The organism is Mesorhizobium sp. GbtcB19 (assembly GCF_019091085.1).
In the GTDB taxonomy this organism is placed as follows: Bacteria; Pseudomonadota; Alphaproteobacteria; order Rhizobiales; family Rhizobiaceae; genus Mesorhizobium.
On sequence record NZ_JAGXJY010000002.1, the window covers coordinates 150,159 to 206,183 of the forward strand.

Below are 56,025 nucleotides of genomic sequence, written 5' to 3' on the forward strand. Positions count from 1 at the left end.
GCGCCGCGCCTGGCTTCCCGCCATGCCTTTGATCCTGGTCAGCGCCAGCGTGACGTTCTCGATTGCCGTGTGGTTCGGAAACAGATTGAAATGCTGGAAGACCATGCCGACGCGCCGGCGCAGCATCTCCGGTTTCATCGCCAGGATGCTCTGGCCGTCGAGCAACACGTCGCCGGCCTTCGGTTCGACCAGCCGGTTGAGGCAGCGCAGCAGCGTCGACTTTCCCGAACCCGACGGCCCGATGACGCAGGTGACAGTGCCGGGTTCGACCTTGAGCCTTATTTGCTTCAGCACCTGCAACTCGCCATAGGCCATGTCGAGATCGCGCACTTCGAGGCTGCCGGCCTTGATCGCCGGCCGCGCCGCGCCGGACGAGGCCGTGTCCTTCAACTCGCCGACCTCGACCAACCCGCTGACCACGCCGCCCGGCTTCTGCTTGCCGAGCCGCAGGCGGTTGTCGATGGTGTTGACCACATGGGTCAGCGGCACGGTGATGATGAGGTAGAACATGCCGGCCAGAAGCAGCGGCGACAGGTTGCCGGTGACCACCGCCTGGTCCTGGCCGATGCGGAAAATCTCGCGTTCCGACGCGAGCAGGCCGAGGAAATAGACGAGACTGGAATCCTTGACGTTGCCGATGAACTGGTTGACCAGGGCAGGCAGTACGCGGCGCACGCCTTGCGGAATGACGATCAGCCGCATGCCCTGGCCGTAGCTCATGGAGAGCGCGCGGCAGGCTTCCATCTGGCCGCTTTCGACGCTCTGGATGCCCGAGCGAAAGATCTCGCCGATATAGGCGCCGGCGATCAGGCTGAGCGCCAGTATGCCGAGCGGGTAAGGGGAGGGGCCGAACAGCTCGCGACCGATGCGGGCAAAGCCCTGGCCGATCAAGAGGATCGTCAGGATGGCGGGGAGTCCACGAAAAATGTCGGTGTAGACGCGTGCCGGAATGCGCAGCCAGGCGGAGCGCGAGATGCCCATGACGGCAAGCACCATGCCGATGAAGATGCCGAGCACCGTTGAGGTCGCGGCGAGGATCAATGTATTCTTCAGCCCAACGGCAAGCAGCGACGGCAGCACCTCGGCCATCGCGTCCCAATCGAAAAAGCTGCGCTGAAGGTTTTCTAACCAGTCCATCCGCCAACCTGCCTTGCTCGGCGACGGACCTCTCCGTCGCGCGATCTCTCACGGCCTGCCTGAAAGGCCGCCGGCATTCGCGCCGGCGGCAATTGCAGGTCAGTTCTTCTTGGGGAGATATTGCTCCGGCATCGGCGATCCGGGGAACCATTTCTGGTAGAGGTCGCGCCAGGTGCCGTCCTGCATGGCTTCGTGGATGCCCTTGTTCAGCGCCTCGCGGAAAGCGTCGTTGCCCTTGCGGATAACGAAGCCGGCCGGCGCGTCGAAGGACGGGATGTTGACGGCAATCTTCAGCGCCGGATAGCGCTCGCCATATTGCTTGGCCGCCTCATAGTCGAGGAAGTGCCCGTCGACCGTGCCGTTGTTGAGCGCGGCGATGGCCGAGTTGTTGTCCGGGAATTTTACTAGGTCGGTATTGGTGAAATTCTTGGTGGCGTAGATTTCCTGCAGCGTGCCCTGGACGACGCCGAGGCGCTTGCCGGCAAGGCCTTCGGCGTTTGTGATCTTGGGGTCGGACGTCAGCACCGACAGGTACCCGGCAAGATAGCCGTCGGAAAAGTCGACCGTCTGCTTGCGCTTGTCCGTCGTGCCGATCGCCGCGACCGCCACGTCGAAGCGCTGGTTGGCGACCGAAGGCATCAGTGCCGAGAACTCCTGGCCGGTGAAGGTCACCTGGTCCGATTTGAAGCCCATGCGGCCGACCACGTTGAGGAAGAATTCGAGATCGAAACCGGTGAATTTGCCGTCGGCGGTGGTGAAGGCATAGGGCTTGGCGTCGCCCATCGTGCCGACGCTGATCGTCTTGGGGTCGATGAGATTGTAGGGATTGTCCGCCGCCCAGGCCTTGGGGAGCGAAAGCGCTGCCAGCGCGATGGCGAAGAAGATCGAGCCGATGCGCTGCCGCCGGCTCGCTGTGAAAAGACCTCTTATGCTCATTGGTTGTTCTCCACTCTGAAGATCGGTTTCTCGCCAGGCCAAAAGCTGCCTGACGGTCAATTTCGACACGGCTTCCGATGCGGCGCCTCCCAGCGCTCTTATTCTTATGAGACCGGTCTCAAATGCGAATGAGACCGGTCTCTTGACATTTGTAGGCACAGCGGCGACCATTCGTCAACGCGTTTGAAAGCGACTTTCCAAGGAATGAAGCGTCCTCCCAAGGCTCCCTCCGTCACCGTCAGCGACGTCGCCCGCCTAGCCAAGGTTTCAAAGGCGACGGCTGCGCGCGTGCTGGGCGGCTACGGCACCGTGAGCGAGACAGTCCGCGCGGCTGTGCTGAAAGCCGCGAGGGCGCTCGACTACCGGCCGAACGAACTGGCGCGCAGTATGACGACCGGGCGCTCCGGCAGCATCGGCGTGGTCGTCGGCGATATCGAGAACCCGTTCTTCTCGCTTGCCGTGCGCGGCATAAGTGACGTCGCGCGCCTGTCCGGCATCAACGTGATCCTCGCCAATTCGGGCGAGGACGTCGAAGCGGAAAAGAATGCGATCCGCGTCCTCCTGGCCAAGCAGGTCGACGGCCTGATCGTGACGCCGGCCCAGTCCGGTGAGATCGCGCATCTCAAGGAGATCGCTTGCCCGCTGGCGCTGCTCGACCGCGCCCTGCCGGAGCTGGCCGTCGACACGGTCACGGTCGACGACCGCAATGCCGCGTTGCGGGCCACGCGTATCCTGACCCAGGCTGGGCATCGAAGGATCGCCTATGTCACCGCGGCGGTGTTGTCGGGAGACTTTCGCGGCGCGGCGTCCAGGATCAACACCTCGACGGTGCGCGAGCGCATTCTCGGCTTTATCGAAGCCTGCCGCGAAGCGGGCATGGAAGGAGCGGAGCGCAACATCCATTTCGGCAGCGGGCGATCGGAGAGCGCACACAATCTGATGCAGCGCCTGCTCAAGAGCGCGGACCGGCCGACGGCGATCTTGGCGTCCGACAGCGTCGTGGCGCTGGATCTGTTCAAGGCGATCCGCGAATGCGGCCTCAGCATTCCGCGCGACATGTCGCTGATCACCTTCCACGATGCCGACTGGACGAGCGTGACGACGCCGCCCATCACCGTCATCGACCAGCCGGTCTATGCGCTGGGCAAATCGGTGGCGGAGCTGTTGATACGCCGCCTGAAAGGCGACGACCGGCCGCCCGAGCGGATCGTGCTGCCGACGACGATCATCGAGCGGATGTCGGTCGGTCAGTCGCCGCAAGGCTCCAAGCGGCCCTGATGATCGCGGCAAGATCGGCAAACGGCCGGCGCGGCCGAACTGAGCCACGCCGGCCGTTTCAGCCCCGGGAGGATCAGCTCTCCAGCCACACTTTCTCGAAATGCTGCTCGAGCGACTGGTGCTGTTCGCAGCCCTGCACGCCCTTGCGATAGGTGCGGTAGACCGAGCGCCAGTAGGGCTGGATGATGATACCGGAATCGCGCAGGTTGGTCTCGATCTTGGCCATGATCTCCTTGCGCTGGCTGGCGTCGGGCGTGGCAAGCGCCTTGTCGAGAAGTTCGTCGAACTCCTTGTTCGCATAGGCGCTTTCGTTCCACGCCGCGCCCGATTTGTAGGCTAAGGCCAGCACCTGCACGCCGAGCGGGCGACCGAGCCATTCGGTGCAGGAATAGGGGAACTTGCTCCAGTCGTTCCAGAAGGTCGCGGCCGGCAGCACCGTGCGCTTGATCTTGAAGCCCGCCTCGCGGATCTGCGCCGCGATGGCGTCGGCGGTGGTCTTTTGCCATTCGATATCGACCGAGATCAGCTCATATTCGTGGTCGGCCTTGCCGGCTTCCGCGATCAGCTTCTTGGCCTGTTCGACATCGCGCTTGGCCGGGCCGATATCGGCGAATTCCGGATGCATCGGGCCGACATGGTGGTTGTCGGCGGGTTTTCCGCGACCATCGAGTCCGAGCTTCAGCACCGCTGCATTGTCGACGGCAAGCTGGGCGGCGCGGCGCACCTTGACGTCGTCATAGGGCGCATTGCCGACATTGAAGCGCGCGACGATGGTCGAGCCGGTGGCGATCTCGGAGTTCTGCAGGCCCATCTTGTCGGTCTGCGACACGGCGTCCGACGCGGTCTCGTGGTCGGTATCGATCTCGCCGGATTCGAAGGCCGACAGCATGGCGTTGGGGTCGGAGCCGTAGTCGACCCATTTGATGCCGTCGAGATAGAACTCGCCCTTCCACCAGGGCTTGTCCTTGCGCTTCACCTCGGCACCGGTCTCGGCGTCCCAGCTCACCAACTCGCACGGGCCGGTGGTGATGGCCAGCGCCTTCTTCGGGTCGCCGTCACCCTCATAGGAGCGGTGCATGATCAGCGCCGGATAGTCGGCCATGCCGGCAATCAGCGAGATGTCGGGCTTGGGCAGGTTGAGCTTGACGGTATAGTCGTCGACTTTCTGGATGCCGCCATCGACCGGCTTCTTGGTGTCGGCATTGACCAGCGCGCCCATGCGCGCGGCAACCGAATTGCCGGCGACCGAGGCATCGCACCAGCGGTTGAGGTTGTGCATCACGTCGTCGGCATTGAAAGTGTCGCCATTCGACCAGGTGATGCCCTTGCGCACATGCAGCGTGATCGTCCTGGCGTCGTCGCTGGTCTCCCAGCTTTCCAGCAACCACGGCTCGAACGAGAAGTCGGTCTTCCAGCGCACCAGATATTCGTTGCAGTGGCGCGCGACATTCGACATCTCGACGCCGTCGAAAGTGCGCGGGTCTTTAAAACCCTTGACGTTCATGGCGACGCGCAGCACGCCGCCCTTTTTCGGTTCGGCGGCGCGGGCGGGCGAGGGGACGATCCCGCCCAGCGCCATCGCGCCGGCGGCACTGACGCCGAGGCCGGCCATTAGCGCCAGATATTCGCGCCGGCTGATCGCGCCCGCCTTGAAATCGTCGGCGGTCGGCTTGGCCCGCGGGTGCAGTTTTCTGTCGGTCAGCATGAATTTCATCGTCGTTCCCTCTGTTGTTGGGCGCCCCGGGATCGCCAGGCGCGGGGGCGGATGCGACCGCCGGGACGCCGTTGCCTGCCGAGCAATGATAGGTCTGCTTTCCGCGGCGAAATGTTTGGTTTTCCGCAGTTCTTGTGCGCTGTTCCGCAGGACGTTGAAGCTGCCAATCTCCCCCCTTGTGGGGGAGATGCCCGGCAGGGCAGAGGGGGGGGCGCTGTCCCGCCGACGTCTCAGCCGATTGAAACCATGTTGCAGATAGTTCGGAAGGCTAGGAAGCCGAAGGGTTGCGATCCTTCGCGCCCCCCTCTGGCCTGCCGGCCATCTCCCCCACGAGGGGGGAGATTAGCGCTGCATCGCTGGCGCCCAGTGCGCCGATATCCGCAATAATCCTCGCAAACGCCTCCGCCGCGCGCGGCACGGTCGGGCGGGCGCGCAGAAAGCTGTGCACCAGCCGCGGCTCCTCGCGCCACCAGGCGCAGCCACCTGTGGCCAGAATGCGGTCGCGGTAGGCTTCACCGTCCGACGACAGCGGATCGCATTCGGCAGTGACGATCACCGTGGGCGGCAGGCCGGAAAAGTCGCGATCCCTGAGCGGCGAGAACGTCGGGTCGTCCAAAACCTGACCCGGTGCCGAACGGACACGGCGGTAGAATTCGATATCGGCGAGCGTCAGCAGCGGCGCCTCGGCATGCTCGATGTAGGAACGGCCGCCCTCGTCGCCGCCAAGACTGGGATAGATCAGCACTTGGCCAACGGCAGGCCGCGCATGCTGCCGCGTCGCTCGTGCCACCGCCGCGGCCAGATTCCCGCCGGCGCTTTCGCCGCAAAGCACGATCGGCAGCGTGCTTATCGCCGCGGCCCACTCGAACACGGCCAGCGCATCGTCGAACGAAGCGGGGTGCAGGTATTCCGGCGCCAGCCGGTAGTCGGCCGAGATCACCTCGAATCCGGTGCCGGCGCAGATTTCCGCGCAGATATCGTCATGGCTGTCGAGGTCGCCGAGCACAAAGCCGCCGCCGTGATAATAGACGACGATTGCCGCGGCCGCCTTGCCCACCATGCGATAGCGACGGACCGGAATGGCCTGGGCAGCCGTCGCGACGACGCCATCGCTGGTGGTCACACCCGCCGGGCGGCCTTGGTGGAATGCCACGCACATCCGATCATAAACCGCGCGCTGCTCCGCGATGGGCGCGGCCACGATCTCCGGCGGGTACCAGCTGTTGACCTTGTCGATATAGTCCCAGAGCTCCGGGTCGAGCCGGTCGGCATATTTGCCGCGCTCTGCCGGATCGGCTGGGTCGCTGTTCATCGCCGTCAGAGCTCTGCGTAAAGCCGCGCCGCGTTCTCGAAGGTGAAGCGCAGCGGCACGGAGCCCTCGACCTGCCACACATTGACCGTGTCGCCGGCCATCAGCCGGCAGGCGTCGAGCGTGTTGGTGACGGCGCCGCCATAGAGCCGGTTGGCGAGGTTGAGGATGCCGGTCTGGTGCATGGCGGCGCTCGCGCTGCCGCAGGCGTCCTTGACCAGCAGCACGCGAAACCCAAGCGCCACCGCGTCCTTCACGGTGGCGTCGATGCAGGCCTCGGTCCACACCCCGGCGATCACCAGCCATTCGATGCCGGACGCCTTGAGTTTTTGGGCAAAATCGTTCTTGCCGAAGGCGCTCGCTTCCTGCTTGACCAGCGTGGCTTCTCCGTTCTGCGGCGCCACTTCATGGCAGATCGCCGTCAGCGGATCGTCCTTGTCGGAAAAGGCCGACTTGCCGCTATCGTCCACAGGGTGGAACGGCCGCGCCTCGGCGAGATCGACGATATAGGCCCAGTGATGGAGCGGCACGAAATTGCGCCGCGCCGCCTCCTGCAGCCGCTGGACGTTGGCGAGGATGTCGGCAAACCCCTCGACCAGATAGCGTCTGTCCTTGCGATGTTCCTCCTGGAGATCGATGAACACCGCGGCCACCGTGCCGCGCCGGATGGAAATTGGATTCTTCATGCTGATGCGCCTGTGCTTGTGGCCGCCAACGCTGCTCCGTTCAGCGAATTGGCGCAAACGGTGGTGATTGGCCGGTGCCTCCCCAGCTTCGTCATCCACGGGCGAAGCAGGAGCGCAGCGACGCGGCGCAGACCCGAGGATCCATGCCGTGACGTTGGCCAAGTAACATAGCGGAGCAGAATTTGCACCGTTGCGGCACTTGGGAGTCCCGGCATGGATCCTAGGGTCTGCGCCGCGTCGCTGCGCTCCTTGCTTCGGCCTAGGATGACGATGGCGCAAGCGCTGCAGCTACTCACCAGGGTTTGCGATACACCCGAGCCAAGAGTGGATACCGCCATCAAACCTGCGGCTCCAGGAATTCATCCTCATACGGAAACCGCGAGAGCAGCTCCGTCCCGGTCTCGGTAATGAGAATCTCGTCCTCCAGTTTGACGCCTTCGCGGCCGCCTTTCTCGCCGATATAGCTTTCGACGCTGACCACCATGCCCGGCACGATGACGCCGTCGCGGCCATAGGTCTCGTAGTCCATCGCATGCGCGATGAAAGGCGTCTCGCCATGCATGCCGACGCCGTGCATGACCGACGTGTAGCGCTGATCGACGAAGCGGTCGGGGATTTTCCAGGCTTTCTCGGCGATCTCGCGGAAGGCCATGCCGGGCTTCACGATACCGATATTGTGCTGCACCTGGTCATGCGCCATCCGGTAGAGCGACTTCTGGTAAGGCGTCGGCTTGCCCGGGCCGCACCGGAAGGTGCGCGAGAAGTCGGAATAATAGCCGTAGCAACCGATCGTGTCGGTATCGAGCGCCAGCAATTCGCCCGGCCGGATTTTGCGGCCGCTCGCTTCGTTGAACCATGGATTGGTGCGCTGACCCGAGGTGAGCAGGCGGGTCTCGATGAACTCGCCACCCTGGCGGATGACCTCGCCATACATGATGGCGAAAAGCTCGTTCTCGGAAACGCCGGGCTTGATCGCCTCGCGCACCGCCGCCACCGCGGCTTCGGCGCCCGCCATCGATGCCAGCAGGCATTTCACTTCCTCGGGCGTCTTCACTGCGCGCACGGCCAGGATCTCGCCCTGGCAGTCCTTCACCTCGCAGCCGCGCTTTTCCAGCGCCAGCGCCTGCAGATGGCTGCAGCGGTCGAGCCCGAGCTTCATCGAGCCGCCGCCATGCTTCTTGAGCAACTCGGCGATCTCGTCGGCGAAAGGCCCGGCGGTCTCGTCGTCACGGCCCGACACCGAGGACCAGACCAGCTTCGAAGGCCGCGCCTCGTCGATCGTGTCGAGCACCATCGAGACATGGTAGCTCTGCGGATATTCGAACAGCACGATCGGCCCGTCGGGCGGGATGAAGAAATAGCGGGTCGAATTGCGCAGGAAATAGCCGAACATGTTGCGCGAGCCGGTGGCGTAGCGCTGGTTGTAGGGATCGAACAAAACAATGCCGCCATAGCCCGCCTCGCGCATCCAGGCGCGAAGCTTTGCCAGCCGCCCCTTGCGCAGCGCATCGGCATCGATGAAGGACGGCTCGGTGTCCGATAGCCACATGCCGCCCGCTGGGTCGGCCGCGGCCGGGTGGCGCATGCGGTCCTTGAAGTCCACATCCTCGGTGCTGTCGGGGTCGAATACGACGATGCTCATGGGAAGTCTCCTGTTGGGGAGACCATAGCCGGGCGGGGCGTTGAGCTTGTGCGGAATCCCGCGATTGTTGTGCCAGATGCCGCAGGAGTGCTGGGCGAGAAACGGTAGGCGCCGCGTTCCTTCGCGCCCCCCTCTGTCCTGCCGGACATCTCCCCCACGAGGGGGGAGATTGGCAGCTTCGGCGCCGGCTGTCCCTTTCAACGTTGGAGATTGGCGAAAGCCGGAGCGACATCTGATCTCCCCCCAAGTGGGGGATGTCCGGCAGGACAGAGGGGGGCGCTGTCCCACCTGCGTCTCATCGCGCAGCGCGCACCACCTAATGCCTCCTCATCGCCTTAGGCGCATGCCCATGCTCCTCGCGAAAGGCCCTTGCAAAACTCGACATCGAGGCAAACCCGCACGCCAGTGCCACGTCGCGCACCATCAGCGTCGAATGCGCGAGCAGGTCGGCGGCGCGCTTCAGCCGGAGCCGCCGGTAATAGCCGTTGGGCGAGATATCGAGTTCGGCGCGGAAATTGCGCTCCAGCTTGTCGGGGGACACGCCAAGCCTTGTCGCAAGCTCGGCCATGCCGAGCCGCTCCTCGACAGCGTCCTCCATAATGGCGATGGCCGACAGCACCAGCTCGTTCTGCACGCCCGTGCGCAGCCTGAGCGGCATCAGCTTGCGATCGACGCTAGAGCGCAGCGGGGAGTGGACGAACCATTCCGCGACACCCGCCGCGATCTCGGCGCCATAGTCGCGCGTGATGATCTCCAGCATCATGTCGAGGCTGCCGACACCGCCGGCCGACGTGAAGCGCTTGCGGTCGATGACGAAGAGGTCGCGCCGGAGCTCGATGTCCGGAAAGGCCTCGGTGAAGGCGGCCTGGCTGGTCCAGTGCAAGGTGCAGGCATGGCCGTCGAGCAGGCCGGCGCGGGCCAGGAAGAACGCGGCATCCGCCACCGCGCCGATATGCGCGCCGCCGCGCAGGCTTTTGCGGATCCAGCTCATCGCCTCGTCGGCGACGACATGGTCGGCATCGCCGCCGGAGCACACCACGATGCGATCGACCTTCGGCGCGTCGACAGCTGAGAAACCCGGCTGGATGACGACACCGTTGGACGCCTCGACCGTGCCTCGATCGGCGCCGACAATCACCCAACGATAGCATTCGCGCCCGGCAAGCACGTTGGCGGCGCGCAGCGGCTCGATGACGGACGAAAACGCCATCATCGGAAAGCCCGGAAAGACCAGCACGGCGAAAGTGAGGGGAGATGCGGTGGGCTTCGACCCGCCATGCGAAGGGACACTCATGGGGTCAATATCTCGGGCAAGACGGTCACAATCCGCACAGGGCAGTTTTCTTGACTTGTACGTCCTTGTGACGTACATAGCGCGGATAAAGGAGAGCAGAAAACATGGAAAGTTTCCATGATGAAATTCGAGAGATCGAGGAGCGCAGCAGCGAGCGGATGAACTTCCGCACGAAACCGCGCATCAAGAAAGCCATTCAACAAGCTGCGGCTCTCGCCGGTGTCGACGACTCGGTTTTCACCATGAATGCCGCTTACAAGGCAGCCATGGAAACGATCGAAGCTCACGAGCGCACCATGCTGCGGCCTGTCGATCATGCTGTTTTCTTTGCGGCGATCGACAATCCCCCGGAGCCGACGGCTCGGCTCCGCGCCTCGTTTGATCGATACGGCAAAACCGTCGTCTCCCGGTGACTGCGAAGCCAAACCTCATAGAGCCGTTCGATCCTGAAAAGCACGATCGAACGGCTTTTTCCTGTGGCGTGGATCAGGTCGACAATTTCTTCAAAAGGACCGCCAACAAGCTATCCAAGGCCGACAATCTTCGTGTCTTCGTGATGCTCAGTCCAGCCCGGGATCTGATCGGCTTTTATGCTATCAATTCGCACTCGGTGGATTATAGCGAACTGCCGCACAAATATGCGAGGACCCGCCCCGGGCATGGAAGCATCCCCGCGGCCTATTTATCTATGATGGGCGTCGACCTGCGATTTGCGGGCAAGGGATATGGCGGCGATCTCTTGCTTGACGCGCTCGTGCGCATCGCAAGGGTCGCCGAGCAGATCGGTATTGCCGTCGTGATGTTGGACGTGTTGGACTGCGGCGATCCGGCCAAGGTAACGAGCAGAAAGAAGCTCTATGTCGATCATGGCTTTAGCGCGCTGCCATCGAATGAACTTAGACTGTTTCTGCCGGTCAGAACGGTTCTGGAACTAATGATGATGCACAGCAACCGGTAAGCCAGATTATCCGGCTTGCAACGGAGACGACAAAATGTTTGCGGCAACCGCCATCGACACCAAGGACAAGCCGGCCTTCTACAATGAGCTGGCGACACAGCTGAAGGCATTGCTGGAAGGCGAGGGCGATTCCATCGCCAATGCCGCCAACACGGCGGCGCTGATCTACCAGATGGTGCCTGACCTCAACTGGGCCGGCTTCTATTTCCTCGCCTCCGACGACGAACTGGTGCTCGGGCCGTTCCAGGGCAAGCCGGCCTGCGTCCGCATCGCCGTCGGCAAGGGCGTTTGCGGCACCGCCATCGAGCTCGACATGTCGATGCTGATCAAGGACGTGCACGAATTCCCCGGCCACATCGCCTGCGATGCCGCCTCGCGTTCGGAGCTGGTGGTGCTGTTGCGCGACGCCGAAGGCGCGTTCGGCGTTCTCGACCTCGACAGCCCGACGCCCGGCCGTTTCGACAAGGAGGACCAGGCCGGCATCGAAAAGCTCGCCGCGATCTATGTCGCGGCAAGCTCGTTCGAGGACGGTGACAACTAAGCCGACCGGCCCAGAACCTCAGGCGAACTTCACCAGCGTCAGGCTGAAGCCCGCGATGAAGAGGAAGGCCGAGAAGGCCAGCATCAGCGGGCGCAGGCCGCGCGAGCGCAACTGGGAGATGTCGGCCTGAAGGCCCATGGCGGCGAGCCCCATGGTCAGCATGACCTGCGCGGCCAGGGCGATCGCCGAGTGGATCTGGGCAGGAACAGCGACCAGGCTGTTCAGCGCCACGACCGCGACGAAGGCGACGACGAACCAGGGCATCGGCGGCTTTGCGCCCGAAGCCTCCGTGCTGCCGCGGCGCGCCATCAGGCCGAGCGCGATGACCATGGGCGCCAGCATCGCGACGCGCGTCAGCTTGGCGACCGTGGCGGTCTCGCCGGACAGCGTGCCGTTCTGGAAGCCGGCGCCGATCACCTGCGCTACCTCGTGGATCGAGGCGCCGGCCCACAGGCCGAAGGCGTGCTGGTCGAGCCCGAAGACCGGTGCCAGCAGCGGGAAGCCGAGCATGGCGATGGTGCCGAACAGCGTGATCGCAGCGACGGCGTAGGTCACATCTTCATCCCGCGCGTCGGTGACGATGTTGGTGGCGACGATCGCCGAGGCGCCGCAGATCGAGGAGCCGGCGGCGATCAGCTGTGCCAGCTTGGCGTCGACGCCGAGCAGCCGGCCGAGCGTGACCGTGAACAGGAAGGTGGCGCCCAGCGTGGCCGCGACGATGCCGACGCCGCCGAGGCCGATGCCCGCCACCTGGCCAAGCGTCAGCTGGAAGCCGAGCAGCACGATGGCGAAGCGCAGCAGGCGCTTTTGCGAGAAAGCGATGCCGGCCTTGGCATGCGCGGGAAGGCCAAGCACGTTGGAATAGACCATGCCGGCGACGACCGCGAGAATCATCGGGCTGAACAGGGTCAGGCCCGAGAGATTGCGCATCGAGTAAGCGACGGTGGTGATCATCGCCACCAGCACGATCCCAGGCACGACACCGGACCAGACCGGCGCGAGGGCCGGACTGTTGCCGGCCGGATTGAGGCCGTTTGGAAGATCGTTCGCGGCGGCAGGCAGGAAAGACAATTGAATTCTCCAGGCGAGTTCGTCGCCGAAATGCCATTCCGAAACCAATCTTTCCAACGAATTATTCGAGTTATAATGATCGATTTTTTCGAACGATTGGTGAGACGCGATGGGCTGGCCTAATGACCGTCACCGGCCGAGCCTTGACGCTTGCCGGTTCCTGCCCCAGCTTGCCGCGATGTTTACTCCCGTGCCCGCCAACACCAAGCGACGCCGACTTCGCCGAGTGCGGAGCGGCAGGCCGATTGCGCGACGATAAAGCCCGATACGATAGGTCCGGTTCGTTCGTTTCCTGCCCGCCCGCGACTTCAGCCGGCGGGTTTTTCATATCTGGAGCCTTGCAGTGACCATCACTCCTTCCATCCGGTTTCGGCCGGCCGAGGCGGCGGATGCCGTCGCCATCCGCGAGATCGTGCACGCCGCCTATGCCAAATGGGTGCCGGTGATCGGCCGAGAGCCGCTGCCGATGCGCGCCGACTACGACGAGGCCGTCGCCGAGCATCCATTCGACCTCGCCATCGAGGACAAACGCATCGTTGGCCTGATCGAAACTGTCGCGCATGACGACCATCTCTGGATCGAGAATGTCTGCGTCGCGCCGGACGCGCAGGGCAGGGGGATCGGCCGGCTGTTGCTCGAACGGGCGGAGGCCAAGGCGCGCGAGGCCGGGCGCAATGAGCTTCGCCTGCTGACCAACGGCGCCTTCGAAGCGAATGTTTCGCTCTACAAGAGACAGGGCTATACGGTTGACCGGGAAGAGCCGTTCATGAATGGCACGACCGTTTATATGAACAAGAGGATCGCCGGATGACCGCCAATCGGAGCGCGACAACAACTCCCCGGATCAGGCTGAAGCAACTGCCCGGCTTGTACGCGATTGCGCGGCTGGACGCCGGACATGGCATTCCCGATTGGGCGGACGGGCCAGAGTTCGTCAGCATCACCAGAACCGAAGATGAGCTTTCGATCACCTGTCTGCAGGAGCGCGTTCCGGATATCGTCAGGCGGGATTGCGACTGGGTAGCCTTCAAACTCGAGGGCCCCTTCGCCTTCGGCGAAACCGGCATCGTTTTGTCCGTCATTCGGCCGCTGTCGGAGAACGGCCTGGGCATCTTTGTGGTGTCCACCTTCGACGGCGACCACCTGCTGGTGAAGGCCGCTGATCAGGGCGCGGCGGCGCGGCTGCTGGGCGATGCCGGACATACGCTGCTGTAGTCCTTCCCAGCCGGCTGCCGCCAGTACCTCTGGCTCACGAACGGCTGGCTCAATCGCCCGCGCTTGCGTTTGACAGGGCGCTTGCGGCATCGTTATCTCTGGCGGTATACGACGACCCAAATCCACTACAATCGAGAAACCACGGCTGGCCGAGGAGGAAATCCATGTCCCACAATCTGCAGTTCTACATTGACGGCGCCTGGATCGAACCGGTGGTGCCGAACAATTTCGACGTCATCGATCCCTCCAACGAGGACGCCTTCGCGCAGATTTCGCTCGGCTCCAAGGCCGATGTCGACAAAGCTGTGGCGGCCGCCAAGCGCGCGTTCAACACATTCGGCTTCACCTCGGTCGAGGAGCGGCTCGATATCCTCAACCGCGTCATCGAAATCTACAAGAGGCGCAGCAAGGACCTTGCGCTCGCCGTCTCGCGCGAGATGGGCGCGCCGCGCCAGATGGCGCTGGACAGCCAGGTCGGCGTCGGCCAGGCGCATCTGGAGAAGATGGCCGAGGTGCTGAAGACCTTTCAGTTCCGCCACATCAAGGGCTCGTCGCTGATCGTGAAAGAGCCGATCGGCGTCGTCGGCCTGATCACGCCGTGGAATTGGCCGTTGAACCAGATCACCTGCAAGGTCGGTCCGGCGCTTGCCGCCGGCTGCACCATGGTGCTGAAGCCGTCCGAGATCGCGCCGCTCGACGCCATCATCTTCGCCGAGATCATCGACGAAGCCGGCGTGCCGAAGGGCGTCTTCAATCTCGTCAACGGTGACGGCCCGACCGTCGGCCAGGCGCTGGCCAGCCATCCGGATGTCGACATGATGTCCTTCACCGGCTCGACCCGCGCCGGCATCCTGGTCGCCAAGGCGGCGGCCGATACGGTCAAGCGCGTGCACCAGGAACTCGGCGGCAAGTCGGCCAACATCCTGTTCCCCGATGTCGATCTCGAGCGGGCCGTCACCAAGGGCGTCGCCGGCTGCTTCGGCAACAGCGGCCAGTCCTGCAACGCGCCGACCCGCATGTTCGTGCCGCGCGACCGTCACGATGAGGCGGCAAGCTACGCCAAGAAGGCAGCGGAAAAATTCACCGTCGGCCCCGCCGATGCGCCCGGATCGAAACTCGGCCCGGTGGTCAGCCAGCTTCAGTTCGACAAAATCCAGGGTCTGATCCAGAGCGGCATCGACGAGGGCGCCACGCTGGTGACCGGCGGACCCGGCCGCCCGGCCGAGCTCAATCGTGGCTATTATGTCCGGCCGACCGTGTTCGCCAATGTTACGCATGACATGCGCATCGCCACCGAGGAGATCTTTGGACCGGTGCTGTCGATCATGCCCTATGACACGGTCGAGCAGGCGGTCGAGCAGGCCAACGACACCGTCTTCGGCCTTGCCTCCTACATCCAGGCCAAGGACATCGAGAAGGCGCGTCAGGTTGCCGCGCGCATGCGCTCCGGCAACGTCTACATCAACTACCCGACCTGGGACGCAGGCCTGCCTTTCGGCGGCTACAAGCAGTCCGGCAATGGCCGCGAATACGCCGAATACGGTCTGGAGGATTTCCTCGAGATCAAAGGCATCGCGGGGTATGAGGCGGCGGAGTAGGTTCCGCGAATCCGCGGCCGGAGAAACGAGGACTCCGAAACAATTTGGAAAGGGCGCGGTCTCGGCCGCGCCCTTCTCATTTCAGCCGGCGGATGGCGCTACCTCTAGCCGCTTGGCCCGGAGGAATCGGCGGGTCGCCCCGACCCTGCACGTGTCAAACGTGACCGTAGAAATCCCAGTGCGCGGCGACATCACCGGGAGACCAGCCGGCAGAGGCTCGGTTCCAGGCGGCAGGCGCCTCTCACGAGAACGCCCAAGGGCGAGCGGCAGCCGCCACGCCGTTCGAAACGCAAAAAGGCCTCGCCGGTGACGGCGAGGCCTTTTTCAGCGCGACTTGCCGATTAACGACGATCGCCGCGGCTGCCATGGTGGCCGCCATTGTGGGAGGCACCCAGGCACATGCCATAGTAATCGTCATGATTGCTGCACGAATTGACGGTCTCCTGCTGAGCATAAGCCGAAGTCGCCAGACCGGCGACGGCAACAACTGCGAAAACTGCATTGCGAAGGATCTTGGTCATCTCGATTGTTCCTTTGTTTAAATTCCGGTCGTGCCGGTCGATGACGGTTTTCCCGCAGTTGGGTTTCGGTTTGATGGCGCTTGAGCGCGAATTTGTTTCGAAATGGAAACTGCCCATTCAGGCAGCAGCCCAAGCCGGTCGGAACTCCGCAGGCAATGAACTCGTTTGCATGCAAATGTTACCGGCCGCATGTTTGCGTGCGATGCGACGGAAACAATGATCGATCATTTAGGCCGCCATAATGAGGCGGCGGGGATTGTCTCCGTCATAGCCTTGACGAGCAGGGATAAGGTCTATGTCGATATTGAAGACGTTGAATCGCATGGGTATGGCCTTGAAATACGCGCAGGACGGCCGCAGGGCAGCGCGGATGCTGAACGGACTGCCGACCGGCACGCATTTGGATGTTGGTTTCCCGGTGATGCCGATAACCAGGCATCTGTCGTCGAACATGTGGGACGGTTCGAGATAACCATCGCCAGGACGTTTGATCGTGGAAGTGCCCGGTGGCAATCGTCACATTGCAAGCTTCGGGCAATACGCAGCTACCGCGCGTCTCGGCGCCTTCCAGGCTCGTCACGAGCGCGTCGGCGTCTGCGGCTTACCCGCGGCCCGCCTCGATGATACCGACCATCGCCCGCGTAAATTCGACCATACTGTTTGCCGTGATGGCTGCGTTGTCGGGGGATTGCCCGATATGCTCGGCCGCCCCGCAGCATGATCGCCGGATGCTGTCGTAGTATGGATCTCTCTCATCGTCCGGCATCGTTGCCAAATTCAGGGCGCGGCGATGAATCATGCGCAATAGCTGCGCCAATGCTGTTTCGACACTCATGCGTTTGCTCCGCATCGGTCGAACGTCTCGGCACATTTGAGCGCCGGATCGTCGATCGGGAACATTCCCGATTCGAGCAGGCTGCGCCGCAGCCGTTAATATATAGTTGATTGCTAATATGGCTGGCAGATCAACCGGAGCTCAGCCAACAGGGGGCGTTGCGATGAACTCACGGCAAGTCCGGGAATATGCGGAAAACTTTGGCTGGGGAACCTGGATTCGAACCAGGACTAACGGAGTCAGAGTCCGTGGGTCTACCGTTAACCTATTCCCCAGCAGGCGCGATTAGTGTCGCGCGAAGCGGGCGGCTCATGTGCCGCGAGCGCTGCCTTGTAGCCGCCATCCGAAAATAGTCAAGCCCGCAGCTGAGTTCAATCGCATCCTTTTTGAGCCCATGTCCGATGCATGTATGTCGCGCAAAACCGCTCCGCGCTTTTGCGCGACATACATAGCCCGCAGGCCTGCGGCTTCAGCCCCCGCCCTTGCTGTATTGAGAATGCTCGAAGAACAGCACCAGACCGAGGCCGATCACAAGCGGGATGATCAGGTAGAACAGGCGGAACACCAGAAGCGCGGCGAGCACGCCCACCGGGTCTATGTCCGAAAGGCCGGTGAGGAAGACGACCTCGAACACGCCGAGCGCGCCCGGCGCATGCGACAGGAGGCCGATCGAGAACGACACCATGAACACGCCGAGCACGACGAAATAGCCGGGATTGCCGGCCGCGGGCAGGGCAAAATAGATGATCGCGGCCGCCGCCAGCAGTTCGACCGGTCCGATCAGCAACTGCCGCGCGACGATCGGCAGCGCCGGATAGTGTAGCTGGAAGGAGCCGATCTTCAACGGTCTGAGCCCCAGCCAGCTGCCGAAGGCATAGGCGCCGACGAGGATGAGCATAGCGAGCCCGGCGGCGAACGCGGCGCCATGATGCGGCGCGCCGGTAAAGCGATCGATGATCTGGGGTTCCAGCAGGAGAACCAGGCCGCCGAGGAAAACGCTGGACAGGATGAAGGTGAACCAGCAGATCGCCACCAGCACGCCGACCTCCTGGCCGGTCAGCCCCCGCGTGGCATAGGCGCGGTAGCGGATAACCGCGCCGGAAAACACCGAGCCGCCGATATTGTGCGACACCGCATAGGTGGTGAACGAGCACAGCGTGACGAACAGCCATGAGACCTTTTTGCCGATATGCAGCAGCGCGATGTGGTCGTAGCCGGCGAGTGAAGCGTAGGCGACGATCGAGCTTAGCGCGGCGAATATCCAGCCGCGCGGCGGGATAGCAGCGATGCCGGCCCAGACATCGTTGAGTGAAATGCCGCGCAGTTCGTGAATGAGCAGCCACAGCGAGAAGGCCACGGCTGCGATGCCTATGACCGGCCAGAAATAGCGCCTCCAATTCATGGCGTCGTCATCATGCGTTGCAGCTCATTCGTCCGGATTGGCCCCACGTCGCCCGCGTACAGTCATTTCAGACATGCCTGATCGAAGCCGGCTATTCAACCGGCAAGACATTGCCCCAACGTGACTTCGGCGAAATGTGAGGTCAGCAAAATTCGGGCCATGCGCTCTTGGTGATTGCCAAACGCGCTGCTACTCTGTCGCCAACTTGAAACAAATCGAGGTGCCTGCTGCGTCCGTTCCCGGTTCGCGCGGCGCCGGAAGGAACTGAAGTGGAAGACCACGACACCGGCGCGGGCGCGTCGGCAGTGGGTATGTCCGGGCCATCGCCGAAGGAACCGGCAGGCCCGCCTGTGGGGCGATTCAGCCGCCACGCGGGCGCGCATGCCAGACATGCCGATCAGCGACACCCCGGCCAAGGAAAAGCCGACCATCAGGGCGAGCAGCCGAAGGGCAAGACGCGCAAGCGGCGCAAGCGCAAGCGCGGCCGCAAAGTGTTCGCGCGCGACGAGAACGGCGCCATGCCGCCCTCCGCGCCAGTCGCCATCTCCGCAAGTCAAGCTCAGGGCGGGGCAGCGCGAAGTGAGCCAAGCCCACCGATCCAGGCGCCGCCACGCCCACCGCATCAGGAACTGCCGGTTTTCGCCGCGCTCGACCTTGGCACCAACAATTGCCGGCTGCTCGTCGCGGTACCGGCCCGTCACGGCCAGTTCCGCGTCATCGACGCTTTCTCGCGCATCGTCAGGCTGGGCGAGGGGCTGACGGCCAGCGGCCGGCTCGGCCAGGCGGCGATGGACCGCGCCGTCGAGGCGCTGAAGATCTGCGGCGAGAAGCTGCGCAACCGCAAGATCAGGAAAGCCAGGCTGATTGCCACCGAAGCCTGCCGCTCGGCCGCCAACGGCGTCGAATTCCTTGAGCGTGTCGAGCGCGAGGCCGGGCTGAAGCTCGAGATCATCGACCGCCAGACAGAGGCCCGTCTTGCCGTTTCCGGCTGCGGTTCGCTGGTCGAACGCGACACGCAAGGCGTGGTGCTTTTCGACATCGGCGGCGGCTCGTCCGAGATCGCGCTGATCGACCTGACCGGACGGCGCTCCCCGCGGCTAGCCAACCACATCGTGTCGTGGACCTCGCTTCCCGTCGGCGTCGTGTCGCTCGCCGAGCGCTTCGGCGGCCGCACCGTGACGCGCGAGACTTTCGCCGCGATGGTGGACGACGTGGCGGCGCGCCTGAAAGTCTTCGACGGCCGCGACCGGCTCGCGCATGTGCTGGCCAGCCCCAACTTTCACCTGCTCGGCACTTCCGGCACGGTGACCACGCTGGCCGGCGTCCATCTTGATCTCGAACGCTATGACCGCCGCCGCGTCGATGGGCTGTGGATGGACCGCGACAGCGTCGACCGGATGATCGAGCGGCTGATCGGCTGGGATTTCCAGCAGCGCTGCGCCAACCCCTGCATCGGCGCCGACCGCGCCGACCTGGTGCTTGCCGGCTGCGCCATCCTGGAAGCGATCCGCGGTGTTTGGCCGTCCGAGCGGCTGCGCGTCGCCGACCGCGGCCTGCGCGAGGGAATCCTGAGCGAGCTGATGGCCGATGACGGCGTCTGGCGCAACGAAGGTGCGCGCCGATGACGAAAAAGCCGGAGAAACCTGGCTCTGGAAGCATTCGCGTGCTCAAGACCAGGATCAAGAAGAAGAGCGGCCTGAAGGAATCCTCCCGCCGCTGGCTCGAGCGTCACATGAACGACCCCTATGTGCAGCGCTCCAAGGCCGATGGCTACCGCTCCCGCGCCGCCTACAAGCTGATCGAGATCGACGACAAGCATCACCTCTTGAAACCCGGCATGAAGGTTATCGACCTGGGCGCCGCGCCCGGCGGCTGGTGCCAGGTGGCGGCCGCGCGCACGAAGTCGAGCGCCGACAGCCCGCATGTCGTCGGCATCGACTATCTCGAAATGGACGCGGTCCCGGGCGCCGTCATCCTGCAGATGGATTTCCTCGATCCCGACGCGCCGCAAAAACTTGCCGAGGCGCTCGGCGGCCAGCCGGATGTGGTGCTCTCCGATATGGCCGCGCCGACCACCGGGCACCGCCGCACTGATCATCTGCGCACCATGCATCTGTGCGAAGTCGCGGCCGATTTCGCTCTGCATGTGCTCAAGCCCGGCGGGCATTTCCTCGCCAAGACATTCCAGGGCGGGGCCGAGAACGAGCTGCTTTCGCTGCTGAAGCAGAACTTCCGCGCGGTCCATCACGTCAAGCCACCGGCTTCAAGGGATGAGTCGGTGGAGCTGTATTTGCTGGCGAAGGATTTCAAGGGGTAGCGCTTCTCCTTCTCCCCTTGTGGGGTGAGAAGCGGTCCGCGTTAGCGGACGAAAAGCCAATTGCTTGGCATTTCGAGCTTCGAACGCCCTGAGCCTGCGAAGGGCCGGGTGGTGTCGCCGAAGGCGACGGATGAGGGATGCTCCAGGGAAAGCCAACGTCTCACTCCGCTGGAACACCCCTCATCCGTCTCGGCGCTGCGCGCCGGTCCACCTTCTCCCACAAGGGGAGAAGGACAGGGCGCTGCTACTTCCCCGCCGTTCCGACCGACTCCAGCGTCTTCGGCGAGGTTAGCCGCCCGTGCCCCGACACCGCATTGCCGGCGTCCGGCGCAAGCCGCATGAAGGTGATCGACGCCGCCGCGGACACTGCCGCCACAATGAAGAAGGCGATGTGGAAGTCGCTCAAGGTCAGCGGACCGCCATGGATCGAGGTCGAGACTTCGAGGATGCCGCCGGCCAGCGCCACGCCGAGCGCGATCGACAATTGCTGGAAGACCGCGGTGATCGGCGTCGCCTTGCTGGTGTCGGCGGGCGTGATCTCGGCATAGGAGAGCGCGTTGACGCCGGTGAAGAACATCGAGCGGATGAAGCCGCCGACCAAGAGGATCGCCAGCATCAGCGCATAGGGCGTCTGCGGCGTGAACAGGCCGTAGATGGCGATCGAGGCGGCTGCGACCAGCGAGCCCCAGATCAATACCCGCCGGAAGCCGGCGAGGCGGAAGAGCAGCGCGGTCACGAACTTCATGCCGATGGCGCCGATCGCCGAAACGAAGGTGATCATGCCGGACTGGAAGGGCGTCAGCCCGAAACCGATCTGGAACATCAGCGGCAACAGGAACGGCACCGCGCCGATGCCGATGCGAAACAGCGAGCCGCCGAGCACGGAGGATCGGAAGACCTGGTTGCGGAACAGTTCCAGCGCCAGCAGCGGATTTTTGGCGCGCCGGGCGTGGATCAGATAGAGCACGCCCGAGACCACGCCGACGGCCACCGTGATGAAGCCGGCGATTGGCGGCAGCGCCGGCAGGCTGACCACGGAAAGGCCGAAGACGACGCCGGAAGCGGCAAGCCCCGAGAGCACGAAGCCGGGGAAATCGAGCGGCGGCGTCTCGGCCGGCTCGGTTTGCGGCAGATAGCGCGTGGCGAGCCACATGCCGATGAGGCCGATCGGCACATTGATCAGGAAAATCCAGTGCCAGGTGAAATAGGTGGTGATGAAGCCGCCGATCGGCGGGCCGACCAGCGGGCCGACCAGCGCCGGCACGGTCAGCCAGGACATTGCGGCGACCAGCTCGCTCTTCGGCGTGGCGCGCACCAGCACCAGGCGGCCGACCGGCGTCATCATCGCGCCGCCCATGCCTTGCAGGAAGCGCGACACCACGAAAGCCGGCAGCGAATTGGCGAAGGCGCAGGCGACAGAGCCCGCAATGAAGACGCCGATCGCGGCGCGGAACACATTCTTGGCGCCGAACCGGTCCGCCATCCAGCCGCTGATCGGAATGAAGATCGCCAGTGACACCAGATAGGCCGTCAGCGCCAGTTTCAGCGCGATCGGGCTGGTATGGATGTCGACGGCGATCGCCGGCAGCGACGTGGCGATCACGGTCGAATCCATGTTTTCCATGAAAAGAGCGACCGCCAGGATGAGCGGGATGATGCGGTTCAAGGGAGCGCCCTGACTTGTCTTCACGAATCTGAAGCCTGGCTTGGGGGCGAGCCGGCACGCCCGGGCGGTTATCACGCATTGGCCCGGGTGTCGCATTAAATTGCTGTCACTTTTGTGCGACCGCAACCCCTGGTGGCCGTCATCGTCCGGCGGCTCTTGATAAATGGGGGCCTTGTCGCTATTGTAGTGAAAATAACTACAATAGGTGCAGTCGTGGATGAAGCCGTATCGGCTGCCGATGCCAATCGCAGATTCTCGCATATCCTGCGTGAGGTGCGTGAGGGCCAAAGTTACGTCGTTACCAGCCATGGACGGCCGGTGGCTCGGATCGTGCCTGCCGAGAAGCACGAGGGCGTGGCCGCTCGCTCGCGCGCAGTATTGCTATCGCGACTTGAGCGACAGCCGATCGTAGATGCCGGACGCTGGACACGCGACGAGCTTTACGAGGATGACCTGTGAAGGTCGCACTCGACACCAACATCATCGCCTACGCGGAAGGGGTCAACAGCGCTGAAAAACGCGATGCGGTTCTCGAACTGTTGCGCAACGTTCCACAAGAGGCTGCCATCGTTCCCGTCCAGGTGTTGGGTGAACTGTACAATGTGCTTGTCCGCAAGGCTGGCCGATCGCGGCAAACAGCTCGCGACGCACTGCTGAGTTGGCGCGACGCGTTTCCGGTCACCGCAACGACACCCGAAGTGATAATGATGGCAGCCGATCTGGCCACCGATCATCGCTTCGGTATCTGGGATGCGGTCATTCTTTCCGCGGCTTCGCAAGCGGGTTGCAGGCTTCTTCTGTCCGAGGATCTACAACACGGCTTTACCTGGGGCGGCGTGACTGTCGTCAATCCTTTCGCGTCGCCGCGTCACGCCTTGCTCGATGCTCTCCTTGGTGTCGAATAGGAACTCGACGCGTCGCGCAACGACCCGCTTTTCTTCCATCCCAGGACGTGTTACCAGCCACCGCCAATCCTGAAAGGGAAGACAGAGTCGGCGCTGGCCATCTTGGCCCAGCGCCTTTTCCGCATTCAAAAGGACTGGCCATGGGAAAAATCATCGAAACGTCCACCGGCGCGCTGGCGCTGACCTTCGACGACGTGCTCTTGCAGCCCGGCCATTCCGAGGTCATGCCGGGTGAGACCGACATCCGCACCCGCATCGCCGGCGACATCGATCTCAACGTGCCGATCCTGTCGGCCGCCATGGACACCGTCACCGAGGCGCGGCTGGCGATCGCCATGGCGCAGGCCGGCGGCATCGGCGTCATCCACCGCAACCTGACGCCGGCCGAGCAGGCCGAGCAGGTCCGGCAGGTGAAGAAATTCGAATCCGGCATGGTGGTGAACCCGGTCACCATCGGCCCGGACGCAACGCTTGCCGACGCACTGACGCTGATGCGCGGCAACGGCATTTCCGGCATTCCGGTGGTCGAAAACGGCGGCACCGGCGGCCACACGGTCGGCCGCCTTGTCGGCATCCTCACCAACCGCGACGTGCGCTTTGCCTCCGACCCGGCGCAGAAGGTCTACGAGCTGATGACCCGTGAGAACCTGATCACGGTCAAGGAGAATGTCGACCAGGACGAGGCCAAGCGGCTGCTGCACAAGCACCGCATCGAAAAACTGGTGGTGGTCGACAGGAAGGGCAATTGCGTTGGCCTGATCACCGTCAAAGACATCGAGAAGTCGCAGCTCAACCCACATGCCACCAAGGACGCGCAGGGGCGGCTGCGCGCCGCCGCGGCCACCAGCGTCGGCGATGACGGCTTCGAGCGCGCCGAGCGCCTGATCGACGCCGGCGTCGACTTGCTTGTCATCGACACCGCGCACGGCCATTCGCAGCGCGTGCTGGACGCGGTGGCGCGGGCGAAGAAGCTGTCCAACTCCGTGCGCATCCTGGCCGGCAATGTCGCCACCGCCGACGGCACGAAGGCGCTGATCGATGCCGGCGCCGACGCCGTCAAGGTCGGCATCGGCCCGGGTTCGATCTGCACCACCAGAATCGTCGCCGGTGTCGGCGTTCCGCAACTGTCGGCGATCATGTCGGCGGTCGAAACGGCTGGCAAAGCCGGCGTGAGCGTGATTGCCGATGGCGGCATCAAATATTCGGGCGATCTGGCCAAGGCTCTGGCCGCCGGCGCCAGTGCCGCCATGATCGGCTCGCTGCTTGCCGGCACCGACGAGAGCCCGGGCGAGGTCTATCTGCACCAGGGCCGCTCCTTCAAGGCTTACCGCGGCATGGGCTCGGTCGGCGCCATGGCGCGCGGCTCGGCCGATCGCTACTTCCAGGCCGAGGTCCGCGACACGCTGAAACTGGTTCCTGAGGGCATTGAAGGGCAGGTTCCCTACAAAGGACCTGTGGCTGGCGTGCTGCACCAGCTTGCAGGCGGCCTGAAAGCCGCTATGGGTTATGTGGGTGGACGTGACCTTGCAGATTTCCGCGAGCGCGCCACCTTTGTGCGCATATCCAACGCCGGACTTCGTGAAAGCCACGCCCATGACGTCACGATCACCCGCGAAAGCCCCAATTACCCGGGCGGAATTTGATCGGGAGGCCGATCAGTCCGACCGCCAGGGCGGACTGTGGCGTGATTTGAGCGTGGCGGTGTTGCGGCTGTCGCGTCACGCGGCGGCCCTCTCCATCGCTTCGATAGCGCTTTTCCTGGTCATGACGGCGCTGGAGTTCTTCTATTTCCAGCACCTGAGCGGCGGCCTGTCCTCGCTCGATACACGCATCGCCGGCTTCACGCCGGATGACGGCATGGCGTGGCTGACCGCGCTTGGCCGGCGCGGCGGCGAGATCATCATCGTCTGGCACTATTTGACCTTCGACCTTTTGTTTCCGGCGCTGCTGTCGCTGACGCTGGTCAGCCTGATCCTTGCCTTCGGCCGGCGGCTCAGCACGTTTCGCGCCATGCCGGCGCAGGTGCAGGCCTTGTTCGCGCTTGTCCTGGTGCTGCCCTACACGGTCGCCGACTATGCCCAGAACCTCGCCGTCGCGCGGCTGTTGTCCGACTTTCAGTCGGCCAATCCCGATTCCCTGGCGTTCGCATCCTTGCTGACCGTCACCAAATTCGCGTTGCTGGCCATCCCATTCTTCGTCGTCGCGGTCTTCGCGCTGGCCGGACAGCGGCGGCGCTGACGCGAGGAGGGGCGCGCACATGCACCAGACCGCCATCTTCTGGCCGATGCTGGCGCATGTGCTCCTGGTCTACATCGTCTATCTGGTGATGCTGAAGCGGCGCTATGGTGCGCTGAAGTCGGGCGAGGCCAAGGTCAGCCAGTACAAGCTCCGCTCGACCGAGCCGGCGTCCAGCGTCACCGTCGCCAACAATCTGATCAACCAGTTCGAGCTGCCGGTTCTCTTCTACGCGCTATGCCTGGCGCTGTTCGTCACCAACGGTGTGAACTACCTGACGCTGGTGCTGATGTGGCTGTTCATAGTCACGCGCTATGTTCACGCCTGGGTGCATCTCAACAGAAACTATGTGCTGCACCGCACCCGCGCCTTCTTCCTCGGCGCCGGCATACTTTTCGTCGCCTGGATATGGTTCGCGCTCCACCTGCTCGGGGTAGTTTGAGCGCGTCTTTCCCTTCTCCCCTTGTGGGAGAAGGTGGATCGGCGCGATAGCGCCGAGACGGATGAGGGGTGTTCCAGCGGAGTGAGACGTTGGCTTTCCCTGGAGCACCCCTCATCCGTCGCCTTCGGCGACACCTTCTCCCACAAGAAGGGGAGAAGGAGAGGCGCTACAGATCGAACACCGCGATCCGGCGCTTGTCGAACTTGATGCCGATCTCGCCGCGTACCAGCCGCAGCGCCTGCTCGCCGAAGACGGCGCGGCGCCATCCCTGCAGCGCCGGCACGTCGGCTTCGTCGCCCTCGGCGGCGATGCGGTCGATATCGTCGCTGGAGGCAAGCACCTTGGTGGCGACGCCTTCCTTTTCGGCGACGATCCTGAGCAGCACCTTGAGCAGTTCCGCCGCCGCGCTAGAACCCTCCGGCGGCTGCACGCTTTTCGGCAGTTTCGGCATCGCGTCCTTGGGCAAGGCCAGCGCCGCATTGACCGCGCCGAGCAGCGCGGTTGCCGTCGCGGAGCGCTCCCAGCCTTTCGGCGTGGTGCGCAGCTTGCCGAGTGCCGCCGCGTCGCGCGGCGCCTGCTGCGCGATCTCGTAGATCGCATCGTCCTTGAGCACGCGGCCGCGCGGCACGTCGCGCTCGCGCGCCTCACGCTCGCGCCAGGCGGCGACGGCCTGCACGATCGCCAGCTCCTGCGGCTTGCGCAGCCGCATCTTGAGCCGCTTCCAGGCATCCTCGGGATGCGGATCGTAGGTCTCGCGCGAGGTGAGGACGTCCATCTCCTCGTTCAACCAATGGGCGCGGTCCTCACGCTTCAGCTCGGCGCTGAGATGCTGGTAGACCTTGATCAGATGGGTGACGTCGGCAAGCGCGTATTCGAGTTGCTTGTCGGACAGCGGCCGGTGGCGCCAGTCTGTGAAGCGCGAGGATTTGTCGAGCCGCGCTCCGGTGACCTTCTGGACGAGCTGGTCATAGGAAACGCTGTCGCCGAAGCCGCAGACCATTGCCGCCACCTGCGTGTCGAACACCGGATGCGGCACCAGATTGCCGAGATGGACGATGATTTCGATGTCCTGGCGTGCCGCGTGGAAGACCTTCAGCACAGCCTCGTTGGCCATGAGCCGGAAAAAAGGCTTCAGGTCGATGCCGGGCGACAACGGATCGATAAGCGCCTCAATCCCAGGCGCGGCGATCTGGATCAGGCATAGAATCGGCCAGAAGGTCGTCTCGCGGATGAATTCGGTATCGACGGTAACGAATTCAGACTTTTCGAACGCCGCAACAACGCTCTCGAGTTCTTCTTGTGTGGTGATGACGCGCATCAAATCGCTTTTGGCACAGTATGAGGCCTCTTTCAATTTCAGCCGCGCGCGCTTTCGTCAAGCCGCCGCAACGTAAGCGGTGGTCCGATCGTCGGATTCTCCCGTGCGAAATCGCGCCGCGTGCCTGCGCGCCGACCCGCTATGCCTCTCGATCCGTCGCTCTCCGCTCCGTCGCGGCTTTCAGAATCGGCAGCGTGCCGCCCCAATAGAGGCTGACGTGCGGGCCGATGGACGGTTCGGCAAAATTGTTCAGCGTCACGGTGAGCAGGGTTGCGCGCTCACGGGGCGAGAGATCGAAACGAACTGCTGTGCGATTTTCAGGCAGGTCGGCCAGTCGCGATTGCGACAGGGTGCTCCAGTAATCATAGGCGAAGACCCGCTCAGGTTCGAAGCGCAGGATCGTGCCGCGGTTTTCGAATGGCAGGCCGTGCAACAGCCCGCGGATCACGATCGGGGATCCGACCTGGGGTTTGAGAGTAACCTCCAGCGCCTCGTCGGACATCCAGCCTTGCATTATGTCCGGTTCGGTCACGCTTCGCCAAACGTGGGACAGCGGGGCCGCAATCACGATCGACTTGACGATGGGCGAGCCGTTCATGCCTCATAGGCCCGGGCGGGGACCCTCTCCCCCGGTGCGCCGGACCCCATGCCGTCCGGAACAGCGTTCGGCGATGGTCGCCGGCCGAGCGCGCCAGCGGCCGCCAGGCTGAGCACGATGAACGGTATGCCGATGCCATAGGCCGAGCGGATGCCCCAGTGGTCGGAGACGAAGCCGAGCAGAGGCGGCCCGAGCAGGAAGGCGACGAAGGAGATCTGCGACAATGCCGCGACGTTGATCGCGGCGGAGCGATCCGTCCTCTGGGCCGCCGCTGAAATCGCCAGCGGAAAGATGGCGCTGCAACCGATTCCCATGAGCGCAAAGCCCAGCATCGAGACGAAGGGCAGGGGCGAGAAGAAGACGATGACCACGCCGGCCGCCATCGTTGCAAGGAGCACGCGCGCCACGCCGCTCGGCGAGTGGCGGTCGACGAAGCTGTCGGCGAAGAAGCGTGTCGTTGCCTGCGAGAAGGCGAACAGCGCCACCGTGATCCCGGCGACGAACGGGCCCGATTCGAACACGGTGCGCATATAGATCGCCGACCAGTCCATGCTGGCGCCTTCCATCAGCATCGCCGACAGCGTCACCGCGACGAGGATGAGGATCGGCAGAGTCGGCCGGGCAAACATCGGCGCTTTGTCGTCGGTCGCGGCGAAACGCGCTGGCGCCGGTTCGAAGCCGCCGAGGAACAGCACCATCGCAACCGCCACCATCGGCACCACCAGCGCCAGATGCAATTGTGGCGACAGGCCGAGATGTGCCAGCGCGCCGCCGAACAGCCCGGCGCCGAAGAAGCCGATGCTCCAGAACGAATGCGCCCGGTTCATGATGCGGCGCTGAAGCAGGAACTCGGTCCTGTCAGCCTCGACATTCAAGATGATTTCGATGCTGCCGATCATCAGTCCGACCGGCAGCAGCATCAGGAACAGAGCGGCCGGGCCTGGCGCGTGCACCGCGACGGCATAGGCAATCGCGAGCAGCGGCACCAGCCAAAGCAGCGCGCGGCGAAAGCCGACGCGCTCCAGGATCGGCGTCGCCAGCGTCAGCGCGATCAGGGTGCCAATCGGCGTCCCGATCAGGGCGAGCCCGAGCGTGCCGTCCTCGATCTGCATGGCATGCTTGATGTCGGGCAGGCGCGGAAAGATGTTGCCCATGGCGAAGGAATAGATCGCAAAGCCGGCATAGACGCGGTGTTGCGGGGCGAGTTTCAGGCCAAAGGTCATCACGGGCAATCCAACAGGAGATTTCGGCGGGCGGCCTCTCGGGGACGCTGGCGGACGGGACTCCTTCTTGCACGAACAGGCAAAACATGCAATAACGTGCACAAATAAATAGGATCGTGCATGCTCACCGAGGAACGCCACCAACTCATTCGCGACCAGCTTGCGGCGGACGGAAAGGTGCTGGCTGGCGAACTCGCCAGCCGTTTCGGCGTCTCGGAGGACACGGTGCGGCGCGATCTCAGGGAACTGGCGAAGGCCGGACAGTTGCGCCGAGTCTATGGCGGTGCGGTCGCCTCGGCGCCCTTTGCCGCCGCAACGCTCAGCCAGCGCAGCCGTCATGCGGTCGAGGAGAAGATGCGCCTGGCGAAGGCGGCGGTGGGGCTGCTCGTGACCGGGCAATCGCTGTTCATCGACGGCGGCACAACCAATGAGGCGATCGCCAGGGCGATCCCGCGCGATATGGAACTGACCGTCGCCACCAATTCGCTGGGCGTCGCCTCAGTGCTCACGGACCTTCCCCTGGTCGAACTGATCGTGCTCGGCGGCCGCTATGTGCCGGATCTCGGCACCTGCGTCGGCGCCGATACGCTCGCGGCGGTGGCCCAACTCGGTGCCGATCTGTTCTTTCTCGGATCCTGCGGGCTCGATGTCGCGCGCGGCGTCACCGCCTTCGATTCGGCCGAAGCCGAGGTCAAACGCGTCATGGCGAAAAACAGCGCCGGCATCGTCATTGCCGTCACCAACGACAAGCTCGCCACCGCGGCGCCCTATCGCGTGGCGGGGGCGGATGCGATCCGCCATCTTGTGGTGGAAAAGACCGCGCCTGCCGCCACGCTCGCCGATTTCCAAAGCCGGGGTGCGCAAATCCATTTCGCCTGAACGGCGGAAGCTGCCTGTGTGAGCGGTTGCCTTGACAAAGCCGGCCTCTCATGCGCTTTTCGCGCCAATTTTCAGGCCGGGCTGGTGCCCGCAATTTCCGGACTTTACCCATGACCACGCATCGTTACCGCAGCCACACCTGTGCCCAGTTGAGAAAGAGCGACGTCGGCAATTCCGTCCGCCTGTCGGGCTGGGTGCACCGCGTGCGCGACCATGGCGGGCTGCTCTTCATCGACCTGCGCGACCATTACGGCCTCACCCAGATCGTCGCCGATCCGGATTCGCCGGCCTTCAAGGTCGCCGAGACGGTGCGCGGCGAATGGGTGATCCGCGTCGACGGCGAGGTCAAGGCGCGCCTGCCGGAGACGACAAACGCCAACCTGCCGACCGGCGAGATCGAGATTTTCGCGCGCGAGATCGAGGTGCTGTCTGCCGCCAAGGAACTGCCGCTGCCCGTTTTTGGCGAGCCGGAGTACCCCGAAGACATCCGCCTGAAATACCGCTTCCTCGACCTGCGCCGCGAGACGCTGCACCGGAATATCGTGGCGCGCACCAGGATCATTGCCGAGATGCGCAGGCGCATGGGCGAGGTCGGCTTCACCGAGTTCTCGACGCCGATCCTGACGGCTTCCTCCCCGGAAGGCGCGCGCGACTTCCTGGTGCCGTCGCGCATCCATCCCGGTACCTTCTACGCGCTGCCGCAGGCGCCGCAGCAGTACAAGCAACTGATCATGGTTTCGGGTTTCGACCGCTATTTCCAGATCGCGCCCTGCTTCCGCGACGAGGATCCGCGCGCCGATCGCCTGCCGGGCGAATTCTACCAGCTCGACCTCGAGATGAGCTTCGTGGAGCAGGACGATGTGCTCTCCACCATGGAGCCGGTGCTTCGCGGCGTCTTCGAAACCTTCGCCAACGGCAAGCCGGTGACGCAGACGTTCCAGCGCATTCCCTATGACGTGGCCATGCGCAAATACGGCTCCGACAAGCCGGACCTGCGCAACCCGATCGAGATGCAGGCTGTCTCGGATCATTTTCGCAGCTCCGGCTTCAAGGTCTTCGCCAACATCCTGGCCAACGATGCGAATGCCGAGGTCTGGGCCATTCCGGCCAAGACCGGCGGCAGCCGCGCCTTCTGCGACCGCATGAATTCCTGGGCGCAGGGCGAGGGCCAGCCAGGACTGGGCTACATCTTCTGGCGCAAGGAAGGTGAAAAACTCGAAGGCGCCGGTCCGATCGCCAAGAACATCGGCGAGGAGCGCACCGAGGCGATCCGCCAGCAGCTCGGCCTTGCCGATGGCGACGCCGCATTCTTCGTCGCCGGCGACCCGAAGAAGTTCGTCACCTTCGCGGGCGCCGCGCGCACCCGCGCCGGCGAGGAACTGAATCTCGTCGACCGCGAGCGCTTCGAGCTCTGCTGGATCGTCGACTTCCCGTTCTTCGAATGGAACGAGGACGAAAAGAAGATCGACTTTGCCCATAACCCGTTCTCGATGCCGCAGGGCGGCATCGATGCGCTCAACGGCCAGGAGCCGCTCGGCATCAAGGCGTTCCAGTACGACATGGTCTGCAACGGCTTCGAGATCGCCTCCGGCGGCATCCGCAACCATCTGCCCGAAACCATGGTCAAGGCGTTCGAGATGGTCGGCCTCGACCGTGCGACGGTGGAAGAGCGCTTCGGCGGCCTCTACCGCGCCTTCCAGTATGGCGCGCCGCCGCATGGTGGCATGGCCGCTGGCGTCGACCGCATCGTCATGCTTTTGGTCGGCGCAAAGAACCTGCGCGAGATCACCATGTTCCCGATGAACCAGCAGGCCTATGACCTGCTGATGAACGCGCCGTCGGAAGCGACCCCGCAGCAGCTGCGCGAGCTGTCGCTGCGGGTGGCGGTGGCGAAGAAGGACTGACGGCAGCGTTGCAACTGCCCCTTTCTCCCCGTCACTATACGGGGAGAAATGTCCGGCAGGACAATGAGGGGCAGCGCCGACGCTGGCGATTTGCGAGCCGTCGTGGCAGCTGCGGCCTTCTGACAGGCAATCGGTTCGGCATTTGCATATGCAGGCGTCGGCGCTGCCCCTCATCCGCCTGCCGGCACCTTCTCCCCGTGAACGGGGAGAAGGCAGCCAATCGCTCAGTCCTGGTTGGCCTTGACCTTGACGCCGAGCGTCTTGGGCAGGTCGAGCGGATTGGACATGGCGCCGGCCATGATCAGCGCGAACGGCACCGACGACGGCGGTTCGGCCGAGATTTCCAGGCTCTTCGGATCGTCGAGGAAGGTGTTGACCGCCGAGGAGACTTCCGCGGTCAGCTCGGGATTGTTGAGCTGCGCCATGCCGAACGGCACGATTGCCTTAGCCTGGTTGGCGACGTCCTTACCCGACATGCCCTGCTGCTTGCCGACATAGTCCAGCACCTTGCCGGTGAGCGAATCGTCCTCATAGCGGATCGAGGCGCCGTTGAAGGAGAGCTGCTGCATCAGGCCGAGCATGGCCATGCCCTGCGCCGATTTGTCGGCGCCTTCCGGCTGCGAGGCAAGCTGCTTCTGCATGGCCTGCATCGACTTGATGAAGTCGACGGTATAGCCGCCGAGATCGAAGGTCATGCCGAGCGTGCCGGCATTCTCGACCGAGATGTCATATTTCGACAGCTCCATCTTGCCGTCGCTCGGCTGCCAGGTGCCGGCCATGTCGATATTGCCGGAGATGTTCTGGTAGCCGAGCGCCTCGATCGCTTCCTTCGACTTGGGGTCGTCGACCAGCGACAGGTCGGCGGTGAATTTCTCGGTGTTGGCGGTGAAGTCCATTGCCTTGCCGTCGGCCGGCGGGGTGATCTGCACATTGAGGCCGTCCATCGCGAAGGCCGTCTTGTCGCCGACCTTGACCGTCATGTTGGACAGTTCGGCCGACTTGTACATCATCAGCGAGCCGAGCGGATCGGTGCCGCCGTCGGCCGGAACCTTCATGTCATGGATGACGACGGGGCTGAGATTGAGCGTCACGCCGTCCTTGCTGTGCTCGAAAGCCGAGGTCGAGACGGTGGCGATCTCATAGCCGCCATTGGCCTCGGTGACGCCTTCCAGCTTCACGTCGCCGATCGTCAGCGCTTCCTTCTCGGCCGCCGGCTTGATGGAAACGCCCTGCAGCACGGCGTTCGAATCGTCGCCCGAGACGCCGGTCCAGGAAATGTCGACGCCCTGCGCGGCAAGGGTCGCCTTGATGCGCTCGGCCACCGCCGGATCGGCGGCGAAGGCGGCGTTGAGCGGCAGGGTCAGCAGAAAGGTCGAAAAGGCCAGTTTCTTGAGCATTGAGCGTTGGATCGTCATGGCGAGTTCCCTGTCCTGATTGGCTATGATGAAAAGTGTTTTGAAACCTGCTCCCATCACCATTCCGTGACGAACGGGACGGGAAAATGGCATTTCCCGGCCCATTTGTCGAAAATGGCGGCGAAAAGCAAACGCCGGTCGGCAGCCATTGCTTGATGCGGTGAATATGTCATGAAGACCGCGGCCCCTCCGCCGGCGCGTTGCATGCCAGATAGAACCCGCATGTAACAGATTGATGTTGGCCGGCGTCACGATCCCGCCGCGGCCTGTTGCAGATCGGCGGCAAAACTGCAGCCGTCGTCCTGCCGCTTCCGTGAAATCCTTCACACCGCTGCTCGCGGCCGCGACGAATGCGCCGATGCTCACGCGGCGCTTGCCGCGAATCGCCCGCTCGGCTAGTCCAAATCCATGGGAAAGAGGCTCTTGCCGCCCGACGACAATGGCGGCGGCGACAAAATCGAACCGGTCGATCTGAAGGAAGCGCTCGAGAAGCGCTACCTTGCCTATGCGCTGTCGACCATCATGCACCGGGCACTGCCGGATGTGCGCGACGGACTGAAGCCGGTCCATCGCCGCATCATGCATGCCATGCGGCTGCTGCGGCTCAACCCCGGTCAGGGTTTCGCCAAATGCGCCCGCATCGTCGGCGACGTGATGGGCAAGTTCCATCCGCATGGCGACCAGTCGATCTATGACGCTTTGGTGCGGCTCGCGCAGGAATTCTCGATGCGCTACCCGCTGGTCGACGGGCAGGGCAATTTCGGCAACATCGACGGCGATAACGCCGCCGCCATGCGCTATACCGAAGCGCGCATGACCGAGGTGGCGACCGATCTGCTTGACGGCATCACCGAGGACGCCGTCGATTTCCGGCCGACCTACAATGAAGAGGACGAGGAGCCGTCCGTTCTCCCCGGCGCCTTCCCGAACCTGCTCGCCAATGGCTCCTCCGGCATTGCCGTCGGTATGGCCACCTCCATCCCGCCGCACAACGCCGCCGAGCTCTGCGACGCCGCGCTCCATCTGATCGAGCATCCGGACGCGCCGGTGGCGAAGCTGATGGATTTCGTCCAGGGACCGGATTTCCCGACCGGCGGCATCATCGTCGATAGCCGTGCCGCGATCCTGGAAGCCTATGAGACGGGCCGCGGCGGTTTTCGCGTGCGCTCGAAATGGGAACAGGAGGACCAGGGCAGGGGCACCTGGAGCATCGTCGTCACCGAGATCCCTTACGGCGTGCAGAAGGCCAGGCTGATCGAGAAGATCGCCGAGCTCCTGATGGCGCGCAAGCTGCCACTGCTAGAGGACATTCGCGACGAGAGCGCCGAGGACATCCGCATCGTGCTGGTGCCGAAGAGCCGCACCGTCGATCCCGGCATCCTGATGGAATCACTGTTCAAGCTTACCGAGCTCGAAAGCCGTTTCCCGCTCAACATGAACGTGCTGTCGCGCGGCAAGGTGCCTAACGTCCTGTCGTTGAAGGGCGTGCTGAAGGAGTGGCTCGACCACCGCCGCGAGGTTTTGATCCGCCGCTCGAAATACCGGCTCGGCGAGATCGAAAAGCGGCTGGAAATCCTCGCCGGCTACCTGATCGCCTACCTCAACATCGATGAGGTCATCAGGATCATCCGCGAGGAGGATGAGCCCAAGCAGGTGATGATGGCCCGCTGGTCGCTCACCGACAACCAGGCCGAAGCCATCCTCAACATGCGCCTGCGCGCCTTGCGCAAGCTCGAAGAGATCGAGATCCGCAAGGAGTTCGACGGCCTCACCGAGGAGAAGAAGCAGATCGAGGCTCTGCTGGCGTCCGACGCCAAGCAATGGTCGACGATCAAGTGGGAAGTCACCCAGGTTCGCGATAAGTTCGGGCCGGAGACGGAGCTTGGCAAGCGCCGCACCCAGTTCGCCGATGCGCCAGAGCATGATCTGACCGATATCGCGCATGCCATGATCGAGCGCGAGCCGGTCACCGTCGTGGTGTCGGAAAAGGGCTGGCTGCGCGCCATGAAGGGCCACCTGACCGATTATTCGCAGCTTGCCTTCAAGGAAGGCGACGGCCTGAAGCTTGCCTTCCATGCGCAGACGACCGACAAGATCCTGGTCTTCACCACCGGCGGCAAGTTCTACACCATCGGCGCCGACCGGCTGCCGGGCGGGCGCGGGCATGGCGAGCCGATCCGCATCATCGTCGACATGGAAAACGACCAGGACATCGTCACCGCCTTCGTCCATGATCCGAAGCGCAAGCTGCTGCTCGTTTCCTACGATGCCAACGGCTTTGTCGTCTCCGAGGAAGAGGTCGTCGCCAACACCCGCAAGGGCAAGCAGGTGATGAACGTCAAGGCGCCGGACGAGGCCAAGCGCTGCATTCCGGTGTCGGGCGACCATCTCGCCATCGTCGGCGAGAACCGCAAGCTGCTGGTCTTCCCGCTGGCCGAAATCCCGGAAATGGCGCGCGGCAAGGGCGTGCGCCTGCAGAAGTACAAGGATGGCGGGGTGCTCGACCTCAAGACCTTCACGCTCGAGACCGGCCTCTCCTGGCAGGATTCGGCCGACCGCACCTTCATTAAGTCGCGCGAGGAACTGGCCGAGTGGATCGGCGTCCGCGCCGCCGCCGGCCGCATGGTGCCGAAGGGTTTCCCGCGGACGGGGAAATTTGGGTAGCGCTGCCTTTCCTTCTCCCCTTGTGGGAAGGTGGACGAGCGAAGCTCGGCCGGATGAGGGGTGTTGGAAGGATCGCGACCTCTCGGACGTAAGCGCTTAAATTCCTTGGATGTTTTGGCGCCTCACTCCGCTGGAACACCCCTCATCCGTCTCGGCGCTGCGCGCCGATCCACCTTCTCCCACAAGGGGAGAAGGGACGGCCGCCCCAATCATTTGGACTATCGTCACGATTGCTGCACTATGATGGTGCATAAGCATTCCTTGAATTCACCGGGCAGGGGAGAAACGCCGGATTGAAGCGGGCTGAGATCCAGAAGCCGGGGCAGCGCCTGTTCGGCCTGTCGACGCCGCTGCGGGCGGCCGTCATTCCGCCGCTGTCGGCGGCGCGCTGGCTTCTGGTGCTGATCGTGGCCGCCGGCGTCTATTTCTTCCACGGCTTCCTGTTCCCCGTGCTGGCCGCGCTGGTCATCGCCTTCGCCAGCTGGCCGCTCTATCGCCGGCTGCTTGTCGCGGTCGGCGGCAACCGCACCGTCGGCGCGACCCTTGCCATCCTCTTCATCCTCACCTTCCTGGTGGTGCCGATCGCGCTTGCCGGCACTTATGCCATCAACGAGCTGCGCGAGTGGGTGACCTGGGCGATCGAGACCAATCGGCACGGATCGGTGACACCGGGATGGATCGCCACCATGCCGGTTGTCGGCGAGTGGCTGAGCGGGCAGTGGATATCCTATCTCGGCCACCCCGGCGGCATCGGCGAACTGATTCAGGCGGTCAGCGGCTCCAATATCGGAAACATCTATCGCGGCGCTTTGGCCGCCGGTGGCAGCGCCTTCAGTCTGCTGCTGACGCTTCTGTTCATGATGATCGCACTGTTCTTCGCCTATCGCGATGGCGAGGCTTTCGCGGCCCAGGTCGATCGTCTCGGCGAGCGCATCCTGCCGACGCGCTGGGAGCGCATTTCGCGTGTCGTGCCGGCGACCATCTCGTCGACCGTGACCGGCATGACCATCATCGCCATCGGCGAGGGCCTGGTGCTCGGCATCGCTTATTGGCTGGCCGGCGTGCCGTCGCCGGTCACGCTCGGCGCGCTCACCGGCATCATGGCGTTGATCCCGGGCGGCGCGCCGCTGTCCTTCACCCTGGTGTCGATCTATCTCGCCGCCAGCGGCAAGATGGTTGCCGGCATTGCGCTGTTCATCTGGGGCGCGGTCGAGCTCTTCATCGTCGACAAGACGCTGCGGCCCAAGCTCGTCGGCGGGCCGATCAAATTACCATTCCTGCCGACCTTTTTCGGCCTGATCGGCGGCGTCAAGACCATGGGGTTCCTCGGCCTGTTCATCGGCCCGGTATTGATGGCGCTGCTCGTCGCCATCTGGCGCGAATGGCTGCGCGAAGTGGAATTGATGGACGAGATTCCGCCCGTCGCCGACGAGGCTGGCGCGCCGCCCCGGATCGAGGCGACCGCCGAGCCGCGAAAAATTCAAGCCGGGTGAAGCACGGCAAGTGCCGTCCGGCGCCTGCGGCCCTCATGCAATTGCCAGAGCGAATGCGCGACCAGCGTCACGATCAGGATCGTGCCGCCGATCAGGCTGTTGCGCGTCGGCGCCTCGGCGAAGATCAGCCAGACCCAGACCGGAGCAAACACCGTTTCCAGCAGGTAAAACATGGCCACTTCCGGCCCGGAAATGTATTTCGGCCCGTTGGCCAGGCAGAAGAACGCAATCGGCATGATCACGGCGCCGTTGAAGAGGATCCACCACGGCGCCTCGACGTGAAAGCCGGCCTTCGACACCATGAAGAGTGCTACGGCGAACGGCAGGAGCACCCCCACGAGCGAGGTGAAGCCCATCTCCCTGCCGCTCGCCCGCGAGACGGTGATGGCGCATGCGACGCAGAGTGCGGAGCACAAAGCCATGATGTCGCCGAACAGATTTCCGGTTCCGATCGAATCGCCGACGATTATGGCGACACCGACGATCATCAGCGCGAGCGCCGCGAGCGTCGCCGGCCGCGGCCTCTCTTTCAGGAACAGCCAGGACAGCAAAGCCGAGAACATCGTGGTGAAGGCCAGGATGAAGACGAGGTCGGCGGTCGAGGTATGGTAGACGGCGGTGATGAAGGCAATCGAGCCGAGCCCATAAAGCGTGGCGACCATCAGGCCCAGCCGTCCCGGGACAAGCTGCGGTGCCTTGTCGCTCAACGAGCGCCAGACCGCCCAGATGACGAGCGCGGCAATGAACGTGCTTCCGGTGCGCAGCAGGAGGATCGTCCAGGCCTCGCCATGGGCAAGTCGGATCAGCGGAATATCGACGGTCAGCGTCACCCCGCCAAGCGCGGTGAGCAGGAGGCCTTTCTGGTGGTCGGTATGAGTGGACACTCGGCTATCTCGCAAAGCAATCTTGAGGAGGCGCATAGCGGCCATGCATCGGTCCTTCCAGCCTGACGGCCGAAAGACCAGCGTCCTCCTCCTTGAAACTGTTTAAGGATGAAACGTGAAGCGGATCAGCGACTGACCGCTTCGTGGTCGTAGCGTTCCCAGCCTTTCGGGCCGAGATGCTCCTGCGGCATGAAGCGCATCTTATAGTTCATCTTGCGCGATCCGTTGACCCAGTAGCCGAGATAGACGTGGGGCAGGCCCATCGCCTTGGCGCGGGCGATGTGGTCGAGGATCATGAAAGTTCCGAGCGAGCGGTCCTCGAAGTCGGGATTGAAGTAGGAATAGACCATCGACAGGCCGTCGGCCATCTTGTCGGTGAGCGCCACCGCGATCAGTTCGCCCTGGCCCTTGCCGGTGATGAAAGTGTCCGGGCCGCGTCGCCGGTATTCGATGATCTTGGTGTCGACATGCGTGTCTTCCACCATCATCGCATAGTCGAGCACGGTCATGTCCGACATGCCGCCACGGCGATGGCGAGCGTCGAGATAGCTGCGGAAGAGCGAGTATTGTTCGGTCGAGGGCTGCGCGTCATGCATGGCGCCGACGAGATCGGCATTGTGCTGGATGACCCGGCGCATGTTGCGGCTGGGCTCGAATTCCTGCGCCAGGATGCGCACCGACACGCAGGCGCGGCACGACTCGCAGGCGGGGCGGTAAGCGATGTTCTGCGAGCGCCGGAAGCCGCCTTGCGTCAGCAGGTCGTTCATCTCCGGCGCCTTGTCGCCGACAAGGTGCGTGAACACCTTGCGCTCGAACTGTCCCTCCAGATAGGGGCACGGCGACGGCGCGGTCAGGAAGAACTGCGGCGACTGGGTCGGATGCTGCGTCATCTAATCTTGGAAACGCTCCTGCGAATCGCCCTACCTTTGGCCCGGCCGGCGAAAAATTCAACAGGATTATGCGCCCGCCGCGGCCCGAGCCTGTTCATATTTGGGCGCAGGCGGCGCGGCGGTTCGATGAGTGCGGCCGTGGACACCGTCAGATGTCGGTGCGGGTGACCACGGTGCCGAGCAAAAGGTCGTGCAGCGTGCGCTTGCGGTCGGAGAACAGCGTGACCAGCAGAACCAGCGGCGTCAGGATGACGTTGCCGGCCCAGAACAGCACCGAGTGCACCACCGCCGTCATGCCGTCGATGCGGCTGCCGTCGAGCTTCTCCAGGCGGATGCCCATGATCTTCATGCCGGTCGTCGCCTGGTCGCGGCTACCTAGCGTGTTCCAGATGTAGAGGATGGCGACCATCGGCACCAGCACCGAAAACAGCGCCCAGCCGAGGCCGAAGGTCAGCAGCCCGAGAATGGCGACCAGGATGGCGAAAGGAATGGTCAGCAGCGCCACGAAGAAATAGTCGAGGAGGAAGGCAAAGATGCGCCTTGTCCGCACCCCGCGATAAGCGCGTGTGTCCTCGAACCTGCTCATGATGATCTCGCCGTCCAATACGCGTGCGTTCATGTCCGTTCCTCGATCGCGGCACCCGCATGGGGATGCCTGCCGCCTTTTCAAATGGTGAGGGCGGCCTGGAATTCAAGGAACGTGCCCGCCGCCGGCGGGCGCGCCATATCAGAAGATGCCGGGGAAGAGCCGGTAGCGAACCCGCCCGAGATATTCGCGGTATTCCTCGGTCAGCGCCAGGATGCGTTCCTCGCGCAGGATGCGATGGACCTGGAACAGGGTGATGATCGCGTAGACGGTGAAATTGTAGACCGAGAAGCTCGACAGCAGGAACAGGATGTGCCCCGCCAGATAGCCGGCATAGATCGGATGTCGCACGAACCGGTAGGCGCCACCGGTGACGACGCCGCGATTGGCAGGCAGGATGGCGAAGGAGCGGCCGAGCGAGATCTTGCCCCAGATCACCAGCCACAGCGCCAGAAACTGCATCGGCGCCGCGACATAGAGCGGAATGATCGCGACGCCGTCCTGGAGCGAAATGAAGCCCGAGCCAAAACCAGCTGTCAGCGAGATGAATACCGTGAAAGGGCTCCAGTCGCGGACAATCGGCCGGCGAGCCAGCAGCAGCCAGATAAAGGTTAGCCCATCGGAAATCATCAGCAGCAGAATGTTCAGGCGACCTGGGTCGATGACCAGATGGTACGCGCCGCGATAGACGAAGATCGCGGCGACGGCCAGCGCGATGAAACGAAAAAGGCCCTCGCGCAGGTCGGTGATGGTTTCGCTGCTTCGCAGTCCGGACCAGAAACCAGTCTCCGCGCCAGGCAGCGCATCACTCTTGGAAATCGCCAACTCTGTTACCCCGGTGGTCCCCTCGTCAGGCACCATTGCACGCAAGCCTTGCTGTCCGGTTAAGGTTTCGCATGCTTTTGGTGTATCTGGAGTATTCGCGCCACGGGAGCTGGTGTTGGCAGTTGAACATGACGTTCTTCCCGGTTTAGCTTGCTGCGGCGCACAAAACAGGGGCGGGGACATGGACTACGATATGCTGGTCATCGGCAGCGGCCCTTCGGGGCGCCGCGCCGCCGTGCAATCGGCCAAGCTTGGCAAGTCGGTGCTGGTGGTCGACAGGGGCCGGCGTCTGGGCGGCGTCTCGGTGCATACCGGCACCATCCCGTCGAAAACCCTGCGCGAGACCGTGCTGAACCTCTCGGGCTGGCGCGAGCGCGGCTTTTATGGACGCGGCTACCGCGTCAAACAGGACATTTCGATCAGCGACCTGGTCGACCGTCTGCACAAGACGCTCGACCATGAGGTCGAGGTGCTGCAGCACCAGTTCATGCGCAACACGGTGAAAAGCGCGCGCGCAGCGGTGAAGTTCCTCACGCCCAACAAGGTCAGCCTGACGGCCGACAATGGCGATTACAGCGAGGTTGGTTTTGCCAACGCGCTGATCGCCGTCGGCACCAGGCCGCACCGCCCGGCCGACGTGCCCTTCGACAAGAAGCGCGTCTTCGACAGCGACGAGATGCTGGAACTGCATCACCTGCCGCGCACCCTGACGGTTATCGGCGCCGGCGTCATCGGCGTCGAATACGCCACGATCTTTTCGGCGCTCGACGTGCCGGTGACGCTGGTCGAGCCGCGCAACACAATCCTCGACTTCATCGACCGCGAGATCGTCGACGATTTCATCCACCAGATGCGCGACCGCGGCATGACCATCCGCCTCGGCAGCACGGTGAAGGAAATCGCCTCGAAACCCGACCATGCCGAGGTGACGCTGGCCGACGGCCGCACCATCCGCTCCGAGATGGTGCTCTACGCCGCCGGCCGCACCGGCAACGTCGCCAGTCTTGGCCTCGACGCAGTTGGCATTGAGGCCGACGCCCGTGGCCGCATCAAGGTCGACCCGCAGACTTTTCAGACCACAGTACCGAACATCTACGCCTCCGGCGACGTTATCGGCTTTCCGAGCCTCGCCTCGACGTCGATGGAGCAGGGCCGCGTGGCGGCATGCCACGCCTTCGGCGTCAACCTGCCGCCGCCGCCGGAGAGCTTTCCCTATGGCATCTATGCCGTGCCGGAGATCTCGACGGTCGGCCTGTCGGAAGAGCAGGTGCGCGAGAGCGGCGCTGCCTATGAGGTCGGCCTAGCGCGTTTCCGCGAGACCTCGCGCGGCCATATTATGGGCGTCTCGAGCGGCTTCCTGAAACTGCTGTTCTCGGTCGAGACGCGCCGCCTGCTCGGCGCCCACATCGTCGGCGAGGGGGCCACCGAGCTCATTCATATCGGCCAGGCGGTGATCAACCTCGGCGGCACGGTCGACTTCTTCGTCAACAACACCTTCAACTACCCGACGCTGGCCGAAGCGTACAAGATTGCCGGTCTGGATGCCTGGAACCGGATGGGGCGGGGCTAGGGCAGACTAGACTTCGAGCTGCGACAGCAGCGAAAGCATGACGTCGGCCGAAGGCATAGGCAGCACGGCTTCGATCTCGGCCGGGCGCACGCCGGCGACGGCGTCGGCGTCGCCCGCCACGGTGCCGAGCGGCCCGCGGAACCCGTGCTTCGACCAGGCGAGTTGCTGCAGCTTCGGACTGGTCAGCGCCTCGAGCAATTGATCGACCGCCGGATCGATGACGATCAGCGGATGTGCCGAATAGACGGTGGGGCGCGGATAGAGGATTTCCGGCTTGGCGCCGCTGCCTGCCTGCACGCGCTGCCAGCGGGCCGGATCGGCGAGCGCCCACTCGACCAGCTGGTTCTCGTAGCCGATGACCATTGGCTCAGCGCCGAGCCCGCCTGCGATGTACTGGTCGAACAGCTTGCCCGAAGATGACGATTTCAGCCCCATCGAGCGGAAGATCGCCTTCGCCTCCTCGCCATGCTGCGCCAGCAGTTCCTGCGTCGCCACGTCGCCGCTCATCAGGCTGAGCACAAGCCCTGCGAACATGAAACCGGAATTCGAGCGGTTGGGATCGGTGGAGACGATGCGGGCGCGGCCATAGAGCTCGGAAATGCCGAGATCCGACCAGTTCTTGCCGGCGAGAATGGCGTCGAGCAGCGCCTTGAGGTCGAGCTGGTTGTAGCCGCCCTTGGCGGCGACGCTGACCAGTCCGCTCTTTTTTAGCCCTTCGACCACTGGACCCCAGGTGTAGACGACGATCGGCGAGTTGAGCACCACCTGGTCGTTGCGGATGGAAACGCCGCTCTTGCGCGCCAGATCGACCATGATCGAGGAGGACGGCCACAGGAATTGCGGCTTTTGCGTCAGCAGCGCCGGTTCGCGCACCATCTCGACCGAGCCGGCGACGCGCGTGTCGAGTTCGAGCCCATAGCCGCCCAGCGCGCTGACGACGTCGGGATCGGCGAGGAAGGCCTGCTTCTCGCCGCCGATGAAGCCGAACAAATGCGCGCGGTTGCCGAGATAGCCACGGAACTCCGGCCGATCCTTGAGCGTCAGATAGCCGCCCGTTCCGGCCGCGGCGGCGGCAAGCAGTCCAAGTCCGAAAGCGCGGCGAGAAAGGGCCATCAGCGACCGATATCCTCTTTCAGCGACTCCTGGATGAGTCGAAGGTCAACGTCGAGCGTGCCGAGCTCGGAGTCCGCCTGGCTGTCGGCATAATGCACGAACGCGTCCTGCAGTTTGGTGATCACGGCGCCGACATTGGCAAGCCGCTGCTGGCTTGGCGCGCGGCGATCGGCCAGTGTCGCATAACCTTCGGCGACTTCCGCCGCCTGCGGCACGTAATAGGTCAGAAAGCGCCGCACGGAAGCCGCACTTGCCGGCTTCGCCTCGACCTTGGAGATCACGTCGGCGGCGATGTCGGACAGGTTCTTGACCTTGGCCTTCATGTCCTTGTCGGCGATCGAGCCGGCCGCCGCCGCCAGCCGGTCGGCAGCCGGCTGCGCCTGCGCCAGCAATTCGCGCGCGAACGCCACCTGGCCGCCGCCGATCGAGCGCAGGTCGAGCCCTTCGAAAAGCTGGCGCGGCGCCAGCACGAAGATCAGTCCGGCGAACACCAGCACCGAGATCGCCGCCGAGACCAGGAAGGGGAAGTGGGTGAGGGTGCTGAGACCAATCAGCAGCGCGGCCGACACCAGCCCCGCTACGATCCAGTTCCCGTCATTGCCGAACAAGCCGCGCATCGTTGGCCTTAGTTATAGCCGCGCGCGGCGCGGAAGGCACCGGCCAGATCGCCGCTGCCATCGAAGACGCGCGCCGAGGTCGCTTTGGCAAGGCTGTCGAGCTGACTCTTGTCGGCATCGCCGAAGGTGATGCCGAACACCGGCACTCGTACCGGCGCCTGGCGCCATTCAGCCAGGAACGGCTCGACGCTGCCGTCGGTGCGGCCGTCAGTCATGATGACGATCGCCGGCAGGTATTTCGACAGGTCGGGCGTCGCCAGGATCTTCTGCAGCGCCTGCGAGGCACACGCATACATGTCCGTGCCGCCGCCCGCGCGCTGCTGCGCCACGTCGCCGAGCAGCTGGTTCTGGCCCGCCGGATCGCCTGTCGCGTCGAAGACCTCGCGCACCGTGCTGTCGAAGGGCAGCACGAAGATGTGGTCGGACGGCGTCCACTGCACCAGCACCTCGCTCGATTTTTCCGGCGTGAACAGGAACTGCGCGGCCGCCTGCAACTGCTTCTCGCCTTCGTTCTCCATCGAACCGGAGAAGTCGAAGCAGAGCGCCGTCAGCGACGGTTTGCGCAGGGCCTCCTGATAGAGGTTCAGCGCGGTGCGGATGACGGCAGGCTCCGGCATGCGGATCGATGTCACCAGCTTGCCGGGATCGAAATTCCAGTCTGGTTCGGCGGTTGCCTGGATCGCCGCGCCGCCGAGCGGTAGCCGCCGGCCGGTGTCGGCAATGCGCTTTCGCACCGCATCCGACTGCAGATAGGCGAGCAGGTCGGTGAAGAATTTCTCGACGTCGGCGCCGCGCCCGTGATCGATGAAGCCGAGTGGGGAATCGCCGACCGCCACGCCATCGGCCGGATAGACGGCATAGAGCGGCTCGTCGCCCATCTGCTTCAGCTTGTCGTTGGTCTCCTTCAGCGTCGCCTCGTAATTCCACATCGCGTCATAGAGCGTGCCCTTGCGCGCGGAATCGACATAGAGGTCGGCCAACCAGCCGGACGAACCGGACGACCGCTCGACGCCCTGCAGCAAGGCGCTGACCGTATCGTGCACCGATGCGTTGTCGAGGTCGCCGGGCTCGATGACCTGCTTGCCGCCAAGAGCGCTGGAGAGCATCGCCAGATAGGCGCTGGCGCCGGAATTGGACTGCGTGGCCGATGTCATCAGGAATTTGAGCTTGCCGTCCTTCACCGCGGCAAGGATGTCTTTCATGTAGACTTGCTTGCCGATCCAGCCGAGTTCGGCGGCCTTGGACTTGCGCACGCCGAGGATGACCGGCATCTGCGCGATCGAGGTGAGGTTGCGCACCTTGCGGCCGGAATCGAACAGGTCGACCCAGACGCTTGACGCCGGCCAGACGGCATCCTGGTCGAGGCCCTCGGGCTTCTGCAGGCCGAGGCCGATATCGAGCGACCCCTGGTAGGAGATGGTGCAGGTCGCGCCCTGCTTGGCGCAGAATTCCTGAACGATCGGCTCCAGCACCGTGTTCTCGGAACCGGAGACGATCGAGAATTTGACATTGTTCGAATTGCAGGCCGCGAGCAGCAGCGCGGCCGCCAGCGCGAGAACGGACGAAAGCTTCATTCGCATCGAGGCCCCGTCAGCCCTGGAGCCGGATGATTTCAGGTCCACTCGACCTGAAATCATCCGGCTCCAAATCAAAGAGATAGAGCATGATGTCGTCCGAAAACCGCTTCACACTTTTCGACATCATGCTCCGGTGAGCGCTTTCTTGAGGTCGGCGGTCATCTGGTCCATCTGCTTTTCGGCATCGGCCCGCTTCTGCCGGCCCTGCTCCTGGACCTTGAGCACGCCTTGCACGGTATCGATCAGGTCGCGGTTGGCCTGCGCCAGCGTCTCGACATCGACGATGCCGCGCTGCGCCTGCTCCTCGATCGAGATGGCCTGATCCTTCATCATCTTCGATGTCTGACGGATCATCTCGTTGGTGGCGTCGGTCACCGTCTTTTGCAGCTCCAGCGCCGATTTCTGGTTGGTCAGCCCAAGGAGGATGACCATCTTCTGCTTCCAGGCCGGCACCGTCAGCGCCGAGGTTGCCTGCAGGTTCTCGATCAGCGTCTCGTCGCCCGACTGGACGATGCGGATCTGCGGCAATTGCTGGATGCCGAGCTGGCGCGCCTGCACCAGGTAGAAGATGCGCTTTTCCAGCCGGTCGAGCGCCTGCACCGCGTCCTGATAGGTTTGCGCCTCCAGCGCTCCGGCTGAATCGCCACCCTTGGCGTCGGCTACGGCCTTCAGCTTCGGCAGTTCGTTGGCGCGATAGTCGTCGACGAATTTCTTGCCGGCCTGCACATAGGCGTCGAGGTTGAGGATGGAGTCCTTCGTCTGCTCGTGCAGGTCGTCGAGCACGGCGATGTCACGGCGCAGCGTATCCTTGTGACGGTCGAGCTCCAGGCCGATGCGGTCGATCTGTCCGGCCACATCCTCATACTTCTCCTTGAAGCGTTCGAGCCTGGCCCTGAACGAGGAGAACAGGTTGCTCAGAAACCCTTCGTCCTTCAACGAAGCCGGATCGAGATTCCGGGCCTTCATGATGATGTCGGTGAGCAGCGTGCCGGTGTCGCCGAGATCGCGGTTGCGGATCTGCGACAGGATCTTGTCGGCATAGTCGCTGACGGCTTGCTGGGCGCGGTCGCCGAAGACCGAAATCGCCGCGCGGTCGCCAATATCGATGCCGCCTTCTATCCTGGCGACTTCGCCCGGACTGGCCGCGATAACGGGTAGTTTCGAAGTGTCGTCGAGCAAAGTGACGCTGTTCTCACCGGCCATATAGACCTCCCCTCAGTGAACAGTATCTCGATAGACAGTCTGTAACAGACATATGTCGCCGCTGTGGACAATGAAAGGATTCAGCGCCGGCAACCGTGAAAAAGGTTACTTTTCAACGACTCGGCCGGGTTGCTCCGCCCCATCCCGCGCTGCGAAGCGCTCGCCCGTTAGCGCGCGGGCGGCCACGCGGCGCTTTTTGAAAACGGCCTCGACCTGCTGATCGTCGGCACCGAAGCCCGTTTGGCGGGCGCGGTCAGGCCATCGCGATAGGCGCTGCCAGCCACTGCCGCACGATCGCGGCGTCCGTGTCGCCGAATTCGTGGCCCGAGGCAACGATACGCGCGTCGATCTCGGCGCCGCGCTGGCTGAACAGCGTCACCAGGGCAGGCGCGAACGGCCCGTAAGTCTGGTCGGCAGCGCCGGCGATGATCAGCACACGCATTCCGCCGAGCCCGGTCATCGGCGAAGCGTCGAGCACCGGCATCGCCCGCAAAAGCGCTGCCTGCCTGATCAGACCGGGATGCAGAAGCATCAGGCTGGAGACGACGTTGGCGCCATTCGAATAGCCAAGGAAAGTCGCATGGCTGAGGTCGAGCTCATGTCGCCGCGCGACTTCCGTCGCGAATTGGGCATAGGCGGCCGTCTCGGCGCGGATGGAAGCCTGCTCGAAGCTGGTCGGCGTGATTCGCTCGAACCAGCGAAATCCGTCCTCTTGGCGGATGCGGCCGCGCGCCGCGACAATCACTGAACGCGGCGCGATCCGCCTTGCCAGCGGCAGCAAAGTCGTTTCGTCCACACCCGATCCGTGCAGCAAGAACAGGCAGTCGCCGCTGGCGTTTGCCGGCTTCGAGAGACGGTAGGCAAATGTCAGATCCTCGCGCAGGATACTGTTTTCGTCGCTATATTCGGACACGCTCACATCCATTTGATTCCATGAGAGATTCATTGATTTGCCGGCTTCAAAACGGAATATTTTTCCGCTCCGCGAAAGTTGATTGAACCAGGCGCATTTCAGTCCGTTTCTTCGCCGATACACTCCACGTGGGAGGAATCGAAGCGGTGCGCCCCGGGGGTCGCATTGCTGGGTATGAACAACCAGCTTTGAGGCCTTTTGTCGATGACCACCCCTGTTTCCAACGAGCGCGATACGCGCATCGACGTGCTGCGCGCGCTGGCGCTGCTCACCATTTTCGTCGACCATGTGCCGGGCACCGTCTTCGAGAACTGGACCTACAAGAATTTCGGCTTTTCCGACGCGGCCGAAGCCTTCGTGCTGATTTCCGGTATCTCGGTGGCGCTCGCCTACGGCACAAAGTTCAAGCCGGGCGGCCGGTTGCTCGCGACTTTGAAAATGTGGCGGCGCGCTGGCGTTCTCTACATTTCCCACATCGTCATCACGATGGTGGTGATCGCGCTGTTTTGCGCCGCCGCGGTGTTCGCGCGCCGGCCGGAAATGCTGACCATGATCAACATCGAGCCCTTGATGCGCGACACGCCGCAGGTGCTGCTCGGCATCGTCACGCTCGGCCATCAGCTCGGCTACAACAACATCCTGCCGGTCTATGCGGCGCTGCTTCTGGCGGCGCCGGCTTTCGTGCTGTTCGTCAGCTACCGGCCGGTGCCGGCGCTGATCGTGTCTGGCCTGCTCTGGCTGGTTGCCGGCATCTGGCAGATCGCGCCGCCGAATTATCCCGAGCCTGGCCTCTGGTTCCTCAACCCGCTGTCCTGGCAGTTCCTGTTCAACATCGGCCTTGCCGCCATGCTGCATGTGAAGCGGGGCGGGCGGATCCCGGCCAATCCGTGGCTGCTTGGCGCCGCCGGCGTCTATGTGGTCGGCGCGGCGATCTGGGTGCACAGCCCGCTCTGGGGTCAGATCACCTGGTTCAACCTACCGGTGGTGATCGGCGGCTTCGACAAGACCTTCCTGTCGCTGCCGCGGCTCCTGCACATCCTGTCAGTCAGCTATCTGATCGTGGCCCTGCCGGCGGTCTCCAACCTCTTCCGCGTCCGGCCCGACAATCCGCTGGCGATCCTGGGCAAGCGCTCGCTGCCGGTGTTCATCGCCGGCACGCTGCTGGCCATGGCGGCGCAGGTGCTCAAGCTGATCAACCCGGGCGGTCCGGCCTACGACACCCTGCTGATCTCGGCCGGCATTGCCATGCAACTCGCGCTTGCGCTCTATCTTGAATGGCTCGCCGGCCTCGGCCCGTCGCGCGCCAAGCCGGTGCGCGAAGGGTCGGCGCGCCCGCCGTTCGGCGCGCAGCCGGTGCCGGCAAGGGCGGGAGGATACTGAGGTAGCTTTAGCCTTTGCGGGCCGGGCCGGTCGACGCTCTGACGATCAGCTTGACGCCCATCGTCTCGCGCCGCACCGCGCCGTCATGGTCGAGGATCATGCGCGCCGCGCGGCGGCCGATCTCGGTGATCGGCTGGGCGATCGTGGTCAGCGGCGGCGTGCACAGCGCGCCGTCGGGCACACCGTCGAAGCCGACGATCGAGACATCGCCGGGAACGCTGAGCCCCCGCGCTTTCAGCCATTCGATGGCGATCAGCGCCATGCGGTCCGACATCGCCAGGATGGCGGTCGGCTGTTCACCCTTGGCAAAGATCGCCTCTAGCCCGGCCCTGGTGCTTTTCTCCTCGTTCTCGGTCTCATAGACCGGGATTTTCGCCGTATCGATGCCGAAGCGAGAGAGCTCCTCGAAATAGCCGGCGAGACGGTCGCGCGTTCCGGTGTAGAGCGCGCCGCGCACGATCTCCGGCGTGGCGAAGCCGGTGCGGTTGTCGGCAAAGGCCAGCGACAGCACCGCGAAGCGGCGATGGCCGAGGTCGGCCAGATGGCGCGCCGCAAGCCGCGCCCCGGCGACATTGTCGACGCCGATGGCCGAGACCGTCTCGTCCTGGAAGCCGAGTTCCAGCGCCACGAAGGGCAGCCTGCGCTCGCGCGTCAGGTCGACAAGGCGCGAGCCGCCTTCGATGCAGAACAGGATGAAGCCGTCGACAAGCGCGCTCTGGATGTTCCAGGCAAGCTTTTCCTGGTTGGCGGCCGAGACCAGCGCGATGCCCGCGCCGGTGGCGTCGCAGGCTTCGGAAATGCCGGCCATCATCACGCGCGCGAAGGGATCGTCGAAGAAATAGGATAGGGGCTCGGTGGTGGCGACGCCGATGGCGTTGACCTTGCCGGCGCGCAGCAGCCGGCCTTTCGGATCCGGACCGGCATAGCCCATCTGCTCCGCCACCGCCTTGACCCGCTCGCGCACTTCGGCGCGCACGATCTCGGGCCGGCTGAAAACATTCGAGGCCGTACCATGCGAGACGCCGGCCGCCTTGGCGATATCCGCCAGCCGGATGGGTCTTGCCTGGCCTTCGAGGAGTGATGCCACTGTCGTTCCTCCGAATCCGGTCACGCCACGACCATGACCGCTGAATTGCTGCCGGTCATCTAACATTTTTATTGGATCGATTCAAATTTCCGCTTGACTTAGAATGCATGGCGCTTATGCTTTGAATCGATCCAAGTTGCCGCTTCATGGTGAAGCGGCTTTCATCAGGAGGGTGCCATGCATCCGGTGAGCTATCTGTTCGAGGACATTTATCGAAACGATTGGGGCATCGCCTCGGTCACCGCCAGCGAGAAGCGCCGCGGCAGATTCAGTCCCTGGAAGCGCGAGCCGCGCTTCTTCGTGGAGCGCAAGCGCGGCTGACCTATAGCCATTTTTCGCATCGTTCGATTGGATCGATTCAATTAAGAGGAGGCTGTCATGCATCCGATTGGTCATCTGTTTCAGGATATCTATCGCAACTACTGGGGCATCACGCCCGGAACCGAGCAGCCTGAACGGCGCCGCGTCGGTGAGCTGCCCGCGCGCAAGCGTAAGCGGCGTGCTGGCCGAAAATAGGTCTAGGGCCGACCTCGCCACAGCGCCGAGACGGCGATCGCCACCCAGCCGGCGATCAAAAGCGTGCCGCCGATCGGCGCCGACATCGGAAACAGCCGTGAGCCGAGAAAGTCGCGGGCCAGCAGATCGCCGCAAAACAGCAGCAAGCCGGCGAGCAGGACGAAGCTCGCGATCCTCAGGCAGCGGTTGCCGCCCGCCAGGCCGATGGCAAGGAACGCCGGCGCGTGCATCAGCAGGAAGTTGGCCGCCGTGCCGGTGAAGGCGCCACCGCGGTGCGCGGCGGCAGCCGACAGTGCCACGCCTGCCGCGCCGACGAGCCCGCCAGCCAGCACGAGAAGTCGGCTGCCGCCGTTCGACGATTGCGTGGCGAGGCTCATGCGGAATGCTCCGTGCTTTGGTTTGACCGACGATCCTACCGGGATTCGCCAGCCTCGATCAGCATATGCCGCGACCGGCGCGACTGGACAATCCAGTTGTATGCCGCACCCAGCGCCATCAGCGCCGACGTGCCCAGAAACACCGAGCGCATGCCGAAATGCCCGCCGAAGAAGCCGCCGGACAGCGGCCCCGCGACCTGACCGACATATTGCGCCGAGATAGCCAGTCCAAGCACATTGCCGCCAATGCCGTCGGGGATGTTGTGGCGGATGACGCTGGTGATGCAGGGCAACAGGCCGCCCAGCGCCAGGCCCATCAGGAAACGCAGCCCGATCAACTGCCAGCCGTCGGTGACGAAAGCTTGTGGAACAAGCAGCAGCGCCGAGACGGCAAGCGCTCCGACCACGACGTTCCAATGGCCGACGCGGTCGGCGAGCTTTCCCAGCCAGGATGACGACAGGATGGTGCCGAGCGCCGCCGCCGACATGACGACGCCGGCGACCATGGTCACCTTGCTCTGGTCTTCGATGAGCTGCTGCACATAGACGGTGATGATCGGCTCGATCGACATGGTGGCGAAGGCGAGCAGCATGCCGGTGGTCAACATGGCGACGACCGGCCGTTTGTCCGGGATCTGCGACCAGCCGCTTTTCGGCTTCGCCGCCGAGGCGGGCTTGGGCGCCGGCGGGTTCTCCTTGATCAGGAATGTCGTCGCCAGGAACGCCAGGAAGATGACGGCGCCGGAAAGCAGGAAGGTCGCGCGGATGCCGATCAGCGGCGGCAGCAGCCCGCCGAGCAGCGGTCCGACCAGCGAGCCCGCCGTGATGCCCGCCGCCAGCACCCCCAGCGCCCAGCCCGAGCGCTCCTTGGGCGTCTGCATCGCCACCAGGATCGTGGATCCCGACGAATAGCCACCGGCAAAGCCGATCAGCAGCCTCAGCAGCACCAGTTGCCAGACGCTTTGGACCATGCCGGTCAGCGACATGCAGATCGCCATGCCGAACGAGGCGCGCACAAGCATCAGCTTGCGGCCGTAACGGTCGCCCAGCCGTCCCCACAGGGGCGCCACCAGCGCCGCGGCGAAGAAGGTCGCGCCATAGGCGATGCCCGACCACTGCACGATCGCCGCATGGCCCTCGGCGCCGAGCTGCTCGACGTAAAGCGGTAGGAACGGCAGCAGCAGCGTCATAGCGATGAGCGTGCTGAACGAGCCGGCGAAGCAGACGGCGAGGTTGCGTCGCCAATGGATGTTGAAGCCGCTCTGTTCGGATTCGTTCGGCGTCATGTCGCGCATGCCAATGCTGGGGTTGTTACGGATACCAACTTGGGATACCAAGCCGGTATTCGTCATGGACCTGACACCAGCCGCTGTCAATGCGGCTCTGAAGAGCGGAACGACAATGTCGCAGATGCAAAATGTCGAAAGGCAGCTTCGCGAGATGATCCTTGGGCTGGAGATCGGCCCTGGCGAGCGGCTGACCGAGCGCTGGATCGAGAGCCGTTTCGGCGCCTCGCGCACGCCGGTGCGGGCGGCGCTGCTGCGCCTGGAGACGGAAGGGCTGATCGGCCGCGACGGCCGCGGCTGGACGGTGGCGCCGATCAATCTTGCCGAGCTTGGGCAGATCGCCGTCTACCGCGAGGCGGTGGAGGTCGCGGCGGTCCGCCTGACGGCCGCGCTCGAGGATCGCGGCGGGATCGACGTGATCGCGGCGATGCTCGATTCTTGCGACGCGGAGACGCCGCGCGAGGAATGGCACCGCGTCGGCATGGATTTCCACATCGAACTGGCGAGGCTTTCCGGCAATGAGTTCCTGCTCAGGGCGGTTCGCGATGCGATGACCAGGTTGTCGCGGGCGCGCTGGCTGGAAGTGCGCGATGAAAAGGCGCTCGGCCGCGCCTGGGCCGAACATCATGCCATCCTCGCCGCCGTCAGGGCCGGCGATGCAGACGAATCGGCGCGCCTGCTTTCCGCCCACATCGCCGGCAGCCGCGATCGGCTGGTCAATTCACTCCACGACGACCGGCGCGGCTTGCGCGCCAGAGGTTTCGCTGTCGTCGCAGCGTAAGTTGTCGTGTGTCCAACCGCATTAGCAGGCTTGCAACATGGCCGGGAGAATGCTGTAGGAGACGAGGGGGGGATGAAGGCCGACTACCATTGATCATCTTGCTGAACACGCGGACGCATGGCCACGATCTCACGAACCGCCGCAAAGCTGTTCTACTACGCGCGGAATTTCGCGCGTGACCGCGCACCGCAGTCCCTGTTCCGCGACCGCCTGGCCGGCCGGCTCGAACAGGCCAGGCTCTCGGGCAAGACGGTTCGCGAGCGACTGAACTACTACAACAAGCTGGAACACCCGTTCGTGCCCAGTCCGGACGCCATCGCCGTCGGCAAGCTGCCGACCTCTTCCAGCATGTATTATTACGATCTCAAGGAATTCGCCCGCTACTTCGATCCCGGCCTGCTGATCGATTTCGAATTCGGCGACGTCGTCGGCATCCCGGAAGTCCCGAGGATCGTCAAGGACCGGCCCATCGGCGACGACAACGCCAATGGCGTGCTGATGAAGCTGAACAAGTTCCGCCACTTCTACATGCCGCCCGACAGCCTGCCGTTCGCCGCCAAGCGCCCGATGGTGGTCTGGCGCGGCCACCTCAACAATCCTATCCGCACCCGCTTCGTGGAAAAGGCAGCCGACCTGGCGATCTGCGATGCGGGTTCCCATAGGACCGATGCGCCGGACGGCTATCGCAAGCCGTTCCTGAACATCGAGGAGCAGCGGCGCTATCGCTACATCGTCTCGCTGGAAGGCAATGACGTCGCGACGAACCTCAAATGGATCATGAGCTCCAATTCGCTCTGCCTGATGCCGGAGCCGACCTATGAAACCTGGTTTGCCGAGGCCCAGGTCGAGCCCAATGTCCACTACGTGCCGCTCGATCAGGATTTCTCGGACCTTGCCGACAAGGTGGCTTATTTCGAAAGGCATCCCGCCGAAGCGGCACGGATAACCGCCGCCGCCAACGCCTATTGCCGCAAATTCGGCAATGAACAGGACGAGCAGGCGATCTCGCTGCTCGTCCTCTATAAATATTTCGTGCTGAGCGGGCAGATAAAGCCCGATGCCGAAGTCTGGCGCTTTATCGCCGGCTAGGTCCCGCAGCGTTCTAAGCGTGGGAGCGGTCGAGCACTTTATCGGCCGGCCCGAAACGGTCCCTGGCGGTGAACTGCTGGTGCCAGTAGGGGTAGAGCACCGGCGGCCGGCTGACCGCGTCGAGGCGCAGCCGTTCTTCCTCGCTCAGCGAAAGGCTGGCCGCGGCGAGGTTGTCCTTGAGCTGCGCCTCGTTGCGGGCGCCGATCACCAGCGAGCTCACAGCCGGACGGCCGAGCAGCCAGGCGAGCGCCACCTGGGCGCCCGAGACGCCGCGCGCCTTGCCGATATCGGTGAGCGCGTCGACGATGCGCCACAGGCGGTCCTCGTCGCGGATCGGCGGTTCCTTCCAACCGCCGAGCTGGCGCGCGGTCGGGCTGTCGCGATGATATTTGCCGGAGAGCAGGCCGCCCGCCAGCGGGCTCCAGACCAGCACGCCGAGACCCTGGTCGACCGAGATCGGCAGCAATTCGTACTCTGCCTCGCGCGCTTCCAGCGTGTAGTGAATCTGCTGGGTGACGAAACGGGCCTGGTGGCGGCTGTCGCTGACGGCCAGAGCCTTCATCACCTGCCAGCCGGACCAGTTGGAGCAGCCGATGTAACGGATCTTGCCCTGATTGACCAAGGTGTCGAGCGCCGCGATCGTCTCTTCGACCGGGGTCAGTCCGTCCCACTGGTGGACGAAATAGACGTCGATGACATCGGTCTTAAGTCGCTTCAGGCTCTTTTCGCATTCGCGGATCAGATGGTGGCGCGACAGGCCTTCGTCATTTGGGCCGCTGCCGATGCGCATGCGCGCTTTCGAGGCGATCAGCACATCGTTCTTGCGCTTGCCGCCAAGCGCCTCGCCGATGATCTCCTCCGACAGGCCGTTGGAGTAGACATTGGCGGTGTCGATGAGATTGATGCCGGCATCGATGCAGGTGTCGATGATGCGCTTGGCTTCCGCAAGATCGGAATTGCCGACGGCGGCGAACGGACCGGTGCCGCCGAAGGTCATGGTGCCAAGCGTCAGCGTCGAAACCTTGAGGCCGGAACGGCCAAGGGTGCGGTATTCCATGTCAGATCCTCGCAATTTTTGTTTGAAGTGGCGCCGGCAAAAGGGCGAGGGGATTTGTAGGACAAATCGGACGGCCTGTCGCCCCGCTATCGATACGCGTCGATCACATATCGGCTGGTCCAGCATCGTAGAGCGGCGCTTGCAATAAAACCGTCATTGCGCGTCTGTATCTCAGTCGGCTTACGGAGTTGCGTTTGCGGTGCCGCCGGAACGCATCCGAGGCAAGGTGGCTGGCAGGCAGGAGCTGCGCGATGAACGAACTCAAAACAAATTCCGGGGCGAAGGACTGGCTCGAAGCCGAACTCGAGGACACGCTCGACGAAGATTATGAGCTGGAGCTTTCCGAGCCGGCGCTCTCGCTCGAGATCGCCAAGATCTACAAGAAGTCGCATCCGCCATCCATCGAGCGGATGACCTATTTCCGCGAGCTGCTCAGGCTGCAGTCCGAGTTGATCAAGCTGCAATCCTGGGTCGCCTACCACAAGAAGAAGCTGGTGGTGATCTTCGAGGGCCGCGATTCCGCCGGCAAGGGTGGCGTCATCAAGCGCATCACCCAGCGGCTCAACCCGCGCATCGCCCGTGTCGTGGCGCTGCCGGCGCCGACCGAGCGCGAGAAGTCGCAATGGTATTTCCAGCGCTACGTGCCGCATCTCCCGGCCGGCGGCGAGATCGTGCTGTTCGACCGCTCCTGGTACAACCGCTCCGGCGTCGAGCGCGTGATGGGCTTCGCCGGACAGGATCAGGTCGAGGAATTCTTCCACGACGTGCCCGAATTCGAGCGCATGCTGGTCCGTTCCGGCATCACGCTGGTCAAATACTGGTTCTCGATCACCGACGAGGAACAGCAGATGCGCTTCCTGATGCGCATCCACGATCCGATGAAGCAGTGGAAGCTGTCGCCGATGGACCTGCAGTCGCGCGTGCGCTGGGAACAGTACACCAAGGCCAAGGAAGAGACTTTCGCCCGCACCAACATTCCGGAAGCGCCTTGGTTCATCGTCGAGGGCAACGACAAGAAGCGGGCGCGGCTGAACTGCATGGATCATCTCCTGCAGCAATTGCCCTATGAGGAAGTGCC

The 56,025-nt window shown here is 63.8% G+C and carries 55 protein-coding genes and 1 tRNA gene (2 of these 56 running past the window's edge); 25 read left to right on the forward strand and 31 right to left on the reverse strand.

Annotated features, from left to right (window positions below; genetic code table 11):
• Both KVT37_RS33765 and KVT37_RS04670 read right to left on the reverse strand, forming a co-directional pair.
• Positions 1 to 1,137, reverse strand: partial view of an amino acid ABC transporter permease/ATP-binding protein gene (locus tag KVT37_RS33765; protein WP_217570182.1) — the 5' portion only. 378 nt of this gene lie to the left of the window's left edge; the window shows 1,137 of its 1,515 coding nt (coding positions 1-1,137); the start codon lies at positions 1,135 to 1,137; its stop codon lies beyond the left edge, outside the window.
• 99 nt (positions 1,138 to 1,236) lie between these two features.
• A complete protein-coding gene (locus KVT37_RS04670) occupies positions 1,237 to 2,073 on the reverse strand; it encodes an ABC transporter substrate-binding protein (protein WP_217570184.1) in 837 nt (278 codons plus the stop codon).
• Positions 2,074 to 2,277: 204 nt separating this feature from the next.
• Here KVT37_RS04670 and KVT37_RS04675 point away from each other — a divergent pair, with 204 nt between their 5' ends.
• Positions 2,278 to 3,351: a LacI family DNA-binding transcriptional regulator gene (locus KVT37_RS04675; protein ID WP_217570186.1), complete on the forward strand. Its 1,074-nt coding sequence runs from the start codon at positions 2,278 to 2,280 to the stop codon at positions 3,349 to 3,351.
• Between the two features lie 73 nt (positions 3,352 to 3,424).
• Here the strand turns inward: KVT37_RS04675 and KVT37_RS04680 are convergent, their stop codons facing one another.
• The 5 genes from KVT37_RS04680 to KVT37_RS04700 all read right to left on the reverse strand — a co-directional run bounded on the left by KVT37_RS04680 (position 3,425) and on the right by KVT37_RS04700 (position 9,996).
• Positions 3,425 to 5,065, reverse strand: a complete 1,641-nt coding sequence (locus KVT37_RS04680; RefSeq protein ID WP_217570188.1) for an ABC transporter substrate-binding protein — start codon at positions 5,063 to 5,065, stop codon at positions 3,425 to 3,427.
• Between the two features lie 268 nt (positions 5,066 to 5,333).
• The gene (locus KVT37_RS04685) at positions 5,334 to 6,377 is read right to left on the reverse strand and encodes an alpha/beta hydrolase (protein ID WP_217570190.1); all 1,044 of its coding nucleotides are present in this window, start codon (positions 6,375 to 6,377) and stop codon (positions 5,334 to 5,336) included.
• A gap of 5 nt (positions 6,378 to 6,382) precedes the next feature.
• Positions 6,383 to 7,060 carry an isochorismatase family protein gene (locus KVT37_RS04690; protein ID WP_217570192.1) on the reverse strand — a complete coding sequence of 226 codons (678 nt, stop codon included), beginning with the start codon at positions 7,058 to 7,060 and terminating at the stop codon, positions 6,383 to 6,385.
• 337 nt (positions 7,061 to 7,397) lie between these two features.
• Entirely contained in the window at positions 7,398 to 8,702 is a 1,305-nt protein-coding gene (locus tag KVT37_RS04695) for a Xaa-Pro peptidase family protein (RefSeq protein WP_217570194.1), read from the reverse strand.
• A 316-nt stretch (positions 8,703 to 9,018) separates the two neighbouring features.
• A complete protein-coding gene (locus KVT37_RS04700; RefSeq protein WP_217570196.1) occupies positions 9,019 to 9,996 on the reverse strand; it encodes a GlxA family transcriptional regulator in 978 nt (325 codons plus the stop codon).
• Between the two features lie 104 nt (positions 9,997 to 10,100).
• Here KVT37_RS04700 and KVT37_RS04705 point away from each other — a divergent pair, with 104 nt between their 5' ends.
• The 3 genes from KVT37_RS04705 to KVT37_RS04715 all read left to right on the forward strand — a co-directional run bounded on the left by KVT37_RS04705 (position 10,101) and on the right by KVT37_RS04715 (position 11,495).
• A complete protein-coding gene (locus tag KVT37_RS04705) occupies positions 10,101 to 10,409 on the forward strand; it encodes a DUF1778 domain-containing protein (protein WP_217570198.1) in 309 nt (102 codons plus the stop codon).
• A gap of 68 nt (positions 10,410 to 10,477) precedes the next feature.
• Complete coding sequence (locus tag KVT37_RS04710; RefSeq protein WP_308642558.1) at positions 10,478 to 10,954, forward strand: GNAT family N-acetyltransferase; 477 nt, start codon at positions 10,478 to 10,480, stop codon at positions 10,952 to 10,954.
• Positions 10,955 to 10,988: 34 nt separating this feature from the next.
• On the forward strand, positions 10,989 to 11,495 hold the full coding sequence (locus KVT37_RS04715) for a GAF domain-containing protein (protein ID WP_217570202.1): 507 nt from the start codon (positions 10,989 to 10,991) through the stop codon (positions 11,493 to 11,495).
• Between the two features lie 18 nt (positions 11,496 to 11,513).
• Here the strand turns inward: KVT37_RS04715 and KVT37_RS04720 are convergent, their stop codons facing one another.
• Complete coding sequence (locus tag KVT37_RS04720) at positions 11,514 to 12,473, reverse strand: YeiH family protein (RefSeq protein WP_308642588.1); 960 nt, start codon at positions 12,471 to 12,473, stop codon at positions 11,514 to 11,516.
• 436 nt (positions 12,474 to 12,909) lie between these two features.
• Between KVT37_RS04720 and KVT37_RS04725 the strand changes: the two genes are divergently transcribed.
• From KVT37_RS04725 to KVT37_RS04735, 3 genes are all read left to right on the forward strand, one after another.
• Positions 12,910 to 13,377, forward strand: a complete 468-nt coding sequence (locus tag KVT37_RS04725) for a GNAT family N-acetyltransferase (protein WP_217570204.1) — start codon at positions 12,910 to 12,912, stop codon at positions 13,375 to 13,377.
• On the forward strand, positions 13,374 to 13,781 hold the full coding sequence (locus KVT37_RS04730; RefSeq protein ID WP_217570206.1) for an ACT domain-containing protein: 408 nt from the start codon (positions 13,374 to 13,376) through the stop codon (positions 13,779 to 13,781). Before KVT37_RS04725 ends, KVT37_RS04730 begins: the two co-directional genes overlap by 4 nt.
• 164 nt (positions 13,782 to 13,945) lie before the next feature.
• The gene (locus KVT37_RS04735) at positions 13,946 to 15,379 is read left to right on the forward strand and encodes an aldehyde dehydrogenase family protein (RefSeq protein WP_217570208.1); all 1,434 of its coding nucleotides are present in this window, start codon (positions 13,946 to 13,948) and stop codon (positions 15,377 to 15,379) included.
• 341 nt (positions 15,380 to 15,720) lie between these two features.
• On the opposite strand, the gene KVT37_RS04740 is transcribed toward KVT37_RS04735, so the two are convergent.
• The 5 genes from KVT37_RS04740 to KVT37_RS04760 form a co-directional block, all read right to left on the reverse strand.
• Positions 15,721 to 16,017: a hypothetical protein gene (locus KVT37_RS04740; RefSeq protein WP_217570210.1), complete on the reverse strand. Its 297-nt coding sequence runs from the start codon at positions 16,015 to 16,017 to the stop codon at positions 15,721 to 15,723.
• Positions 16,018 to 16,128: 111 nt separating this feature from the next.
• Positions 16,129 to 16,353 (reverse strand): hypothetical protein, encoded by a 225-nt coding sequence (locus KVT37_RS04745; RefSeq protein ID WP_217570212.1) that lies wholly within the window; start codon positions 16,351 to 16,353, stop codon positions 16,129 to 16,131.
• A 148-nt stretch (positions 16,354 to 16,501) separates the two neighbouring features.
• Positions 16,502 to 16,735 carry a hypothetical protein gene (locus KVT37_RS04750; RefSeq protein WP_126061207.1) on the reverse strand — a complete coding sequence of 78 codons (234 nt, stop codon included), beginning with the start codon at positions 16,733 to 16,735 and terminating at the stop codon, positions 16,502 to 16,504.
• Positions 16,736 to 16,936: 201 nt separating this feature from the next.
• Positions 16,937 to 17,010 (reverse strand) — tRNA-Gln (locus tag KVT37_RS04755).
• Between the two features lie 194 nt (positions 17,011 to 17,204).
• A complete protein-coding gene (locus KVT37_RS04760) occupies positions 17,205 to 18,137 on the reverse strand; it encodes a YbhN family protein (protein ID WP_217570214.1) in 933 nt (310 codons plus the stop codon).
• Between the two features lie 269 nt (positions 18,138 to 18,406).
• On the opposite strand from KVT37_RS04760, the gene KVT37_RS04765 reads away from it, so the two are divergent.
• Both KVT37_RS04765 and KVT37_RS04770 read left to right on the forward strand, forming a co-directional pair.
• Positions 18,407 to 19,762 (forward strand): Ppx/GppA phosphatase family protein, encoded by a 1,356-nt coding sequence (locus tag KVT37_RS04765; protein WP_217570216.1) that lies wholly within the window; start codon positions 18,407 to 18,409, stop codon positions 19,760 to 19,762.
• On the forward strand, positions 19,759 to 20,454 hold the full coding sequence (locus KVT37_RS04770; protein ID WP_217570218.1) for an RlmE family RNA methyltransferase: 696 nt from the start codon (positions 19,759 to 19,761) through the stop codon (positions 20,452 to 20,454). The genes KVT37_RS04765 and KVT37_RS04770 overlap by 4 nt, the downstream gene beginning before the upstream one ends.
• A gap of 244 nt (positions 20,455 to 20,698) precedes the next feature.
• On the opposite strand, the gene KVT37_RS04775 is transcribed toward KVT37_RS04770, so the two are convergent.
• Entirely contained in the window at positions 20,699 to 22,120 is a 1,422-nt protein-coding gene (locus KVT37_RS04775) for an MFS transporter (RefSeq protein WP_217570221.1), read from the reverse strand.
• 213 nt (positions 22,121 to 22,333) lie between these two features.
• Between KVT37_RS04775 and KVT37_RS04780 the strand changes: the two genes are divergently transcribed.
• From KVT37_RS04780 to KVT37_RS04800, 5 genes are all read left to right on the forward strand, one after another.
• Positions 22,334 to 22,579 (forward strand): type II toxin-antitoxin system Phd/YefM family antitoxin, encoded by a 246-nt coding sequence (locus KVT37_RS04780; RefSeq protein WP_217570222.1) that lies wholly within the window; start codon positions 22,334 to 22,336, stop codon positions 22,577 to 22,579.
• Positions 22,576 to 23,025: a PIN domain-containing protein gene (locus KVT37_RS04785; protein ID WP_217570224.1), complete on the forward strand. Its 450-nt coding sequence runs from the start codon at positions 22,576 to 22,578 to the stop codon at positions 23,023 to 23,025. Before KVT37_RS04780 ends, KVT37_RS04785 begins: the two co-directional genes overlap by 4 nt.
• A 140-nt stretch (positions 23,026 to 23,165) precedes the next feature.
• Positions 23,166 to 24,668, forward strand: coding sequence for an IMP dehydrogenase (guaB, locus tag KVT37_RS04790; protein WP_217570226.1), 1,503 nt, complete (start codon positions 23,166 to 23,168; stop codon positions 24,666 to 24,668).
• A 46-nt stretch (positions 24,669 to 24,714) separates the two neighbouring features.
• On the forward strand, positions 24,715 to 25,263 hold the full coding sequence (locus KVT37_RS04795; protein ID WP_254633816.1) for a hypothetical protein: 549 nt from the start codon (positions 24,715 to 24,717) through the stop codon (positions 25,261 to 25,263).
• A 19-nt stretch (positions 25,264 to 25,282) separates the two neighbouring features.
• Positions 25,283 to 25,702: an MAPEG family protein gene (locus tag KVT37_RS04800; RefSeq protein WP_217570228.1), complete on the forward strand. Its 420-nt coding sequence runs from the start codon at positions 25,283 to 25,285 to the stop codon at positions 25,700 to 25,702.
• A gap of 166 nt (positions 25,703 to 25,868) precedes the next feature.
• Here the strand turns inward: KVT37_RS04800 and rnd are convergent, their stop codons facing one another.
• The 3 genes from rnd to KVT37_RS04815 all read right to left on the reverse strand — a co-directional run bounded on the left by rnd (position 25,869) and on the right by KVT37_RS04815 (position 28,841).
• On the reverse strand, positions 25,869 to 27,020 hold the full coding sequence (gene rnd / locus KVT37_RS04805; RefSeq protein ID WP_217570230.1) for a ribonuclease D: 1,152 nt from the start codon (positions 27,018 to 27,020) through the stop codon (positions 25,869 to 25,871).
• A gap of 139 nt (positions 27,021 to 27,159) precedes the next feature.
• A complete protein-coding gene (locus KVT37_RS04810; RefSeq protein WP_217570232.1) occupies positions 27,160 to 27,618 on the reverse strand; it encodes an SRPBCC domain-containing protein in 459 nt (152 codons plus the stop codon).
• Entirely contained in the window at positions 27,615 to 28,841 is a 1,227-nt protein-coding gene (locus KVT37_RS04815; RefSeq protein ID WP_217570234.1) for an MFS transporter, read from the reverse strand. The genes KVT37_RS04810 and KVT37_RS04815 overlap by 4 nt, the downstream gene beginning before the upstream one ends.
• Positions 28,842 to 28,961: 120 nt before the next feature.
• Between KVT37_RS04815 and KVT37_RS04820 the strand changes: the two genes are divergently transcribed.
• Positions 28,962 to 29,720, forward strand: a complete 759-nt coding sequence (locus KVT37_RS04820; protein WP_217570236.1) for a DeoR/GlpR family DNA-binding transcription regulator — start codon at positions 28,962 to 28,964, stop codon at positions 29,718 to 29,720.
• A gap of 110 nt (positions 29,721 to 29,830) precedes the next feature.
• Positions 29,831 to 31,624 (forward strand): aspartate--tRNA ligase, encoded by a 1,794-nt coding sequence (gene aspS, locus KVT37_RS04825; RefSeq protein ID WP_217570238.1) that lies wholly within the window; start codon positions 29,831 to 29,833, stop codon positions 31,622 to 31,624.
• A 224-nt stretch (positions 31,625 to 31,848) separates the two neighbouring features.
• Here the strand turns inward: aspS and KVT37_RS04830 are convergent, their stop codons facing one another.
• A complete protein-coding gene (locus KVT37_RS04830) occupies positions 31,849 to 33,039 on the reverse strand; it encodes a hypothetical protein (RefSeq protein WP_217570240.1) in 1,191 nt (396 codons plus the stop codon).
• A 408-nt stretch (positions 33,040 to 33,447) separates the two neighbouring features.
• Between KVT37_RS04830 and parC the strand changes: the two genes are divergently transcribed.
• Both parC and KVT37_RS04840 read left to right on the forward strand, forming a co-directional pair.
• Positions 33,448 to 35,703, forward strand: a complete 2,256-nt coding sequence (gene parC / locus KVT37_RS04835; protein WP_217570242.1) for a DNA topoisomerase IV subunit A — start codon at positions 33,448 to 33,450, stop codon at positions 35,701 to 35,703.
• A gap of 293 nt (positions 35,704 to 35,996) precedes the next feature.
• Entirely contained in the window at positions 35,997 to 37,196 is a 1,200-nt protein-coding gene (locus KVT37_RS04840) for an AI-2E family transporter (protein WP_217570245.1), read from the forward strand.
• Here KVT37_RS04840 and KVT37_RS04845 read toward each other — a convergent pair.
• From KVT37_RS04845 to KVT37_RS04860, 4 genes are all read right to left on the reverse strand, one after another.
• Positions 37,184 to 38,080, reverse strand: a complete 897-nt coding sequence (locus KVT37_RS04845; RefSeq protein WP_217570246.1) for a DMT family transporter — start codon at positions 38,078 to 38,080, stop codon at positions 37,184 to 37,186. The genes KVT37_RS04840 and KVT37_RS04845 overlap by 13 nt on opposite strands.
• 125 nt (positions 38,081 to 38,205) lie before the next feature.
• Complete coding sequence (locus tag KVT37_RS04850) at positions 38,206 to 38,970, reverse strand: arginyltransferase (protein WP_217570248.1); 765 nt, start codon at positions 38,968 to 38,970, stop codon at positions 38,206 to 38,208.
• 148 nt (positions 38,971 to 39,118) lie between these two features.
• Complete coding sequence (locus tag KVT37_RS04855) at positions 39,119 to 39,589, reverse strand: RDD family protein (RefSeq protein WP_217570250.1); 471 nt, start codon at positions 39,587 to 39,589, stop codon at positions 39,119 to 39,121.
• A 108-nt stretch (positions 39,590 to 39,697) separates the two neighbouring features.
• A complete protein-coding gene (locus KVT37_RS04860) occupies positions 39,698 to 40,381 on the reverse strand; it encodes an isoprenylcysteine carboxylmethyltransferase family protein (protein ID WP_254633817.1) in 684 nt (227 codons plus the stop codon).
• Positions 40,382 to 40,562: 181 nt separating this feature from the next.
• Here KVT37_RS04860 and sthA point away from each other — a divergent pair, with 181 nt between their 5' ends.
• Positions 40,563 to 41,951: a Si-specific NAD(P)(+) transhydrogenase gene (gene sthA, locus KVT37_RS04865; RefSeq protein ID WP_217570252.1), complete on the forward strand. Its 1,389-nt coding sequence runs from the start codon at positions 40,563 to 40,565 to the stop codon at positions 41,949 to 41,951.
• A 6-nt stretch (positions 41,952 to 41,957) separates the two neighbouring features.
• On the opposite strand, the gene KVT37_RS04870 is transcribed toward sthA, so the two are convergent.
• The 5 genes from KVT37_RS04870 to KVT37_RS04890 all read right to left on the reverse strand — a co-directional run bounded on the left by KVT37_RS04870 (position 41,958) and on the right by KVT37_RS04890 (position 47,374).
• The gene (locus tag KVT37_RS04870; protein ID WP_217570254.1) at positions 41,958 to 43,064 is read right to left on the reverse strand and encodes a hypothetical protein; all 1,107 of its coding nucleotides are present in this window, start codon (positions 43,062 to 43,064) and stop codon (positions 41,958 to 41,960) included.
• Entirely contained in the window at positions 43,064 to 43,681 is a 618-nt protein-coding gene (locus KVT37_RS04875) for a 5-bromo-4-chloroindolyl phosphate hydrolysis family protein (RefSeq protein WP_217570256.1), read from the reverse strand. The genes KVT37_RS04870 and KVT37_RS04875 overlap by 1 nt, the downstream gene beginning before the upstream one ends.
• A gap of 8 nt (positions 43,682 to 43,689) precedes the next feature.
• Positions 43,690 to 45,261, reverse strand: coding sequence for a substrate-binding domain-containing protein (locus KVT37_RS04880; RefSeq protein WP_217570258.1), 1,572 nt, complete (start codon positions 45,259 to 45,261; stop codon positions 43,690 to 43,692).
• 120 nt (positions 45,262 to 45,381) lie between these two features.
• A complete protein-coding gene (locus KVT37_RS04885) occupies positions 45,382 to 46,461 on the reverse strand; it encodes a toxic anion resistance protein (RefSeq protein WP_217570260.1) in 1,080 nt (359 codons plus the stop codon).
• 253 nt (positions 46,462 to 46,714) lie between these two features.
• Positions 46,715 to 47,374 (reverse strand): alpha/beta hydrolase, encoded by a 660-nt coding sequence (locus KVT37_RS04890; protein WP_217570262.1) that lies wholly within the window; start codon positions 47,372 to 47,374, stop codon positions 46,715 to 46,717.
• Between the two features lie 204 nt (positions 47,375 to 47,578).
• Between KVT37_RS04890 and KVT37_RS04895 the strand changes: the two genes are divergently transcribed.
• A complete protein-coding gene (locus KVT37_RS04895; protein WP_217570264.1) occupies positions 47,579 to 48,754 on the forward strand; it encodes an OpgC family protein in 1,176 nt (391 codons plus the stop codon).
• Positions 48,755 to 48,761: 7 nt separating this feature from the next.
• On the opposite strand, the gene KVT37_RS04900 is transcribed toward KVT37_RS04895, so the two are convergent.
• The gene (locus tag KVT37_RS04900; RefSeq protein ID WP_217570266.1) at positions 48,762 to 49,841 is read right to left on the reverse strand and encodes a LacI family DNA-binding transcriptional regulator; all 1,080 of its coding nucleotides are present in this window, start codon (positions 49,839 to 49,841) and stop codon (positions 48,762 to 48,764) included.
• Between the two features lie 177 nt (positions 49,842 to 50,018).
• Here KVT37_RS04900 and KVT37_RS04905 point away from each other — a divergent pair, with 177 nt between their 5' ends.
• Positions 50,019 to 50,162, forward strand: coding sequence for a hypothetical protein (locus tag KVT37_RS04905; protein ID WP_217570268.1), 144 nt, complete (start codon positions 50,019 to 50,021; stop codon positions 50,160 to 50,162).
• A 57-nt stretch (positions 50,163 to 50,219) separates the two neighbouring features.
• A complete protein-coding gene (locus KVT37_RS04910) occupies positions 50,220 to 50,357 on the forward strand; it encodes a hypothetical protein (protein ID WP_217570270.1) in 138 nt (45 codons plus the stop codon).
• 2 nt (positions 50,358 to 50,359) lie between these two features.
• On the opposite strand, the gene KVT37_RS04915 is transcribed toward KVT37_RS04910, so the two are convergent.
• Positions 50,360 to 50,734, reverse strand: coding sequence for a DUF423 domain-containing protein (locus tag KVT37_RS04915; protein WP_217570272.1), 375 nt, complete (start codon positions 50,732 to 50,734; stop codon positions 50,360 to 50,362).
• A gap of 35 nt (positions 50,735 to 50,769) precedes the next feature.
• The gene (locus KVT37_RS04920; RefSeq protein WP_217570274.1) at positions 50,770 to 52,020 is read right to left on the reverse strand and encodes an MFS transporter; all 1,251 of its coding nucleotides are present in this window, start codon (positions 52,018 to 52,020) and stop codon (positions 50,770 to 50,772) included.
• 115 nt (positions 52,021 to 52,135) lie between these two features.
• Here KVT37_RS04920 and KVT37_RS04925 point away from each other — a divergent pair, with 115 nt between their 5' ends.
• Entirely contained in the window at positions 52,136 to 52,801 is a 666-nt protein-coding gene (locus KVT37_RS04925) for a GntR family transcriptional regulator (RefSeq protein WP_217570276.1), read from the forward strand.
• Positions 52,802 to 52,918: 117 nt separating this feature from the next.
• Positions 52,919 to 53,890, forward strand: a complete 972-nt coding sequence (locus KVT37_RS04930; protein ID WP_217570278.1) for a glycosyl transferase family 90 — start codon at positions 52,919 to 52,921, stop codon at positions 53,888 to 53,890.
• A gap of 13 nt (positions 53,891 to 53,903) precedes the next feature.
• Here KVT37_RS04930 and KVT37_RS04935 read toward each other — a convergent pair whose 3' ends face one another.
• Positions 53,904 to 54,947 (reverse strand): aldo/keto reductase, encoded by a 1,044-nt coding sequence (locus KVT37_RS04935; protein WP_217570280.1) that lies wholly within the window; start codon positions 54,945 to 54,947, stop codon positions 53,904 to 53,906.
• A gap of 251 nt (positions 54,948 to 55,198) precedes the next feature.
• On the opposite strand from KVT37_RS04935, the gene ppk2 reads away from it, so the two are divergent.
• A protein-coding gene (gene ppk2, locus KVT37_RS04940; RefSeq protein ID WP_217570282.1) for a polyphosphate kinase 2 crosses the window boundary here: on the forward strand, positions 55,199 to 56,025 show its 5' portion. The gene runs 94 nt beyond the window's last position; the window shows 827 of its 921 coding nt (coding positions 1-827); the start codon lies at positions 55,199 to 55,201; its stop codon lies beyond the right edge, outside the window.

Coding starts and splice junctions, on each gene's coding strand:
- KVT37_RS04675 (WP_217570186.1), top strand. CDS start 2,278: ATGAAGCGTCCTCCCAAGGCTCCCTCCGTCACCGTCAGCGACGTCGCC.
- KVT37_RS04680 (WP_217570188.1), bottom strand. CDS start 5,065: ATGAAATTCATGCTGACCGACAGAAAACTGCACCCGCGGGCCAAGCCG.
- KVT37_RS04885 (WP_217570260.1), bottom strand. CDS start 46,461: ATGGCCGGTGAGAACAGCGTCACTTTGCTCGACGACACTTCGAAACTA.
- KVT37_RS04920 (WP_217570274.1), bottom strand. CDS start 52,020: ATGACGCCGAACGAATCCGAACAGAGCGGCTTCAACATCCATTGGCGA.
- KVT37_RS04745 (WP_217570212.1), bottom strand. CDS start 16,353: ATGTTCGACGACAGATGCCTGGTTATCGGCATCACCGGGAAACCAACA.
- KVT37_RS04760 (WP_217570214.1), bottom strand. CDS start 18,137: ATGAATTGGAGGCGCTATTTCTGGCCGGTCATAGGCATCGCAGCCGTG.
- sthA (WP_217570252.1), top strand. CDS start 40,563: ATGGACTACGATATGCTGGTCATCGGCAGCGGCCCTTCGGGGCGCCGC.
- KVT37_RS04800 (WP_217570228.1), top strand. CDS start 25,283: ATGCACCAGACCGCCATCTTCTGGCCGATGCTGGCGCATGTGCTCCTG.
- KVT37_RS04740 (WP_217570210.1), bottom strand. CDS start 16,017: ATGGGCAGTTTCCATTTCGAAACAAATTCGCGCTCAAGCGCCATCAAA.
- KVT37_RS04880 (WP_217570258.1), bottom strand. CDS start 45,261: ATGCGAATGAAGCTTTCGTCCGTTCTCGCGCTGGCGGCCGCGCTGCTG.
- KVT37_RS04715 (WP_217570202.1), top strand. CDS start 10,989: ATGTTTGCGGCAACCGCCATCGACACCAAGGACAAGCCGGCCTTCTAC.
- KVT37_RS04895 (WP_217570264.1), top strand. CDS start 47,579: ATGACCACCCCTGTTTCCAACGAGCGCGATACGCGCATCGACGTGCTG.
- KVT37_RS04910 (WP_217570270.1), top strand. CDS start 50,220: ATGCATCCGATTGGTCATCTGTTTCAGGATATCTATCGCAACTACTGG.
- KVT37_RS04730 (WP_217570206.1), top strand. CDS start 13,374: ATGACCGCCAATCGGAGCGCGACAACAACTCCCCGGATCAGGCTGAAG.
- KVT37_RS04670 (WP_217570184.1), bottom strand. CDS start 2,073: ATGAGCATAAGAGGTCTTTTCACAGCGAGCCGGCGGCAGCGCATCGGC.
- KVT37_RS04695 (WP_217570194.1), bottom strand. CDS start 8,702: ATGAGCATCGTCGTATTCGACCCCGACAGCACCGAGGATGTGGACTTC.
- KVT37_RS04915 (WP_217570272.1), bottom strand. CDS start 50,734: ATGAGCCTCGCCACGCAATCGTCGAACGGCGGCAGCCGACTTCTCGTG.
- KVT37_RS04705 (WP_217570198.1), top strand. CDS start 10,101: ATGGAAAGTTTCCATGATGAAATTCGAGAGATCGAGGAGCGCAGCAGC.
- KVT37_RS04925 (WP_217570276.1), top strand. CDS start 52,136: ATGTCGCAGATGCAAAATGTCGAAAGGCAGCTTCGCGAGATGATCCTT.
- KVT37_RS04685 (WP_217570190.1), bottom strand. CDS start 6,377: ATGAACAGCGACCCAGCCGATCCGGCAGAGCGCGGCAAATATGCCGAC.
- KVT37_RS04750 (WP_126061207.1), bottom strand. CDS start 16,735: ATGAGTGTCGAAACAGCATTGGCGCAGCTATTGCGCATGATTCATCGC.
- KVT37_RS04735 (WP_217570208.1), top strand. CDS start 13,946: ATGTCCCACAATCTGCAGTTCTACATTGACGGCGCCTGGATCGAACCG.
- aspS (WP_217570238.1), top strand. CDS start 29,831: ATGACCACGCATCGTTACCGCAGCCACACCTGTGCCCAGTTGAGAAAG.
- guaB (WP_217570226.1), top strand. CDS start 23,166: ATGGGAAAAATCATCGAAACGTCCACCGGCGCGCTGGCGCTGACCTTC.
- KVT37_RS04815 (WP_217570234.1), bottom strand. CDS start 28,841: ATGACCTTTGGCCTGAAACTCGCCCCGCAACACCGCGTCTATGCCGGC.
- KVT37_RS04830 (WP_217570240.1), bottom strand. CDS start 33,039: ATGACGATCCAACGCTCAATGCTCAAGAAACTGGCCTTTTCGACCTTT.
- KVT37_RS04850 (WP_217570248.1), bottom strand. CDS start 38,970: ATGACGCAGCATCCGACCCAGTCGCCGCAGTTCTTCCTGACCGCGCCG.
- KVT37_RS04875 (WP_217570256.1), bottom strand. CDS start 43,681: ATGCGCGGCTTGTTCGGCAATGACGGGAACTGGATCGTAGCGGGGCTG.
- KVT37_RS04810 (WP_217570232.1), bottom strand. CDS start 27,618: ATGAACGGCTCGCCCATCGTCAAGTCGATCGTGATTGCGGCCCCGCTG.
- rnd (WP_217570230.1), bottom strand. CDS start 27,020: ATGCGCGTCATCACCACACAAGAAGAACTCGAGAGCGTTGTTGCGGCG.
- KVT37_RS04770 (WP_217570218.1), top strand. CDS start 19,759: ATGACGAAAAAGCCGGAGAAACCTGGCTCTGGAAGCATTCGCGTGCTC.
- KVT37_RS04690 (WP_217570192.1), bottom strand. CDS start 7,060: ATGAAGAATCCAATTTCCATCCGGCGCGGCACGGTGGCCGCGGTGTTC.
- KVT37_RS04820 (WP_217570236.1), top strand. CDS start 28,962: ATGCTCACCGAGGAACGCCACCAACTCATTCGCGACCAGCTTGCGGCG.
- KVT37_RS04905 (WP_217570268.1), top strand. CDS start 50,019: ATGCATCCGGTGAGCTATCTGTTCGAGGACATTTATCGAAACGATTGG.
- KVT37_RS04870 (WP_217570254.1), bottom strand. CDS start 43,064: ATGGCCCTTTCTCGCCGCGCTTTCGGACTTGGACTGCTTGCCGCCGCC.
- KVT37_RS04700 (WP_217570196.1), bottom strand. CDS start 9,996: ATGAGTGTCCCTTCGCATGGCGGGTCGAAGCCCACCGCATCTCCCCTC.
- KVT37_RS04855 (WP_217570250.1), bottom strand. CDS start 39,589: ATGAACGCACGCGTATTGGACGGCGAGATCATCATGAGCAGGTTCGAG.
- parC (WP_217570242.1), top strand. CDS start 33,448: ATGGGAAAGAGGCTCTTGCCGCCCGACGACAATGGCGGCGGCGACAAA.
- KVT37_RS04935 (WP_217570280.1), bottom strand. CDS start 54,947: ATGGAATACCGCACCCTTGGCCGTTCCGGCCTCAAGGTTTCGACGCTG.
- KVT37_RS04930 (WP_217570278.1), top strand. CDS start 52,919: ATGGCCACGATCTCACGAACCGCCGCAAAGCTGTTCTACTACGCGCGG.